The organism is Rhodonellum psychrophilum GCM71 = DSM 17998, from assembly GCF_000381545.1.
Taxonomy (GTDB): Bacteria; Bacteroidota; Bacteroidia; order Cytophagales; family Cyclobacteriaceae; genus Rhodonellum; species Rhodonellum psychrophilum.
In genome coordinates this window covers 346029-403699 of the sequence record NZ_KB906675.1, presented here as the reverse complement: position 1 = coordinate 403699, position 57671 = coordinate 346029, and the positions used below count along the sequence as shown (strand labels likewise).

47 protein-coding genes (2 of these 47 cut by a window edge) are annotated in these 57671 nt (G+C 41.3%); 22 read left to right on the top strand and 25 right to left on the bottom strand.

The window, feature by feature from the left end; translation table 11 throughout:
* The 3 genes in view from F824_RS0107820 to F824_RS0107810 are tightly spaced (at most 50 nt apart) and all read right to left on the bottom strand, a layout consistent with a single transcriptional unit that may run on beyond the window.
* A protein-coding gene (locus F824_RS0107820) for a Smr/MutS family protein (RefSeq protein ID WP_019597320.1) crosses the window boundary here: on the bottom strand, nucleotides 1-754 show its 5' portion. It extends 203 nt beyond the left edge of the window; the window shows 754 of its 957 coding nt (coding positions 1-754); it begins with the start codon at nucleotides 752-754; its stop codon lies off the left edge, out of view.
* On the bottom strand, nucleotides 751-2052 hold the full coding sequence (locus tag F824_RS0107815) for a cryptochrome/photolyase family protein (RefSeq protein ID WP_019597319.1): 1302 nt from the start codon (nucleotides 2050-2052) through the stop codon (nucleotides 751-753). Before F824_RS0107815 ends, F824_RS0107820 begins: the two co-directional genes overlap by 4 nt.
* A 50-nt stretch (nucleotides 2053-2102) precedes the next feature.
* Complete coding sequence (locus F824_RS0107810) at nucleotides 2103-6728, bottom strand: translocation/assembly module TamB domain-containing protein (RefSeq protein ID WP_026333568.1); 4626 nt, start codon at nucleotides 6726-6728, stop codon at nucleotides 2103-2105.
* Nucleotides 6729-6740: 12 nt separating this feature from the next.
* Here F824_RS0107810 and tsaD point away from each other — a divergent pair, with 12 nt between their 5' ends.
* From tsaD to F824_RS0107790, 4 genes are all read left to right on the top strand, one after another.
* Entirely contained in the window at nucleotides 6741-7745 is a 1005-nt protein-coding gene (tsaD, locus tag F824_RS0107805; protein WP_019597317.1) for a tRNA (adenosine(37)-N6)-threonylcarbamoyltransferase complex transferase subunit TsaD, read from the top strand.
* Between the two features lie 106 nt (nucleotides 7746-7851).
* Nucleotides 7852-8316 carry an SsrA-binding protein SmpB gene (gene smpB, locus F824_RS0107800; protein ID WP_026333567.1) on the top strand — a complete coding sequence of 155 codons (465 nt, stop codon included), beginning with the start codon at nucleotides 7852-7854 and terminating at the stop codon, nucleotides 8314-8316.
* A gap of 53 nt (nucleotides 8317-8369) precedes the next feature.
* Nucleotides 8370-8876 (top strand): HNH endonuclease, encoded by a 507-nt coding sequence (locus tag F824_RS0107795; protein WP_019597315.1) that lies wholly within the window; start codon nucleotides 8370-8372, stop codon nucleotides 8874-8876.
* 163 nt (nucleotides 8877-9039) lie between these two features.
* Nucleotides 9040-11484, top strand: a complete 2445-nt coding sequence (locus F824_RS0107790; protein ID WP_139189661.1) for an ATP-binding response regulator — start codon at nucleotides 9040-9042, stop codon at nucleotides 11482-11484.
* Between the two features lies 1 nt (nucleotide 11485).
* Here the strand turns inward: F824_RS0107790 and F824_RS0107785 are convergent, their stop codons facing one another.
* Nucleotides 11486-12841: a sigma-54-dependent transcriptional regulator gene (locus tag F824_RS0107785; protein WP_019597313.1), complete on the bottom strand. Its 1356-nt coding sequence runs from the start codon at nucleotides 12839-12841 to the stop codon at nucleotides 11486-11488.
* An 88-nt stretch (nucleotides 12842-12929) separates the two neighbouring features.
* A complete protein-coding gene (locus F824_RS0107780) occupies nucleotides 12930-13247 on the bottom strand; it encodes a hypothetical protein (RefSeq protein ID WP_139189659.1) in 318 nt (105 codons plus the stop codon).
* A gap of 497 nt (nucleotides 13248-13744) precedes the next feature.
* On the opposite strand from F824_RS0107780, the gene F824_RS0107765 reads away from it, so the two are divergent.
* Nucleotides 13745-15628 carry an amidophosphoribosyltransferase gene (locus F824_RS0107765; protein WP_026333566.1) on the top strand — a complete coding sequence of 628 codons (1884 nt, stop codon included), beginning with the start codon at nucleotides 13745-13747 and terminating at the stop codon, nucleotides 15626-15628.
* A gap of 108 nt (nucleotides 15629-15736) precedes the next feature.
* On the opposite strand, the gene F824_RS0107760 is transcribed toward F824_RS0107765, so the two are convergent.
* From F824_RS0107760 to F824_RS0107750, 3 genes are read right to left on the bottom strand one after another with little or no spacing between them, the layout of a single operon-like run.
* Nucleotides 15737-16090, bottom strand: coding sequence for a response regulator (locus F824_RS0107760; RefSeq protein WP_019597308.1), 354 nt, complete (start codon nucleotides 16088-16090; stop codon nucleotides 15737-15739).
* A complete protein-coding gene (locus F824_RS0107755) occupies nucleotides 16087-17499 on the bottom strand; it encodes an ATP-grasp domain-containing protein (protein WP_019597307.1) in 1413 nt (470 codons plus the stop codon). Before F824_RS0107755 ends, F824_RS0107760 begins: the two co-directional genes overlap by 4 nt.
* A gap of 52 nt (nucleotides 17500-17551) precedes the next feature.
* Nucleotides 17552-18307, bottom strand: coding sequence for a sulfite exporter TauE/SafE family protein (locus F824_RS0107750; RefSeq protein WP_019597306.1), 756 nt, complete (start codon nucleotides 18305-18307; stop codon nucleotides 17552-17554).
* Between the two features lie 183 nt (nucleotides 18308-18490).
* On the opposite strand from F824_RS0107750, the gene F824_RS0107740 reads away from it, so the two are divergent.
* Entirely contained in the window at nucleotides 18491-19543 is a 1053-nt protein-coding gene (locus F824_RS0107740) for a M42 family metallopeptidase (protein WP_026333565.1), read from the top strand.
* A gap of 342 nt (nucleotides 19544-19885) precedes the next feature.
* On the opposite strand, the gene F824_RS0107730 is transcribed toward F824_RS0107740, so the two are convergent.
* Nucleotides 19886-22519 carry a valine--tRNA ligase gene (locus tag F824_RS0107730; protein WP_019597302.1) on the bottom strand — a complete coding sequence of 878 codons (2634 nt, stop codon included), beginning with the start codon at nucleotides 22517-22519 and terminating at the stop codon, nucleotides 19886-19888.
* Nucleotides 22520-22949: 430 nt separating this feature from the next.
* On the opposite strand from F824_RS0107730, the gene fahA reads away from it, so the two are divergent.
* Complete coding sequence (fahA, locus tag F824_RS0107720) at nucleotides 22950-24197, top strand: fumarylacetoacetase (RefSeq protein ID WP_019597300.1); 1248 nt, start codon at nucleotides 22950-22952, stop codon at nucleotides 24195-24197.
* A gap of 100 nt (nucleotides 24198-24297) precedes the next feature.
* Here fahA and hutG read toward each other — a convergent pair whose 3' ends face one another.
* On the bottom strand, nucleotides 24298-25278 hold the full coding sequence (hutG, locus tag F824_RS0107715; RefSeq protein ID WP_019597299.1) for a formimidoylglutamase: 981 nt from the start codon (nucleotides 25276-25278) through the stop codon (nucleotides 24298-24300).
* 184 nt (nucleotides 25279-25462) lie between these two features.
* Between hutG and F824_RS0107710 the strand changes: the two genes are divergently transcribed.
* From F824_RS0107710 to F824_RS0107700, 3 genes are all read left to right on the top strand, one after another.
* A complete protein-coding gene (locus F824_RS0107710) occupies nucleotides 25463-25945 on the top strand; it encodes a glutathione peroxidase (RefSeq protein ID WP_019597298.1) in 483 nt (160 codons plus the stop codon).
* 38 nt (nucleotides 25946-25983) lie between these two features.
* Complete coding sequence (locus F824_RS0107705) at nucleotides 25984-26430, top strand: DoxX family protein (protein WP_019597297.1); 447 nt, start codon at nucleotides 25984-25986, stop codon at nucleotides 26428-26430.
* 155 nt (nucleotides 26431-26585) lie between these two features.
* Nucleotides 26586-27023: a MarR family winged helix-turn-helix transcriptional regulator gene (locus F824_RS0107700; protein WP_019597296.1), complete on the top strand. Its 438-nt coding sequence runs from the start codon at nucleotides 26586-26588 to the stop codon at nucleotides 27021-27023.
* A 352-nt stretch (nucleotides 27024-27375) separates the two neighbouring features.
* Here F824_RS0107700 and F824_RS0107690 read toward each other — a convergent pair whose 3' ends face one another.
* Entirely contained in the window at nucleotides 27376-27759 is a 384-nt protein-coding gene (locus F824_RS0107690) for a hypothetical protein (RefSeq protein WP_139189657.1), read from the bottom strand.
* A gap of 456 nt (nucleotides 27760-28215) precedes the next feature.
* Here F824_RS0107690 and F824_RS0107685 point away from each other — a divergent pair, with 456 nt between their 5' ends.
* A complete protein-coding gene (locus F824_RS0107685) occupies nucleotides 28216-28650 on the top strand; it encodes a hypothetical protein (RefSeq protein WP_019597293.1) in 435 nt (144 codons plus the stop codon).
* Between the two features lie 691 nt (nucleotides 28651-29341).
* A complete protein-coding gene (locus tag F824_RS0107680) occupies nucleotides 29342-30262 on the top strand; it encodes an IS1595-like element ISRps1 family transposase (RefSeq protein WP_019597292.1) in 921 nt (306 codons plus the stop codon).
* 855 nt (nucleotides 30263-31117) lie between these two features.
* Here the strand turns inward: F824_RS0107680 and F824_RS25660 are convergent.
* The 4 genes from F824_RS25660 to hutH form a co-directional block, all read right to left on the bottom strand.
* A complete protein-coding gene (locus F824_RS25660) occupies nucleotides 31118-32689 on the bottom strand; it encodes a S8 family peptidase (RefSeq protein WP_019597291.1) in 1572 nt (523 codons plus the stop codon).
* Between the two features lie 306 nt (nucleotides 32690-32995).
* Nucleotides 32996-34990 (bottom strand): urocanate hydratase, encoded by a 1995-nt coding sequence (locus tag F824_RS0107670; protein ID WP_019597290.1) that lies wholly within the window; start codon nucleotides 34988-34990, stop codon nucleotides 32996-32998.
* 67 nt (nucleotides 34991-35057) lie between these two features.
* On the bottom strand, nucleotides 35058-36317 hold the full coding sequence (gene hutI, locus F824_RS0107665) for an imidazolonepropionase (RefSeq protein WP_019597289.1): 1260 nt from the start codon (nucleotides 36315-36317) through the stop codon (nucleotides 35058-35060).
* A gap of 249 nt (nucleotides 36318-36566) precedes the next feature.
* Nucleotides 36567-38138 carry a histidine ammonia-lyase gene (hutH, locus tag F824_RS0107660; protein WP_019597288.1) on the bottom strand — a complete coding sequence of 524 codons (1572 nt, stop codon included), beginning with the start codon at nucleotides 38136-38138 and terminating at the stop codon, nucleotides 36567-36569.
* A 175-nt stretch (nucleotides 38139-38313) separates the two neighbouring features.
* Between hutH and F824_RS0107655 the strand changes: the two genes are divergently transcribed.
* Nucleotides 38314-39192: a LysR family transcriptional regulator gene (locus F824_RS0107655; RefSeq protein WP_019597287.1), complete on the top strand. Its 879-nt coding sequence runs from the start codon at nucleotides 38314-38316 to the stop codon at nucleotides 39190-39192.
* A 218-nt stretch (nucleotides 39193-39410) separates the two neighbouring features.
* On the opposite strand, the gene F824_RS0107650 is transcribed toward F824_RS0107655, so the two are convergent.
* From F824_RS0107650 to F824_RS0107640, 3 genes are all read right to left on the bottom strand, one after another.
* Complete coding sequence (locus F824_RS0107650) at nucleotides 39411-40004, bottom strand: hypothetical protein (protein WP_139189655.1); 594 nt, start codon at nucleotides 40002-40004, stop codon at nucleotides 39411-39413.
* Nucleotides 40005-40167: 163 nt separating this feature from the next.
* Nucleotides 40168-40857: a hypothetical protein gene (locus F824_RS0107645; protein ID WP_019597285.1), complete on the bottom strand. Its 690-nt coding sequence runs from the start codon at nucleotides 40855-40857 to the stop codon at nucleotides 40168-40170.
* Between the two features lie 12 nt (nucleotides 40858-40869).
* Nucleotides 40870-41214, bottom strand: coding sequence for a hypothetical protein (locus F824_RS0107640; RefSeq protein ID WP_019597284.1), 345 nt, complete (start codon nucleotides 41212-41214; stop codon nucleotides 40870-40872).
* 192 nt (nucleotides 41215-41406) lie between these two features.
* Here F824_RS0107640 and F824_RS0107635 point away from each other — a divergent pair, with 192 nt between their 5' ends.
* The 4 genes from F824_RS0107635 to F824_RS26785 all read left to right on the top strand — a co-directional run bounded on the left by F824_RS0107635 (nucleotide 41407) and on the right by F824_RS26785 (nucleotide 43628).
* A complete protein-coding gene (locus F824_RS0107635) occupies nucleotides 41407-41697 on the top strand; it encodes a LysR substrate-binding domain-containing protein (RefSeq protein ID WP_262500758.1) in 291 nt (96 codons plus the stop codon).
* Nucleotides 41698-42000: 303 nt separating this feature from the next.
* Nucleotides 42001-42207, top strand: a complete 207-nt coding sequence (locus F824_RS0107630) for a type II toxin-antitoxin system VapB family antitoxin (RefSeq protein WP_019597282.1) — start codon at nucleotides 42001-42003, stop codon at nucleotides 42205-42207.
* A gap of 158 nt (nucleotides 42208-42365) precedes the next feature.
* Nucleotides 42366-42554 (top strand): hypothetical protein, encoded by a 189-nt coding sequence (locus tag F824_RS27940; protein ID WP_019597280.1) that lies wholly within the window; start codon nucleotides 42366-42368, stop codon nucleotides 42552-42554.
* Nucleotides 42555-42794: 240 nt separating this feature from the next.
* Complete coding sequence (locus tag F824_RS26785; RefSeq protein WP_092655394.1) at nucleotides 42795-43628, top strand: helix-turn-helix domain-containing protein; 834 nt, start codon at nucleotides 42795-42797, stop codon at nucleotides 43626-43628.
* Nucleotides 43629-43634: 6 nt separating this feature from the next.
* Here the strand turns inward: F824_RS26785 and menD are convergent, their stop codons facing one another.
* The 3 genes from menD to F824_RS0107605 are packed head-to-tail and all read right to left on the bottom strand — an operon-like array spanning nucleotide 43635 to nucleotide 46956.
* Nucleotides 43635-45323: a 2-succinyl-5-enolpyruvyl-6-hydroxy-3-cyclohexene-1-carboxylic-acid synthase gene (gene menD, locus F824_RS0107615; RefSeq protein WP_019597278.1), complete on the bottom strand. Its 1689-nt coding sequence runs from the start codon at nucleotides 45321-45323 to the stop codon at nucleotides 43635-43637.
* Nucleotides 45320-46534: a chorismate-binding protein gene (locus F824_RS0107610; protein ID WP_019597277.1), complete on the bottom strand. Its 1215-nt coding sequence runs from the start codon at nucleotides 46532-46534 to the stop codon at nucleotides 45320-45322. The genes menD and F824_RS0107610 overlap by 4 nt, the downstream gene beginning before the upstream one ends.
* A complete protein-coding gene (locus F824_RS0107605) occupies nucleotides 46531-46956 on the bottom strand; it encodes a hotdog fold thioesterase (RefSeq protein ID WP_019597276.1) in 426 nt (141 codons plus the stop codon). Before F824_RS0107605 ends, F824_RS0107610 begins: the two co-directional genes overlap by 4 nt.
* Before the next feature lie 53 nt (nucleotides 46957-47009).
* Between F824_RS0107605 and F824_RS0107600 the strand changes: the two genes are divergently transcribed.
* Entirely contained in the window at nucleotides 47010-47639 is a 630-nt protein-coding gene (locus F824_RS0107600; protein ID WP_019597275.1) for a histidine phosphatase family protein, read from the top strand.
* On the opposite strand, the gene F824_RS0107595 is transcribed toward F824_RS0107600, so the two are convergent.
* The 3 genes from F824_RS0107595 to F824_RS0107585 all read right to left on the bottom strand — a co-directional run bounded on the left by F824_RS0107595 (nucleotide 47617) and on the right by F824_RS0107585 (nucleotide 50012).
* A complete protein-coding gene (locus F824_RS0107595; protein ID WP_019597274.1) occupies nucleotides 47617-48039 on the bottom strand; it encodes a hypothetical protein in 423 nt (140 codons plus the stop codon). The genes F824_RS0107600 and F824_RS0107595 overlap by 23 nt on opposite strands.
* Nucleotides 48040-48140: 101 nt before the next feature.
* Entirely contained in the window at nucleotides 48141-48908 is a 768-nt protein-coding gene (locus F824_RS0107590) for a zinc ribbon domain-containing protein (RefSeq protein WP_019597273.1), read from the bottom strand.
* A 3-nt stretch (nucleotides 48909-48911) separates the two neighbouring features.
* Nucleotides 48912-50012 carry a Nif3-like dinuclear metal center hexameric protein gene (locus tag F824_RS0107585; RefSeq protein WP_019597272.1) on the bottom strand — a complete coding sequence of 367 codons (1101 nt, stop codon included), beginning with the start codon at nucleotides 50010-50012 and terminating at the stop codon, nucleotides 48912-48914.
* 41 nt (nucleotides 50013-50053) lie between these two features.
* Between F824_RS0107585 and lpxK the strand changes: the two genes are divergently transcribed.
* The 4 genes from lpxK (at nucleotide 50054) to F824_RS0107560 (ending at nucleotide 56265) form a co-directional block, all read left to right on the top strand.
* Nucleotides 50054-51115 (top strand): tetraacyldisaccharide 4'-kinase, encoded by a 1062-nt coding sequence (lpxK, locus tag F824_RS0107580; RefSeq protein WP_019597271.1) that lies wholly within the window; start codon nucleotides 50054-50056, stop codon nucleotides 51113-51115.
* Complete coding sequence (locus F824_RS0107575) at nucleotides 51105-53051, top strand: putative porin (RefSeq protein WP_026333560.1); 1947 nt, start codon at nucleotides 51105-51107, stop codon at nucleotides 53049-53051. The genes lpxK and F824_RS0107575 overlap by 11 nt, the downstream gene beginning before the upstream one ends.
* A 265-nt stretch (nucleotides 53052-53316) precedes the next feature.
* A complete protein-coding gene (locus tag F824_RS0107565; RefSeq protein WP_019597268.1) occupies nucleotides 53317-54561 on the top strand; it encodes an ABC transporter permease in 1245 nt (414 codons plus the stop codon).
* A gap of 12 nt (nucleotides 54562-54573) precedes the next feature.
* On the top strand, nucleotides 54574-56265 hold the full coding sequence (locus tag F824_RS0107560; RefSeq protein WP_019597267.1) for a GMC oxidoreductase: 1692 nt from the start codon (nucleotides 54574-54576) through the stop codon (nucleotides 56263-56265).
* 442 nt (nucleotides 56266-56707) lie between these two features.
* Here F824_RS0107560 and mtaB read toward each other — a convergent pair whose 3' ends face one another.
* A protein-coding gene (mtaB, locus tag F824_RS0107550; RefSeq protein ID WP_026333559.1) for a tRNA (N(6)-L-threonylcarbamoyladenosine(37)-C(2))-methylthiotransferase MtaB crosses the window boundary here: on the bottom strand, nucleotides 56708-57671 show its 3' portion. It continues 356 nt past the right edge of the window; only the last 964 of its 1320 coding nucleotides appear in the window; its start codon lies beyond the right edge, outside the window; it ends in the stop codon at nucleotides 56708-56710.

Here is a 57671-nt window from a genome sequence, read left to right as displayed (position 1 = left end):
GTCGGACCATTTCCCCGTTACTCATTTTGCTATGATCGGGAGTCAAGGCTTCGATATGAAGGTCGATTTCCTTGGCGGGCCTTTGGTAGACTTGTGGAGGGACAGAACTGTTGGAGTCGGCTTGTAATTCTTCATTGAGTTTTTTAATGTCAATGTCCTTCACCTGGTCGCTCATGGAGAACACATACCCGTTTTTGTCCAAAATAGGTGCCCTACCTTTGCTCTTGAAAAAGGCCGAGGCTTTGAATTTCATTTTCCGCTCGAAAGAGGGTTGTGTTTTTTCGGTTCTTGGATGGATCGGAAAAAACTGGGCAAGCAGATCCGGCCAATCCTCAAAATCGACAATGGATTTTTCGGAAACCTTCTTGGTGCTTTTGGCTTTCAAATCCCCAGCTAAAAGTGTCTTGCAATTTTCCCCGAATACTTCCGATATCATCACCAAATAGTCTCTTTTGCTGGTATTTACCAAATAGATGCTGTGGTCTTTGTCATTGATGGGGAGATAACATAAAAATAATCCTTCGTTTTTGTCAGCAAAGGTTTTTTGACTTCCGGTAAGTATTGGGGTTTCTGTGCTTTTTCCTTCGCCAAAGTATTGTTTTTCGGAAGCAGAGACGACGACGACCTCATTTCTCATGGCTGGGATCCTGAAGCCGTCCTCGATCTCAATTTCTATCCTTCCACCGGAAGAAATCTTGGTGATCACTCCTTCTTCATTGCCATGCAATAAACGTACTTTGTCTCCTATATTCATGAATTCAATGCTTTTTTGTATGTTTCCAAAGCCCTTTCCCTGGCGAATTTATGGTCCACCATTGGCTTTGGATATTGGGATGTCCCGAACTCGGGAATCCATTTTTTGATGTATTTTTTTTCTTTGTCGAATTTCTCCGTCTGGGATTCGGGATTGAAGACCCTGAAGTAGGGCTGGGCATCTGTCCCCGTTCCTGCCGCCCATTGCCAACCCCCATTGTTCGAAGATAATTCAAAATCCAACAACTTCTGTGCAAAATAGGCTTCTCCCCATCTCCAGTCTATCAGCAAGTGCTTCGTCAGAAAGCTTGCCACGATCATTCGAACCCTATTGTGCATAAAACCGGTGGTATTTAGTTCGCGCATTCCGGCATCTACGATAGGATATCCTGTTTTTCCGTTGCACCACTTTTGGAAGTCTTCTTCATCGTTCCTCCAAGGGATTGTATCGTATTGTGGTTTGAAGGCTTTATCCACCACCGCTGGATTGTGAGACAGGATCATCATGTAAAATTCCCGCCAAATCAATTCATTGAGGAACGTTTCATTGAGTTGGGTGGCTTCCAAAGCCAATTTCCGTACACTGATGGTGCCAAACCTCAAATGGATCCCCAATCTGCTCGTCCCTCTGATGGCTGGAAAATTTCTGATTTCATCATATTTCTGAATCAAGGGTTTGTCGATTTCCAAATCAGGGATGTTAATGTCCGTCTTTTCAAAACCCATTTCTTCTAGGCCAATTATGTGGAGCGGGGGAGTGGGAAAGAAAGTGTTTTTTTCCTTATCAAGACTGACCGTTTTGATTTTGGCAGCTTGGAATTTGCTTTTCCAAACCCTGCTGTATGGGGTGAAAACCTTGTAAAAACCTCCCGAACCATTTTGGATCTCATCTTTTTCGAAGATTACCTGATCCTTGAAATCCAAAAACGGAATTTCCTTCACATTCAGTATTTCTTCTATTTGCGAGTCTCTTTCCTTGGCATAGGGCTCATAATCTCTATTGGTATAGACTGATTGAATTTCATATTCTTCCAATAGGGCTCGGAAAATTTCTTCCGGTTTCCCATATTTTACCAAAATGGAACTGTCAAAAGCTTCCAGTTCCCTACTGATCTTGGTGACTTGATTGTGAATGAATTCTACACGAGCATCCTTTTTGTCTTCGAGTTTGTCCAGGATGTTTTTGTCAAAAATGAAAAGAGGAAGCACGTTTTTTTCTTGGGTATAGGCATAGTACAATCCCGTATTGTCCTCCAATCTGAGGTCTCTTCTAAACCAGAAGATGTTGATTTTTTCCATTTCTTGCGCTTAAATTATACCTATTGTAATGATTGAAATCTGGAATTGTTTCAATCCTGTTCTTCTTTTCTGATAAATTCATTTTGGGAATCCATCGGACGGTCCAATACATTGACGCGTTTGTTCAGTTCCTTGAGCGGAATCGGCGTCCAGTTCAACTGATTTCCATCTTGGTACCTTAAAAAATCATCCGTGTCATTGATGCGGAGTTTGTCCTTGTCCCTGTTCCGTATTTTTTCAAATAGCTCCCTGAAAGAACTAAAGGAAAGGTTTTGAGAAATCGACATGCCATAGGTGGCCACATTTCTCGATAGGGAGAGTGAGGTGAAAGTATTGAAGTTATTTCTGTTGTAAATCCGCAATCTGTACCTGCCATCTTCGGTCAAGAGGTATTCAGCTTGCCAATCTCCAGCGATGCTGTTCAGGTCTGCATTGCCTTGTAAATCCGTGAATCCACCATCCCGCATCACCCGAAGCCGCCCCTCCAGAAATGTATAGGCAACTCGCAGCTGAAAAGTTTCCAGAGCGCTTTGGTCCAATGTGGCCAAATCGATATCCACTTCCAGGTTTTGATCCACCTGCGCGATAAAATTATTGAGCTGGGAAGACAACAGCTGGCTTAGGTTGGAAGTGGCCAAGCTACTGACACCACTGAACTGGCCCTCTGGTGAAAAGGAGCGCATCATGATCACGGAAAATACCTGTCTGTTTTTTTCCTGCTCATCATTTGCGATGCGATTTCTGAAGGCAGAGATGTATGTTTGGATGTTTCCCTCTGGAAATCCGGAAAAATCAAAGTCAAAAGCAATATCGGGTGAAAGGATTTTCCCCTTCAAGTCCATGATGACTTTCACGGGCCATCTTCGTCTCATTTGTGGGTCTTCCAGCTGCGAGCCTGTGGCGCCAGCTTGCAGGTTCTGGAGAGAAACACTTTCTTGGTAGATGGCTTTGAGATCCATCACGCCTTCATAAGGATCCCCAAACCAGGAAATCCTTCCACCAGGCTGCACGATAAATTCTCTCTTGATAATGTTGTAGAGAGAGAAATTGTATTTGGCTTCTGTGATCTCGTAATTCCCCGACATGGAAAAATTGCCTTGGGTGTCAATATTGAGGTTCAATAGCCCACGACCCCTTCCCTGAATGTTTTCACCTGTTCTGGGATCTATTTGGATTTCCGTGTAGGCATCTGGGGTGACATCCAAATTGAAATTCATTCTCACATTGTTGATGGCGAGTTTTTGTACAGATTCCTCAAAGGAAATGGTCCTTGTCGTATCACGAATATTGATGATATTGATATAATCCTCTTGGGCTTGAACCGAACTAGATCCCAAAGGAATGTAAATGCGCGTATTTGGATTGGTGGTGGTTCTGGCATTTAGATCCAGGTTGTTTGCCGCGCCGAATATATCCAAGGTTCCAGTTACAAAAGCTGTCCCGTAAAAGAGCTCATTGTCTTTGCTACTGGTATTCAACACTTGGAAGTTTTCCAGATTGGAAGAGATGTCCAGAATGAAATTTTTGAATCCATCATGAACGATTCCTCCTCTCATTCTATTCCGGTTTCCATTGATATCCTTCAAAATCAACTCTTTAAAGCTAATTTCATTTGGTGAAAAAACGATGTTTCCGTCTATGGTATAGAATGTATTGAGATAATTGATCCGAGTAGTTCCGCCTGTCAACCTTCCAGTACCCAACACCACGGGTGCATTCAATGAGCCTTCCACCGCAAATTCCCCACTTACAGTGCCTCCCATTTGGGTAAGGTATGTGGAAAGAAAAGGCTCCAGAACAGAAAGGTTGGCATTATTCAATTTTGCTTTCAAGGCAAGTTCTTCGTCTTTTCTTCCCAGTGAGCCATTGATCTCAATTATCTTTATTCCATCCCTTAAATTGCTCAATTCCAGATTGATGAGGTCTTCTTCCAAATACGTCCCCGCTTCTATATCTCCGATGAGAAAATTATTGATCAATAGATTATCAATGTTTAGATTCCCATTTACCCCTATTTTTTCATAAAAATTATTAAAGGCAAAAAGGCCATTTGCGGTACCTTCATACTCCTGCAAACTGAGGGTGTTTAGAAAATCCATTTTGAGTTCATGGATGTCCAAGGAAAGAATGTCTTCGGGGTCGGCGGTGATTTTTCCGTTGATAGCGACAAACTGATCTTCGTTGAAAAGCTTGATGTTTTCAAATTGGACCAAACCGTCTGTCAGGTAAATTTGGTTATCACCTTCAAAACTCCAAGTCTTCTCCAATATTTTCAATTCCGAAGGCAGCATGACGATCGAAGTGTGGTCTCGGAACAATTCGATTTCACTTTTTAGCTTGATATAGCTGTTGGATGCAAATTGATCCTGATTGATGCTCAAATCTATTTTGGATTCGTCCCAAATGGCTTCCATGGCCAAATTGTTAAAAGTCAGTCCCGATTTCAGGATTTGTTTTTTTGAAAAAATATAGAAGGAAGCCAAGACTTCATTGTTCAAGCTCATTTTTGAGGTATTGAAATCGAGGTTTGTGTCAAAAAGATAATTCCCGTTGTAGTAGATGGAATCTATACCTGTGAAAAGATTGAAAATGATGTTTTCCTCATTGTTGTAAAAAGCGCCTTCGATAATCGTGTTTTTTGAAATGGTGGTACTCGGCTCAAAAAGGTTGATGATGGGATTGATGTCAATAAAATTGAGGTTGATGTCAATTTGATAGGGATCTGATCCACCAGCGTTGGAAAGCAATGTGGGGTCTTCTGTCGTATTGGTAAGGATGGCGATGTACTGTCTGCCCAATCTTTCAACATCTGCTGCAAGTTCCTTCACTTTAAAATTTCCGGAGATACCGGCCACCAGTAAATCGGAATTGAGAGAAATCAACCTGGATTCATCCGTGAAAAGTGACTGGAAGAAAAAATTATCAATATTGAGATTCTTGCCCTCATAGCTTAGCAGGATGTCGCTGAACCTCGCAATTCCTTCGATATTGTCAAGCGTCAGACCCTTTGTGTCCAGCTCGATGTTTCCACTGACAAAACCTTCCTTGTCCATCAGGTTGATTTCCCTAAGAAATGCGGTGTCGATCCTGGTCATCATTCTGATAGAATCCTTTCCTTCCCTCAAATCCAAAACCCCATCGATTTCAGCTTTTAGATTGGGGTCGTTGACCTTCATTCTGCCTTTAAACAAATCCTTTCCAAAGGTAGCATTTGTGGTAATGTTTTTGAAATCATACTGATTAATCCCCGCACTTTTGATATTTGCGTCTACTTGGATCATGAAGGTTTCCAGGGAAAGTCCGGTTCCCTTGACCAAGCCTGTCATGGACACTTTTTGGAAGGTTTCGGGATCTTCCATGAGAATTCCCAGATCCAGATTTTTCAATTCCACCCTACCGTTATAGCTGGGCTGATTCCTGACCAATTTGTAATTCAATCTGCCGATAATAGTCCCGATGCTTGTTCTGAAATTCCCATTGGCCATAAAATTATTGAGGTAGCCGTTGAAATCCGTGTCAAATCGGATGTCTCGGAATTTATCAATTTCCCGAATGGCCTCTTCGCTGATGTAGGGTGCAAGGTCTTCGCTGCTCAAAACAGAATTGAGAAGGGACATTTGGAAAAATGTGCTGTCTATGTTTGGCAATCCATCGATGATGAACTTCCCGAAAAGTGCACTTTTCTTTCCGAATCGGATAAGCAACTCATCTGAGGAAAGATCATCAACTGTTCCTTTTATTTCGCCGCTCAAGAAAATGCGGTCTTCAAAATCCGGGATTTGGTTGGAGAAATATTTGAGATCTTTGATGTCCAGTGCAGACTCATCCAAATGGGTCAATATCTCGACTTCCTGAGTGAAATTGGACAAGGAAGCAATGGATTCATAACTGAACTTGAGATAATCTTTTATCTCCGTTTTATTGGACCGGAGATAAAGATTGGCAAATTCCATATAGGTGGGGGCAAGGGTAAAATCTGTTTTTAACTGCTGGAAAAACATTCCCGAGTTTGATTCCTCACCTCTGAGATAGTTTAATTTTATGAAAATTACTCCCGCTTCCGTTTCAAATTCGTCAGCATCCGCAATCAAGTTTCTGAAATTCAATTGATTGAAATCAAAACCCTCCGTGACGGGTGTTGCAGAATAATTGATGATATCCAAAGAGGCATTTTCGAGATAGATATTGCCAATACTGAATTTCACCGATTTCCGATTTGGGTCTCTTTCGGCAGACCCAAAAAGGGAATTGATCCGGACCAGAAATTCCGAGATGTTTATCCTACTTTCTTCTGGATGGGTCAATAGCCTGATGCTCCCTCTTTCGAGTTTGATTTGGTCTATGGAAGGATTATTTTTGTCGAAGATTCCGGCAATCGAGAAATCAATGAATACCTCCTCCAGATTTGCCATCAGACTATCCTTCTGGTCATAAATGGTTACATCTTTCAAGCTTACGGCATCCCACCACCTGATTTGGACCTTGGAAATGCTTGTTCGAAAGCCCGTATTGTTGCTGATATAATCCGTAAGCAATTTACTGACTTTGGTTTGGATGGAGGGGATTTGTAACAAGCCAGCAATCAAAACAACCCCAAAAATCAATAAAAGAGTAAGCCTTAAAAGTACCTTAAAGGCTTTAAGTAAAATTTCTGTAACTTTCGACTTCTTTTCCAACGGGTAAAAATAATGAAGGTAACGATACTGGCCATTGAGTCATCCTGCGATGAAACTTCGGCGTCTGTAATATCTAATGGCAAAATACTCAATAATATTGTGGCCACGCAATCTGTACACGAAAAATATGGGGGGGTAGTTCCTGAACTGGCATCCAGGGCACATCAGCAACATTTGATTCCGGTCATCCACGAGGCGATGATCTCTTCGGGTATTGACAAAAAAGAGCTGTCCGCTGTGGCATTTACAAAAGGTCCAGGATTGATGGGCTCATTGATGGTGGGCGTTTCCTTTGCTAAATCCTTTGCCTTCATGTTGGATATTCCTTTGATTGAGGTCAACCACATGCAGGCCCATATTTTGTCCCACTTCATTGATGACCCAAAACCCAACTTCCCGTTTATTTGTATGACGGTAAGTGGCGGCCATACGCAATTGGTCTTGGTACGGGACCATTTGGATATGGAAGTAATAGGAGAAACCACCGACGATGCTGTGGGGGAGGCCTTTGACAAAACTGCCAAATTATTGGGTTTGCCATATCCAGGCGGACCTTTTTTGGATAAATATGCCCAAGAGGGAAATCCTTTGGCTTACTCCTTTCCAGTTGCGGACATGCCGGGACTGAAATTCTCCTTCAGTGGAATCAAAACCTCAATCCTTTATTTTTTAAGGGACAATCTTAAGAAAAATCCAGACTTTGTGGAACAAAACCTGGCCGATATTTGTGCTTCTGTACAGTATACCCTGATCAAGACATTATTGTTGAAACTCAAAAAAGCAGCAAAGGAGCACAATATCAAAGAAATAGCGATTGCCGGTGGAGTTTCGGCAAACTCTGGTTTGAGAAAAGAGCTTGGATTGACAGCAGAAAAACTGGGATGGAACGTTTATATTCCAAAATTGGAATACTGCACCGACAATGCAGCGATGATAGCGATGGCTGCCCATTATAAATTCCTGAAAAGTGAATTCTGTGGCATGGATGTGGTGCCGGATGCAAGGATGAAGATCTGATTTGGAATACCCTTTGGGAGGTAGGACGATGGTGTCCATTGCGCATTCTCAGGTAGGGCTGGCTCCTGATGGAGCGGTATATTATTAAATGAATTCAAAGAAAAAAATGGCGAAGATCAATAGATTCGAAAAAAAAATAAACATCAAGAATAAAAAAGCAAGCTTTGAATTTGAGTTTGTGGATACCTACGTCGCCGGGTTGGTATTGCGGGGAACCGAAATCAAATCCATCAGGGAGGGAAAGGTTTCGCTTACTGAGGCATTTTGCTTTTTCAAGAGTGAAGAACTTTTCATCCGACAAATGCACATTGCACCCTATTCCATGGCTGCTAGTTTCAACCATGAAGCGGTTCGCGAGCGAAAGCTGTTGTTAAGTAGAAAAGAACTTGATAAATTGGAGAGTAAATTTGCAGAAAAAGGGCTCTCGATTATACCCATCCGTATATTTATCAATGACCAAGGACTCGCCAAAATGGAGATTGCTTTGGCTCGTGGTAAAAAGACCCATGACAAAAGACAGGATATCAAGGAAAAAGATGCGAAAAGAGAGCTTGGAAAACTAGCCTACTGAAACAATTTTATTATACATTAGGTTTTTGTGGTTGGGTTAAAATTAACTTTATTATGGAAAAACGTGTGTTGGTATTGAATATGGATCACTCCCCTGTAGCTGTTGTGACGGTTCAGAAAGCACTTGTTTTGACTTTTTTGGATAAGGTGATTTGCCTGAGTTATTATGATCATTTTGCGATCAGAACCGTCGATCGGGTTTTTAAGTACCCTGCCGTAATTCGGCTCAATGAGTATAAAAACATCCCCTATAGAGGAGTTCTTTTGAACAGGAACAATCTCTTCAAAAGGGATAAGGGAGAATGTCAATACTGTGGTTCCAAAAAGCATCTTACCATCGACCATGTGGTTCCCCGCTCTAAAGGAGGTGCCACGAATTGGAGCAATTTAATTACAGCTTGCCACAGGTGCAATGTCCAAAAAGGGGACAAAACACCCGAGCAAGTGGGATTGATGCTAAAAAACCACCCTTTCAGGCCTTCCCTTTCTTATTTTTTGACTGAATATGCGGAAAGAAACGCAGAAGAATGGGTGCCTTTTTTGGAAATCAAGACAGTCTAAGGAGTTCATTACAATATACTTATGTCTATATTTGTTGAAGCATAACCCAGCTTGGAATAATAATTGTGAAGTTGATGGATTGAAGCGAAGAATTTAAAAACCTAAAGCAAGGATTGAAGTGGGAGGAAAAGTAAAAATTGGATTTTTTCTAGCAATATTTTTAGTGATCAGCGTAAGTTTGGTCACCTTTTTCAGTATTCGCAATCTATTGGATACGGTTGAAAATCTATCGGAACCCAATGAAAAACTTAGGCAGTTGAATGGATTGATGTCAGATGTCCATTTGCTGGATATTTCCCGCGAGGATAGACTGACCGACAAGGATTCTGTTTTTAAGAAAGCATTGGACCGCATCATTGCTAGGTTGGATTGGCTGAGCCAAAATGCAGATGAAACAGCAGAAATGGAGAGTTTTGATAAAATAAACCATAATGTTAGGGAATTGCTCGTTGGTTATGCTGGTTTGGAGGAAATCAACAACAATCTCTCCAACAAAAATTCTGGACAAAAAGCACTCAAAAGCATTGAGACTAAAATTCAAAGGCAAAGGCAATCAATTGAGCTTGAGTTTTTGGGTAAAATAAAGGAGCGAGATTTTTTTGCCGAACATGCCCCAAAGTTGGACCAGCAAAAACCTAAGAAAGCTAATCAGATCGAGAATCCGGACTTAAGTGAAAAGGAAGCAAAACTTCAGGGGATCGATGACTTGGAGGCTGTTAAGCAAAATTTGGTGGCCAAAGGAGTCCAGAAATCCCGTGCTGACTCCATATTGATCCCTTTGAAAGACTTTGTCACCAAAATTTATAGGGATGAGCAGCAATTAAAAGGCAACTTCGCCAATCTGCAGGCAAGCCTGTTGGAAAAGAACAAAGTGATTTTTTCGGAAATACAAGCCCTGATTACGGGTATTCAACAAAACCTTTTGGTAGATTATAAGGAGAAAAATCAATCCGCTTATAAAATGACTACCAATGTTTCTTTCATTTTGGCATTTTTGGTATTTTTGGGTGTCATTGGTTCATTGGGGTTTGTTTACAGCATATTGAAGGAAGTTCGACAGGCAAATTCCTACAGAAAAAGGCTTGAGAATGCCAAAAAACACTCTGATCATCTGGCAAAAGCCAAGCAGGACTTTTTGGCGAATATGAGCCATGAGATCAGAAACCCCCTCCATGCAATCCAGGGCTTCCAAAATGCCCTTTTTAAAACGGATCTGAATCCCAACCAACAGGAGTTTGTGCAAATGATCGGTTTTGCGTCCGAAACCCTGATGGCGATCGTGAATGATATATTGGATTTTTCAAAACTGGAAGCTGGAAAAATCCATATTGAAAAAGAGCCATTTGATCCCAAGAAGCTTTTTTTGACTATTCAGAGCTTTTTTGCCCTGAAAGCAGAGGAAAAAAATCTTGATTTTAATTGGCAAATCGACCTCCAGGAAGACAAATGGATGGTAGGGGATCAATTAAGAATCAACCAAATCCTGAATAACCTGATCAGCAATGCCTTGAAATTTACCCACAAAGGAAGCATTGAGGTTTCGATCGTGCAAAACTCCAACAACACCATTGCTTTGGTTGTGGAGGATACCGGGATGGGGATGAACCAAGAGGTATTGAAAAAAGTATTTCAGGAATTTAATCAAGGGGATGCCTCCATGACGCGGAAATTTGGGGGAACGGGTCTTGGTCTCGCCATTGTGAAGAGATTGGTGGATCTACAGCATGGAGAAATAAAGGTAGAAAGCGAGGTTGGAAAAGGGACCAAAATAAGTCTTGAAATCCCCACTCAATTCGTAGCGCCGGTATTGAAAACCGCTCAGGAGGACAGCAAATTCACCTACAGCTTGAAGGGCTTGGATATTCTAGTGGTTGACGATGATACGATTGGTCTCAAATTTATCCGATTGCTATTGGAAAGTCTTGGTGCCAATGTGGTTTCCTGTTTGGGAGGCGTGGGCTTTCGAGACAATTTCAAGAACCGTCCATTGGATTTGGCCATATTGGATATTCAAATGCCCGAAGTGAGTGGTTTTAGGGTGAAGGAAATGCTACGGGAAATCCCAGAGTACCATCAACTGCCGATTTTGGCGATGACAGCAAATGTGTTTGTAAAAGAAAAAAACAAGTTATTGGAGGAGGGCTTTGATGATTTATTGTTAAAGCCATTCACGGAAAGCCAAATACTGAAAAAAATCGGATTTTTGCTTCATTTGACCAAAATACCAGTGCAACAGATAGGGAAACAAAGAAATGAAGACATCAAGCCCTACAATCTGGAGGACTTGAGAAAATTCTGCATGGGTGATGAAGATTTGCTTCTTGAGGTGATGACAGACTTGGTTTCCAGTACTGCAGCCGATTTAAGGGAATTGGAAGTGGCGATGGAGGCCAAAAACTACAGCATCGTCCGTGAAATTACCCATCAACTTTCCAGCAGATTGGGCCAAGTCAGGGTTCCTTCCGGGCAGAAAGCCAGAGAAATTGAGATTTCAATCAAAAACAATAAACTAGATGGGGTTGATGAAATTCTCAATGATTTTATTTCCGAAACCAGAATTTTTTTAGAGTTGGTTTCTCAAGACCTCAACTTACTGGTTTTCAAATAAACTAGTCAATGCCGTATTTTTCCATTTTGTTATAAAGGGTCTTTCTGTCTATTCCCAGGGTTTTTGCTGCCTTGGACTTGTTGTACTTAACTTCCTGAAGGACCCTGATGATCATTTCCTTTTCCTGAAGCATCTGGCTGGTTTTGAAATCAGCGCTCTCCACATTCGAGGTTTCTTCGAGGGCTTTTGTAACAGGCTCATCTATCAATTCCCTAGGTAGGCTGTTGATTCCGATGTATTCACTTTGGCTCAGCAGAACGGCCCGGCGCACAATATTTTTCAATTCCCGGAGATTTCCTGGCCAAGTGTATTTTTCAAAAATATGGACGGCGTCTGCATCAAATCCCTTGATGTTTTTGCCTAGCTTTTGATTGCTTTGTTCCAAAAATTGATTGGCAAAAACCATCAAATCTTCCTTTCTTTCCCGTAAGGGGAGTGCCGTGATCGTAAACTCATTCAAGCGGTGGTAGAGGTCTTCCCTAAAAGTACCCTCCTTGGCTTGTTGGAGCAATTCCTCATTGGTTGCGGCAATAATCCTGATATCAATGGGGATTTCCTGATTGCCTCCGATTTTTCTGATCTTTCTTTCTTGTAATGCCCTTAGGAGTTTTATCTGAATGTCATAGCTCAAGTTTCCAACTTCATCCAAGAACACGGTGCCTCCGCCGGCAGCTTCCAAATGTCCTATTTTGTTATCGAGTGCGCCTGTGAAAGACCCTTTTACATGGCCAAATAACTCACTTCCGGCAAGCTCTTTGGAAAGTGCCCCGCAGTCAATCGCTACAAACTGACCATGGCTTCTCGAGGATTTTCGGTGGATCCGCTTTGCAATATATTCCTTACCTGTTCCTGTTTCTCCCAAAATGATTACTGTCAAGTCCGTCGGAGCTACAAGCTGGATGTGCTCCTCAATGTGTTTGGACGTGTCACTTTTTCCTACGATATAATCTTCGTCGGATTTTGGGGCTGATTTCTTTTTCTTTTTAGGCGTTTCATTGGCACCTTCCAATGCTTCGTTTACAGTGAGGAGCAGCTCATCCGGATTGATAGGTTTTAGGATATATTCAAAAGCACCCATTTTCATCGCTTTCACAGCAACACGAATGTCTGAATAATTGGTGATCAGCAACACAGGGATATCTTCCAAAACCTCTTTGGAATACCGAAGTACTTCCAATCCCGTCCCATCCGGCAGCCGAAAATCTGTGATAATCAGCGAAGGTTGATGCGTGTCCAGATAAACTTTAGCGTCTTCTATTTTAGTTAGGGCATCAACCGAAAAATTGTTTTTTTCCAAGAAATTTTTTATTATTCTGGAATAGGTCAGGTCATCTTCTACCAAAAGAATTTTTATCATCGATAAAGGTAAAATTTTCCTTCGGATTATTAAAAAAATAAAGCACCGAAAATATTTCCGGTGCTTTAAATGATTTAAGATAAAGGGTTTATTCTTTTATTTCTTTGCCATTGATGTCAAATTTTTTAATCAGTTCTTCACCGGCATTGTCAAATTTGATTTTGAAGTGTGTTGCGCCTTTTTCATCCGTGATTTGCCATGCTTCGGTAATGCTCAAATCTGCAATGGTTTCATCTGTGGCAATTGCCGTTTTTACAGCTGGGGGAAGTTGCTCAGGATCTAATTTAACCTTGTCCTGGTTTGTCATCACCATTTTTTCTATTTCTTGTGTCTGGGCATTCACCATCATTGGAGAAGCAGCCAAAGCGAATACCATTAATGCGGGGAAAATAAATCGCGTTTTCATGTGAATTGTATTTAAGTTAGAAATAATAAATTGGTTTATTTAAGGATTTGATTCTGAAATTCAGTTTCAGCTTGATTGATTCTGAATAGAGTTTCATGATTTTGAGCATGTGAATGGGAATAGGAATTCAACTGGAAATTTGCCCAGCTCAATAGCGTCATAAGAATTAAGCCTACACCCAAGATCAGTATGGTGATTATCTTTTTCATGATATCTGTCGTACAGAAGTTATGCCACTGGCCTTATGAATGAATTTGGCATAAAAATCAGTATTTTTTGGATTTTTGCTGTAGAAAAAATCAGCAGTCTGTTGCAAATTCCCTCAGGAGGGAGACAGAGATTGATTTGAGGTTTCCTACTTGGTTTTCAGTTTAAAGAGGATTCCGGAAAACGAAGTCATTCACTGTGGATTCTTTGACTCCAATTTTTTTATTGCTTCGGTTATCTTCCAAAAAACGTTAACTTTGTATACTCAAATATAACTTTGATCCCACCCAATGAGTGAAGCTATCAAACACGAGTGCGGCATAGCCATGTTGCGACTTCGTAAACCCCTTCAACACTTCATCGATAAATACGGTACACCTCTTTATGTCCCGAATCGGCTGTACGTGTTGATGCAAAAACAAATAAACAGAGGTCAGGATGGTGCTGGCGTGGCCAATATCAAAATTAACACAAATCCCGGAACGAGATACATCAGCCGCTATCGTTCTATAGAACCCCAAGCGGTAAATTTTATCTTTGATAAAATCCACAAAAAATATAAAAAGGCCAAGAAACTGGGAGGCGAGAATGCACTCTTTGACGCCGAATGGTTAAAGGAAAACATCGCCTTCACCGGGGATTTATGGTTGGGGCATCTTAGGTATGGCACCCATGGAGAAAACAGCATTGAAACCTGTCATCCTTTCCTGAAGCAAAATAACTGGAGAAGCCGAAATTTGGTCATGGCGGGTAATTTCAACATGACGAATGTGGAAGAACTTTTTGATAAATTGGTGCAACTGGGTCAGCACCCAAAAGAGAAAACCGATACCGTCACGGTCATGGAGAAAGTGGGGCACTTTTTGGACGAAGAAAACCAACGCATTTTCGACAAATACAAGCATCAGTTTTCGAACGAGCAAATCACCGCAGTTATCGAGGATGAATTGGATGTAAGTCGAATCTTGAGAAGATCCTGTAGGGATTTTGACGGAGGCTACGCCATGGCTGGTTTGATAGGAAATGGTTCCAGTTTCGTCGTGAGGGATCCTTATGGCATCCGTCCGGCTTACTATTATGCTGACGATGAAATCGTCGTGGTGGCTTCCGAGAAGCCAGCAATTAAATCTGCTTTTGACATCGATTATAAAGAAATCAAGGAGGTAAAACCGGGACACGCATTGATCATCAATAAGGATGGTTCTTTCGGAGAGTATGAAATCATGCCTGCCAAGGAGAAAAAATCATGCAGTTTCGAAAGGATTTATTTTTCCCGTGGGACAGATCCGGACATTTACAGAGAAAGAAAAATGCTCGGAAAAGCTTTGGTACCACAAGTGCTCAAAGCCATTGATTTTGACCTGAAAAATACTGTGTTTTCCTATATTCCAAATACAGCAGAAACTGCTTTTTTAGGAATGATAGAAGGCGTGGAAGATTATCTGAGCGCCAAGAGGAGAGAAGTGTTATTGGAAGGAAAACCTCATTTGGAGGATTTGGAAGAACTCCTCAACTTCAGGCCGAGAGTTGAGAAATTGGTGAGCAAGGATGTCAAACTTCGAACCTTCATCACCAATGATCAAGATCGGGATGCCATGGTCGCTAACGTGTATGATACCACTTATGAAGTAGTGCGGTCAGGAATTGACACTTTGGTCGTCATTGATGACAGTATCGTCCGCGGTACTACTTTGGAAAAAAGCATCTTGACTACTTTGGATAAATTAAATCCCAAAAGAATCGTGATTGCCTCATCGGCACCACAAATCAGATTTCCTGATTGTTACGGCATTGATATGTCCAAAATGAATGAATTCATTGCATTCAGGGCGACTGTTGCATTACTGAAGGAGCGGGGAATGACGGATCTGATGGATGAAGTGTATGAAAAATGCAGCGCCAATTCAATGTTTGCCAAGAATTATGTAACGGAGATTTATGCTCCTTTCACGGATCAGGAAATTTCAGATAAGATAGCCCAGATCATCACGACCAAAGATATTCATGCAGAGGTTAAGGTCATCTACCAAACCGTGGACAACCTTCATAAATCATGTCCCGATCATTTGGGAGATTGGTATTTTACCGGGGATTATCCGACAGAAGGTGGGATGCGCGTGGTCAACAAGGCCTTTGCAAATTTCATGGAAGGAAAAGCGGTGAGAGCCTACTAAAAAATCAAATCAGGGCCGCGGAAATCCAAAAACATTTTCGGGGAAAACAAAAAAACTGCCTTTGGGGATTCATTCTCCCAAAGGCAGTTTTTTTTCTGATATGTTTGGTTACATGCTCTTGATTATTTTCAACAGATCATCTGGATCAATAGGTTTGGCAATAAAGGCATCGGCGCCGGCTGATTTGGCTTCGGCAGCGACTTCCTCATCCCCAAAGCGGGTAATGAGTAGGACCTTGGTCTCTGGGTTTTTGAATTTCAATTTTTTGAGAATTTCCACCCCGTTCATGTCAGGCAATCTGTAATCAAGAATGGCCTGACCAAAATTGTTCAAATCCATCAGCTCCAAAGCATCTTTACCGTTCTGGGCATCCATCACTTCAAAATTGTTCTTGGAAAGAAAGCGGGTGAGAAGCTTGCAGAATACTACATCGTCTTCAACTATTAATATTTTTGAGCTCATGATAGCGTTGTTTGGATTTTAAAATTAGGGATAGAAGTTTTATCACCAAAAGTTTTTCGGGCATTTTGGTCAATCGCATAGACGCCCATGATGCTTTGGACAAAGCCTTTGATCATTTCATCGATACCCAAACCGAGCTGGCCAAAGTTGCGCACATCAAAAAGCATCAGCCTCTCATCAGCATATGTCCAGCCATCTTCTCCTTTGACAGAAAGATTCGTGCCATAAACTTCCCAAGAGTTCATGTCTTCGGGAAGCGGCGTGTTCAGGGGAAATCTTGACCTTCTTGAATAAACAGCCAAAGGACGCATCCCCTCTTCTGTGGCATGCATCATAAGCCTAAGGTCAAAAGCGAAACTCCTTCCCTTGCTATCCGGAATGGTCCCTACATGGTACCAAGCTTTCATGGGATCCAATCCATTGCTATAATTGCTGTGAATCAATTCTTGCACCAAATATAGCTGATTGGGGTCAAGCTGGGATTTGGCATGCTCCAGCTCTTTTTTGCTGATCACAGTGTAAACGCCTTGCCCTGCATTGGAGTCTGGAACTTTGATCACCATGCTTCCTCCGAGCATTTCGAAATGTCTTTCCAATTCATAAAAAGAGACATTCCTGAATGTGGAAGGAGTGAAGATACTGATCCCTTTATCTGCAAATTTTCTATTGAAATCATCATAAGCCCGACTGGCAACTTCCTTGTTTCTCCCGCCCGCCAAACAAGCCTCTATGGGATTGAGAAGAAGGGTTTTAGTGTTTTCAGGGATGATGGACCAAGGTTCTTGGGTGACATACCTGAAGGCTGCTCGGATTTCCACCCACTCCTCATTCTGATTTCTAACCCACATTTTCCCATCGACAAATTTTACTGGAGGTTCAGCATCTTTGGCTTCGAATTTGGCCAAGAATACATTCTCCCCAAATACATCTGCGACCGTGGCGGCATATCCAATGTTTTCCATTGGGTTTTTGTCATAGATTACTGCCAATGCACCGTTTTCGTGATGATTATCCACCATTGGCTTGAAGGTCTGCTCGATCAATCTTTTGTATCCGCCTTGCTCTACATTCAGGTCGAGCAAAGGCATTGATTTTTGACCGGATGGGCAGCTGTTGGTTTCGATGACGGTCAATTTTCGGTTTCCCTCATTGTTGGTTACATGCATCAAATCCGTCCCTGCCCAGCGAAAATACTGGGGTTGATAGGTCATGATTTCCATTAATGCCTCAGGGTCGCTTTGTGGATGAAGCCTGTGGTACCTTTCCACCATCTGCTCATGGGTGAGATTTAAAAAATAAGAGACAAGTGGATGAATATTTGAATTTAAGACCCGTGGATACCAATGATCCGTTGGCTCAAAATCCCCAGGTTCTACCAGATGTACATTTTTTGAAATAGATAATTTCATGAAATTATGAATTAAGATTTACGAATTCTTTTTTTGATTTTTTGAAGAATTACTAGATTGAATAGATAAAAGCCGAAATGAAGTCCTTGTTTTTCCATAGCATCAGCACTCCACTCAAAACCATACTGACCACTACAATTTGTCTAAAGAAATTGTCTGACATTTTGGCCAGGATCATTTTCCCGAAGTATACGGCTATCATTGAAGTGACACCGATCATAATGCCATATTTCAAGACTTCCCCGGTCACAAAACCGAAGTAGGCATAGCTGATGATTTTGGTAGAATGGAGTAAAATGGCGTTGGCGGACCTGGTTCCCAATAGTGATTCCTTGCTGATGCCATAATTTAAATAAGCAGAATTCATCAAGGGGCCCACTCCACCAATCAGTCCGGATAAAAATGCTACAACCAAACCCATGGGGGCAAAATGCCAAGCTTTGATTTTGAATCTGGATTCGGATTTTGGTTTTTGCCTGAGTTGGAAAATCGTGGAAACCAATAATAGGCCAATTAGGATTTGAAGATAATCTGATGATAAACTTGCAAAAAGCCTGGCGCCAAGGATGGATCCGATGATGGTGGAAGGGAATAGCCAAGCAAACAGCTTCCAATCAATATGTTTCCAAAATAAAGCCACCTTTGAAGTGCTGCTCATTCCTATGCTGATGGCCATCACAGGAGCCACCGCCTTCACGCCCACTACTACAGCCACCAATGGCATAAGGAGCAGACTGGCACCTCCTCCAGTCAGTGTACTTAAAATAAAAACTATAAATGCTCCAATAAGGATAAATAGCAATTGCATAATTCTACACTTTTTTCCTTGTCAATTTAATTCCTGAAAAATTCAGGTCTTTTTCACTTGTGCCAAAGGAAATTTTGTGCCAAAAAAAGCCCTCATTTTCAATTTGGTTGTATATTGCTGTCCAAGAACTGGGTAATTATTACCCAAAACGTGACCGGATTTTAACAAAAAATGACAGACAAAATGGAATTGGATATACCTTTATTGAAGCAAATTTGTGAAATCGCTGGAGCACCTGGGTTTGAGAAAAGAATCCGGGATCTTGTAATTGAATTGGTCACTCCTCTCGTGGATGAGGTGAAAACGGACAATTTGGGGAATGTCATCGCTGTTAAAAAAAGTGAAAATAATCCTGACAATAAAAAAGTCATGGTGGCAGCCCATATCGACGAAATCGGATTTATGGTTACCCATATTGAGGAGGGTGGATTTTTGAGATTCCATACTTTGGGGGGATTTGACCCCAAAACATTGACTGCCCAGAGGGTGATTGTCCATGGTAAGACGGATTTGGTGGGTGTAATGGGCAGTAAACCCATCCACGTCATGACAGCCGAGGAAAAAACCAAAATCCCAAAATCGACAGACTATTTCATCGATCTGGGTATGACAAAAGAGGAAGTCGAAAAATATGTGTCCGTCGGTGATCCCATCACCCGGGAAAGGGAATTGATCGAAATGGGGGATTGCGTCAACTGTAAATCCATTGACAACAGGGTTTCAGTTTTTATTCTGATTGAAGCCCTGAGGAAATTAAAAAACCATCCTTATGATGTGTATGCAGTTTTTACCGTCCAGGAAGAATTGGGTATTCGCGGGGCCAATGTTGCTGCGCATGGGATCAATCCGGATTTTGGGATCGCATTGGACACCACCATCGCCTTCGATGTGCCTGGAGCACAAGCCCATGAGAAAATCACCGAACTTGGCAAAGGTACGGCCATCAAAATCATGGATGCCATGACCGTTTGTGATTATAGGATGGTGGCTTTCATGAAGAAAACAGCAACGGAACACCAAATCAAATGGCAACCTGAAATCCTGACAGCAGGGGGGACGGACACGGCTGGCGTCCAAAGAATGGGGAAACAAGGTGCGATTGCCGGTGCCATTTCCATTCCCACCCGTCACTTGCATCAAGTCATAGAAATGGCCCACAAAGAAGATATCCACGACAGTATTTTGCTTTTAAATGCCTGTTTGGAAAATATGGACCAATACGATTGGGGACATTGAGGGAAGGAATCCTGATCACATGTTGTATCTCACCATAAACTTAAACCCGAAATATGCATTGGGTTTCCAAATGGGATTGAAACCGAAAGAAAATCAGACTATTGGGAGAATGCATCCCGACACCAATAGAGTGAAAACATGAATAGTAAACAACCAATTGATTATCAGTCAGGTTTATTATTAGATTGAGTTCGAAATGCATAAAACGGGTTAAAGTTTTAAAGCAATAAAAAAGCTGCCCTGATCAATCTCAGGGCAGCTTTTTAAATTCCGATCAGCTTTTTGACTCAAAATGGGGGCAAGTCATTGTATTTACTCGAAAACCCCACTTTTTTTGCAGGATCAACCTAGATTCACCAAGCTTTCCTCCAGCGCTTTGATTTTCGCTTCGGCATCTGCTTGTTTTTTTCTTTCGATTTCAAGGACTTGGGCAGGAGCGCCGCTCACAAATCGCTCATTCATCAATTTTTTCATCACCGTGTTCAAAAATCCACGGGTATATTCCAATTCTTTCTGGATGTTTTCCTTTTCGGATTCCACATCGACTTGACCGATCATGGGAATGAAACATTCATCGGATTTGACGATAAAACCGAGTGAATTTGCCACTTGATCCCCAAACTCCAGTTTGGAAAGGTTGGCCAGTTTCTTAAGGACCATTTCAAATCGAAGGTACAAATCCGGCTGCTGTGTCTTGATGGTCAATTCGAAAGCTTCTTTCGGGGAAATCCCCTTAGAGGCGCGGATATTTCTGATCTGCGAAACCACCTCAAAAACCTGTTGGGCCTCCGCAATGGTCTGGACATCAAAAGATTTAGGGGATGGCCATTCTGAAACGATCAGTGCATCTTCGGTATTTCTTTCCTTGATTTGCTGCCAAATCTCTTCCGTGATAAAAGGCATGAAAGGATGAAGGATTTTCAGGATGTCCTCAAAAAACAAAATCGTCCTTTCGTAAGTCGCCGCATCAATGGGTTGCTGATAAGCAGGTTTGATCATCTCCAGGTACCATGAACAGAAATCGTCCCATACCAGTTTGTAGCTGGTCATCAGGGCATCGGATATCCTGAACTTGTTGAAATGATCTTCTATTTCGGTCAAGGATTCATTGAACCTGTTCTCAAACCAATGGATGGCTGCTTGGTTTTCCTGGCCATCCAATTCTGGATCAATTTCCCAACCTTTGACCAAACGGAAAGCATTCCAGATCTTGTTCGCGAAATTCCTTCCCTGCTCGACCAATTTGTCATCGTAGGGAAGATCATTGCCGGCAGGAGAACTGAAAAGCATGCCTGTTCTGACGCCATCAGCGCCATAAATTTTGATCAATTCAAGAGGATCAGGCGAATTGCCAAGGGATTTGGACATTTTTCTCCCCTGTTTGTCTCTTACAATACCTGTCAGGTACACATTCTTAAAGGGTTTTTCGCCCATGTATTCATATCCCGCGATGATCATTCGGGCAACCCAGAAAAACAGGATTTCAGGGGCTGTCACCAAATCATTGGTCGGGTAGTAGTATTTGAGGTCTTCATTCTTTTTTCCTTCGGAAAAAACTTTGGCATCAAAGACAGAAATGGGCCATAACCATGAAGAAAACCAAGTGTCCAATACGTCTTCATCCTGAACCAGATCTTCAGATTTGTAGGCGATTCCGTATTTTTCATTTGCGATTTCCAAAGCCTCTGACTTGGATTGAGCCACTACATATTCCCCGTTGGGAAGGTAATAGGCGGGAATTTGATGTCCCCACCAGAGTTGTCGGGAGATACACCAGTCGCGGACATTTTCCATCCATGAGCGGTACATGTTCTTGAATTTGGGCGGATGCAATTGGATAATATCATCCATGACCGATTGAAGTGCCGGTTTGGTGATGTCTTCCATGCTGAGGAACCATTGCAGGGAAAGCTTTGGTTCGACAATGGCATTGGTCCTTTCGGAATGCCCGACATTGGATTTGTATTCTTCCACTTTTTCCATTTGCCCGATTTCCGCAAGCATCTTGCTGATCCTTTTCCTTGCGATAAAACGGTCTTCCCCGATCAGGATTTGGGCTTTTTCATTGAGGGTACCGTCATCATTGAGGATGTCGATGACTTCCAATTTATGTTTTAAACCCAGTTCATAGTCATTGATGTCATGTGCCGGCGTGACTTTCAGACAGCCCGTTCCGAATTCCATGTCCACATATTCATCTTCGATGATCGGAATGGCTCTGTTGATCAGGGGGATGATTGCTTTCTTTCCTTTGAGATGGGCAAATCTCGGATCGTTGGGATTGATACAGATCGCCACATCTGCCATGATGGTTTCAGGACGGGTGGTGGCGATGGTCAAAAACTCGTTTTCAGTTCCTTCGATATTGTATTGTATATAATAGAGTTTCGATTGGATTTCTTTCGTGATCACTTCATCGTCAGACAAGGCAGTTTTGCCTTGAGGGTCCCAATTGACCATCCGGATGCCACGGTATATCTTTCCTTTTTTGTGGAGGTCCACAAAAACACTGATCACGGCTTCACTCAGGTCGGGGTCCATGGTGAATTTCGTACGGTCCCAATCACAGGAAGCACCCAATTTTTTCAACTGCTCCAGGATGATTCCCCCATATTTTTCTTTCCACTCCCAGGCATATTTCAAAAACTCTTCTCGGGTGAGGGATTTTTTGTCAATGCCTCTTTCTTTGAGCATGGAGACGACTTTGGCTTCCGTTGCGATGGAGGCATGGTCAGTTCCCGGCACCCAGCAGGCATTCTTACCTTCCATACGGGCCTTTCGGATCAATACATCCTGAATGGTATTGTTGAGCATATGTCCCATGTGGAGCACTCCGGTGACATTCGGAGGCGGGATGACAATGGTGTAGGGCTCCTTGGTATGATCCACTTTGGAACTGAAAAATTTATGCTCCATCCAATAGGCATACCATTTAGACTCTGTTTCTTCAGGATTGTATTTTGTAGCGAATGACATATGGGCTTCTGAAAATTTAAACTTCGAGTCGCAAAATTAACAGAAAATTTTTATGGAAGGGAGTAGAATGGAATTTACGAACCTTGAATACTGGTAAACAATTGCTTTTTTCTCCGAAGGCTATTCTCAAATAGGGGAAGTAGGCGAGTCGTTGGATGAAATCTTTTGATATGAAATATTCAGAACACCCTCTTGACAAGGTAGAAATGGTGAATGAAAACCAAATTTTAAACAAAATCACGATTTGGGTATTCCTCCTCACAAAAATGAAATTTCAATATTTTTTTTTGGTTCGGCTCTCTTTGGATTCATCGGTGGAGTCTGTAGTTGTTTGATCCAGTTATGCATTTATGATTTTATCTTCAACATTAAAACCCTAACTTTACCCCGCAACAAATTTTTACAGATGAGTGACCAGAATACGACGCCCATGAGCAGCTGGGTGCAAATTCCGAAGAATTCGGACTTTACGCTTTACAATTTACCCTTTGGGATTTTCAAGAGTAAGCGGCTTTCTCCCAGAGCTGGAATTGCCATCGGTGATAAAATCGTGGATCTTTCAGTATTGCACGACGAAGGATTTTTCTCCGATATCACCCTTCTTCCCGAAGGTATATTTTTGGGAGATTCCCTGAATAGCTTTATAGGCTTGGGAAAGCAAGTTACCAGAAAAATCAGGGAAAGGGTTCAGGACCTTTTGAAAGAAGATCAAGAAAAATTGAGGGAACACCAGAGCCGCGGAAAAGCGATGGTGAACAGGAAGGAAGCACAGATGTTACTCCCTGTAAAAATTGGGGACTATACGGATTTCTACAGCAGCATTGAGCATGCGACGAATGTGGGAACGATGTTTAGAGATCCCGACAATGCATTGCTTCCCAACTGGAGGCACCTGCCTGTAGGTTATCATGGTAGAGCTTCTTCTATCATTCCCTCAGGCATCCCGATCCATAGACCAAAGGGTCAATTTAAGGATCCGGATATGGAGAAACCCGAATTCGGTCCTTCCAGAAGACTTGATTTTGAACTTGAGCTTGCATTTGTGACCGGTAAATCCACCAAAATGGGGGACAGCATCAGCACCGAAGATGCAGAGGACTATATTTTTGGCTTTGTGCTGTTCAACGATTGGTCTGCAAGGGATATTCAGGCTTGGGAATATGTGCCTTTGGGTCCATTTTTGGCTAAAAATTTCGCTTCCAGCATTTCCCCATGGATCGTGACTTTGGAAGCATTGGAACATTTTAGGGTGGAAAATCCAAAACAAGAGCCGGAAGTGTTGCCTTACTTGAAATGCAAGAAAGACCATGGTTTTGACATCAATTTGGAAGTTTATATCCAACCTGCAGACAAGAAAGCGACCAAGGTCTGTACCTCCAATTTCAAACACATGTATTGGAATATTGCCCAGCAACTTGCCCATCAGACGAGCAATGGCTGCAATATCAATATCGGTGATTTGTATGCCTCGGGAACCATCTCAGGCAAAAGTCCCGATAGCTACGGCTCCATGCTCGAGCTTTCGTGGAAGGGAACAAAGCCGGTTGTCTTGGAAGAGGGCGGTGAAAGGAAATTTATCGAAGATGGAGATACGGTAATCATGACGGGGTTTTGCGAAAAAGAAGGCATCCGTGTAGGTTTTGGAGAGGTTTCCAGTCAGGTGCTTCCCGCAAAATAAGGATACACTATTCTATCGGTTGTCGCTGTTTAGATTTAGAAAGAATATCAAACCTTGTCTGTGTAGATAGCAGACAAGGTTTTTTTATGCCTTTTGAGGGCTACTCCGTCGAATACAGCCTTCTAGCCAAATATTCCACACACCGTGCCGCCAATCTTGCCGTAGCATTGTCCTGATCGAAGGTCGGATTGAGTTCCACGACGTCCATGCTGATGAGTTTTTTGCTTTTTGCTAAATAATCCAAAACCTTCAATGCCAGTTCGGGGCTGAAACCCATAGGGGAGGGGGCGCTGACACCTGGCGCATAGGCCGATGAAAAACCATCGAGGTCAATGGACAGCATTACCTTGTTTACCTTTCCCAAAAAAGCATCCAAGTTATTTTGGATTTGACCCCAGTTGGAAAGGGTGAAATCTTCCATGTCCATCCACCAAGTCCCCGTTTTTTTAGCAATTTCAAACAGTTCTTTGGGATTGGCGGGACTTTGTATGCCAAGGCAGAAATAATGAAATTCCAGATTGGAAGCTTTGGCTCTTTCAAAAAGTTGCAAAAAAGGAGACCCAGAATGCCCTTTTCCTTCCAGTAAGGGTCTCAAATCGAAATGTGCATCCAGATTGATGATTCCGAAGGATTCGTTTTTTTGTTCCAAATAATCCATTACTGCACTTCCATGGGCAAATGCCAAGTCATGACCTCCTCCAAGAAGAATTGGAAAATGGTGGTTTTTTAAAAGTGAAAAAGTTTTTTCCTGGAGCAATTGATGTGCGGGTTCCAAAGCTTCTTTCAGAACAGAAATATCCCCATAATCCAGGATTCTAACATTTTCAGGAAGGTGAAAAGCCATACTTCCCATCATTCTTCTGATGGATGCGGGGCCAAATTTTGCTCCGATTCGGCCTTGATTCCTTCTGACACCTTCATCGGCGGCGTAACCCAGGATAGCAATTTTTTTTACCCCATGCGCGTCTTTTATCTGCAGATTATCGAGACACTTTACTGCCTGATGCCAATATTGAACTGAATCGGCAGCTCTTCCTTTCCAAGTGTGGGGATCTGGGTTTTTGTGGAGGACTTTCATCATGAATGGAGGGTTTTGGGTTTTGATTTCAAGGTGTTTTTAAAATCGGAGTTCTCCTCAAAAATAGGCATTTGAATCCCATTTCAAAACCAAGAATTTAAGATTTAAATAAATATATCGCTTGCGATATAAAAGGATTTGCTATATTTGTATCGCAAGCGATATAAAATTTAAACAGAATTGAATTATGGCGATTACATTTTATGATTTTTCGGCAAAGAACCTTCAGGGGACTGACATTGACATGTCCAGTTTCAAGGGGAAAACCGTATTGGTGGTGAATACTGCGAGTCAGTGTGGATTGACACCGCAATTTGAGGGTTTGGAAAAATTAAACCAGAAATACAAGGACAAAGATTTGGTGATTTTAGGTTTTCCCTGCAACCAATTTGGCAATCAAGAGCCTGGAGATGCAAAGTCCATTGCCGATGGATGTCAGTTGAATTATGGGGTAAGTTTCCCGATGTTTTCCAAGATCGAAGTCAATGGGAAAAATGAGCATCCGATATACAAGTATTTAAAGGGTGAGTTGGGCGGACTTTTTGGGTCAAAAATCAAATGGAATTTCACCAAATTTCTGATCAGTGCCAAAGGAAAACCCCTCAAAAGATTTTCACCCATTACCAAACCGGAGAAAATTGACCAGTATTTGGAAAAAATATTGAAGTAAAAAAACGCAATAAATACTGCTCATTTTAAATCAAAACCATGAAAATTGACACTTTGCAACATACATCCCACAGGACCAATCTAGCCCAGAACATCGCCAGAGTTATTTTAGGAGGATTTCTGGTGATGGCAGGGACGAGTCACCTTTCTTGGAGCCGTGCAGAGTTTTTGGCACAGGTTCCATCTTGGCTGCCAATCGATGCGGACCTGGTGGTTATTCTTTCCGGCGTGGTTGAGATAATCTTGGGACTATCCCTGCTTTTTTTTACTTCTAGGCGCCGGCAGGTAGGTTGGGTTGTGGCGGCTTTCTTCGTCCTGATATTCCCAGGCAATATCTCGCAATACATGAACGGCATAGATGCCTTTGGTCTCGATACAGATCGTGCCCGTGCGATCCGATTGGTATTCCAACCTGTGCTGGTGCTATTGGCGCTTTGGTCAACGGGTGCCTGGCAAGCTTGGAGAAAGCAACAATCAGGTGATTGAAAGGTGTTTTTTCTAACTTTGCCTGATAGGATTCCCTAGAAATAGCTGACTTGGTTTCAAAACCAAGTCAGCGATATATAAATTTAAATGCGTTCAGCCATCATTTGCCAAAGTTTGAAATGGTTTGATTTTGCTGAATGATATCTAAAATTACCATGGAACAATTGAAACTTGACAATCAGATTTGTTTTCCTTTTTACGCGGTTTCCAGATTGATCACCAGGGAATACCAACCCCATTTGGATCGGCTTGGGATTACTTATCCCCAGTATTTGGTGATGCTGGTTTTGTGGGAAAACGATGGCATCTCGGTGAACGAGATTACCCAAAGGCTGATTTTAAATACCAATACCATGACGCCATTGTTGAAAAGAATGGAAGGATTGGGGCTGATTTCCAGGATGCGTTCTGAAGATGATGAGCGAAAAATCATCGTCAGCCTGACCGAAAAGGGGAGTGCAATGAAGGCCGAGGCAGGCTTAATTCCAGAAAGCCTGATGTCCAATATTTCCCCAGAAGCCGTCAATGTAGAGGAATTGCTCGCGATGAAAGACAAACTTCAGGATTGGATTGAGTATTTGAAGAAGAAGTGATATTAGAGTTTTTTTTTTTGATTCAAAAATCGCAATTTCCCTTTTTCATCATCTCCGGAATTGTCACCTTCCTTTTTTTTATTTATCGCTTGATTTTATTTAGGGCGAATCCATTCCAAGTCTAGAAGGGTTCGGGAGATCCAGTTCTTGCATATGAATTAGGTCCTTGAATAAGGGAATCTGCCAAGGCATCATTAAAGAAAAGCACATCCTTTTGAAATACAGGATTGATTGAAAGAAAATTGACTTTTCTTGAAATTAAGTTTGAAAATATAAATAATTATTAATAATCTTAAACTAGATTTATTTGTGATGGATTTAGCACAGAAATGGTGGGAGGGTTGGAAGATTGTTATAATTGGGATAATTTACTCGGAGTGACAGGTCTTGCTGTAAGTGGTTGGGGTTTAGCATCTTTAACTTTGGCCGCTGCTGTGCCAGGAGGTGTTCTTTTTGTTGCTGCAGGAGGATTGGCTATCAGCGTAGCTTCTATAGCTTCATGTAACGGAGTAGCACCTAAAATATAAATTATTTTTTGGGGATTTAACATGGACATAATTATATTGAATCTCCAAAATATTATCTTATTTAAAAGATTTATAATGAACTTTAAAAAAACACACCTCTGGACAACAGTTGTTTCTTTGAGCGTTCTAATTGTGTCGTGGATCTTATTTTTTGGTGAAAAGGTATTGCTTTCAACAGCAATTTTAATTTCATTAAGTATGATACTCACAATGACATCATTGATTATGGCATCAAAGAGAAGAATCGACAAGAATGTATAGGGTCCTGTGAAGTTATAAATTTGTGAGGGGTATTAAAATAATGTAGTTATTTATCCTTCTGATTGTGGTTTTTGGAAAATAATTTATTAGGAGACAGGAAATGTCACCAGTCCTGAATTATACTTGTATTGTTAAATAAATTATCAAAAAAAATAAATTTGTTATGAGAGAGTTTTAAGTATTGAAAGAATGGAGATTGTTAAAGGAGGTGACTCATTTTCTGAAATGATGTTTTATGCGACTGCATCCCAATATCATTTGGGTCAGTTGAGTAGTTCAAATGGATATTTTTCTTATCATGCAGCGGGTATAGGTTATTATTCAGCACGGCTAATGGTTTGTATGTGATACTTTAAAGCCGGTCAAAGATATTTTACCCGGTTTTATTCACTTTAAAATTTAATATGATGAAATTTAACTCCAAAAAAACTAAACTGATAATTTTATTTTTATTGTATTTTATAAATTTTTCTTTCTTTCAGAAAAAAGAATTAGACAGTAGAATAGTAGGGAAATGGACAAATATTTTTGCTAAAGATGTGCATGGAGAAATTATTAAAGATGATTTCTATAAGAAAGGATATGTGGATACTTTTTTAAAAAATGGTCAACTTTTGATAGATCCAAATTTTTTAAGGGATGATTTGAAGCGCAATGGAATCAAAGAGCCTTTGGACTATTCTTTGATTCCTACTTTTTCGTGGAGGACCTTTAATGATCAAATCTTGGAAATTTCGGGAAGTGGAGAAACCCAACAAATCCGATATGGATTTTTGGGTGATACACTGTTATTAGGATATTCCAATGGGAACACAAGGTATTTGATTAAAAGGAAATAGTATCCCTTTTTTAATTGCCGAATAGAGGTGTCTTCTAAAAAATCAAAATGTTGTCCACAAAATGGGTTTGTTTTTAATATGTAGGTTATGGCTTTAAGCCTTTGAATTTGTGATCTTGGATACTTTTTTGAGTCCTTGCTAATATAAATTGCAATTTCTTTCAAATCATTAATTGAGTGATTTGTCTAGTTTATTCGAACCATCCTTCAATTTCATGATCTAAAGCTTCTTCGGAGGTAATATTGTTATCTTTAGAGTTTTTAAGTCCTTTTTCAATCTTTTGAATCAAAATTAGTTGCTCTACCAAATCATCTAAACTGAATTCCTCTGGAAGGCTTTCTAGCTGTTTTCTTACAAGTGATTTCGTTAGCGTGGCGTTATTTTTTTTAAATTTATTTATTTTTAGTAGAATTTCAATGGGTTTTATCTACTATTTCCGGAATCGGCATTTTATAACTCTTCCTTTTTTCCATTTCTCCTTTGGTAGTAAATAAGGTTGTAACATATCTCCTGCAAGCTCATCTGGAAATATGATTCAAAGTAGCTTATCAATGTAAAAATATTTATTTTTATTATATGCATATCCGCAATGACACCAGTAGCCAAATAAATATAAAGTGACAGCTAGTGACAATTGCTATTTGTGATCATTCAATCTATATAAATTGGGTCAAAATAAACGGTTTTGACTATGAATATTATCAATTTCATCAATCGCTTCCCGGATGAATCAGCTTGTATTGAATTCATTAAGTATCAAAGGCTTGAGCAGGGAGTAATTTGTAAAAGATGTTCATGTTCCAAGCACTACTGGCTTGAAAACAAGAATTCTTTCCAGTGCTCCTCCTGTGGTTTCCGAACCAGTATTAAGAGCGGAACCGTGATGGAACACAGTAACCTTCCAATTCGTGTCTGGATGCTTGCCATTACCTTCATATCTGCCACAAAGAAAAGTTTCAGTGCTGCAGAGCTTCAAAGGCAACTGGGCTTAAAGCGATATGAGCCTGTTTTCAGGATGTACCATAAAATCAGGGTTGTAATGGGTAAACGGGATGATATCTACAGGCTTGAAGATATGGTTGAATATGACGAAGCCTTTGTTGGAAAGGCAGTCAACAATAAAACCAAAAACAAGCTCAAACGAGGCAGGGGAAGCCAAAAACAGTCTAAAGTAGCTGTCATGGCTGAATCAACAGTATTGGAGGATCCTGACTCGGGAAAGCTTGAAAAGAGCTGTAGATATTTCAAGATAAAGAAGATAAAGAACTTGGAGGCTAAAACAGCACAGGCCTTAATCAAAGAATTCATTGATAAAAGCACTGTCCTTCAAACAGATAAGAGTACCACCTTTTCAGATCTGAGTGATTGTATTGATGTTCATGTCAGAGAAACCTCTGGAACAGATCAGGGCAACTTCAACCTTAAATGGGTTCACATTGCCATCAGTAACTTAAAGAAACATCTGCAAACATACCATATGATATCTGAGAGGATGATGCAGAACTATCTCGATGAGTTTTGCTATAAGCTCAACAGAAGATATTTTGGTCAAAGATTTTTTGACAGGCTCATCATTGCTTCAATTTATCCTTACTGGTATGATTGCGGATAATCATATTTTATTATTTTAGACTCAAGGAAAAATGGGATAATTGAAATAAGGGAAAAACTGCACGACTTGATAGACAACGCAGATGACCGCTTGTTAAATTTGATTTTGCCATGATGGTAGGTGATATGAAGGATTATCAACTCAGTGAATCCCAAAAAAAATACTTGACCAAAGACTAGCTTCCCATGAGGCAAATTCTTTTACCTGTTCATCATGGCAGGAGGTGAAAATTAGGGTCAAGGAAAAGCGATGAGCTATTGATTGATCATCAAGACCGAGGCTGAATCAGATATATTTAAAATTGCGAAATGCTATTAGGAAAAGAAAGAAGGTTTAGAGTTTGAATTCCTTGAGGAACTGGGAAAGGTTTTTATTCCGGTATAGGAAAGTCCGATTCGGTTTGATCCATCGTTTTTTGTTTGCTGTACACTTTACTTTGGAAGCTGATAAAATATTCATGTTGGCTGTCTTAGGTTCGGATCAAGATTCAAACCTTTGGAGATAGCGAAATATTGGATAACCTATATGTTTTTTAGACCTGCCGTTTGTAGATTCGAAACCAAAGTTTTATGACCGTTATTAAAATTCAAATTCTTTTATATTCCTCCGGAATTGTCACTTTCTACCTAGGTTTAATGAGGGGCTCACATACTTCTTTGATGAAAAAAATTAACTTTTTTAAGTAGGGCTCTGTTTAAAAAATTTTGGGTGGAATTAAAAAATAAAGCCTTCGGTTTATTGAGAACCGAAGGCTTTTTAATTCTCTTACCAAAGTTGATGTTTGTCTGGCTTAGAGCGTGTGTTTTAAATTAAGGTTTCACCATCAATCATCAAATTATAGGCTTGGATTTATAATTAATTAACACCAGCAGCTTTCGCAGCATCGACAAACCCACGACCATAATATTCGTCGTTTCCTGGCTTGCCAAGATCTGTAGCAGTCTGGCTTAATTTTGCTCTTACTTGGGCAGGAGTCATGTTGCCACCATTCACTTCCATCATCAAGGCGACTACACCGGCGAGTGCAGGGGAAGCCATTGACGTTCCTTGTGCCCAGTTATAATTACCATTCGTTGTTCCTCTAACTGTACTAAATACCTGGTCAAATACTGCACACGTATTTGTTGCCGTGCGGTATGTACCAATCAATGTACAAGGAGAGTAATTGCCTTCAACAATTGCAAGGCCAACAGTACCACCTGGTGCAGCAAAATCTACCAATGATTTTCCAAAATCTGTATAATATGCAGGTTGGGAAAAGTTCGTGTTTCCAAATACCCAACCCGTAGGGCCAGTTGAACTAATAGACAATACATGCTGATTTTGTGCAGGAAGTTTGAACAATTCTTTGGCATCATCATAATTGGTGGCACCATTACCCGCTGAGGCGATCACTGTCACACCATTTTGAGTTGCATATCGCGTAGCTCTGTCATAGGTTTTTTGCAATTCTCTAAAGAAAACTCTAAAGGCTGGATCTTGCCAATTATTTCTATAATCGATAGTTGCACCTAAACTCATATTGATGATTTGAGCTCCGCCTCCACCTTGGGAAAGTGGTGTGGCTGCGTATAATATACCATCCAATATCCATTCAAATGCACCAGAACCATTATGAAGCGACTTTACGCCGATAATGGTAGCCTTTGGAGCGATACCTACAACACCAAAACCTGAAGCGGCAACGATTCCTGCTACGTGTGTTCCATGCCAGAATGTCCCTATGTCTTGATTGAAGTTAAATCCTGGAACTGTAGAAATAGAATTAGCAATGTCTAAGTTGGGAGCCAAGTCAATATGGGTTGAGTGAAATCCGCCATCGATTACAGCAACTCGCACACCTTTACCTGTCACCCCTGCATCCCATGCTTTTGGAGCATTGATAGAAGCAGGAGCCCACTGCCACCCGTCAAAGAGAGCAGTCTTATAGTTGAAAGGGGTTCCAATTGCACTGGTTTCGACTGATTGTCGCGCTCTGGCGGCATCTAAGGTGGTCTCTGGTCCTACTAAATTTGGTTCCTCTGTATATTGTAAGATTAAATCCGGAGTGATGGATTCGATTCCACTGATACTGCTGGCTTTCGTATGGAAATCAGCTGATCTGGCGACAGCCACCGCTACACCGATTTCAGGATAGGTTTTTACAATTTCACCACCTGCATTTTGAATACTACTCTCTAAGTTGTTTGGTAAACTTTGACCTTTTGACAGAATCAAGAATCTCCCAGTGAAATCTCCTTGACGCATATTTGAAAAATCAGTCATTTCGGTGATCTCACTGAGATCGAATTGACTGATATTTAGTCCTTCTTCCAAGATGGATTCCTGGATTGGATCTACTTGCATTAGGTCACTGTTACATCCTGCAAACAGTAAACTTGCCATCACAACTAAATGCGATAATTTGGGTTTTTTAAAATAATTCATAATAATATTTCGATTGTTTTGATAAATGGTTAGAAATAAAAATTTTATGGGTTGTTTCAGTTTTCCATAGGCATTTAATCATTGATAATTTGAAACTGAAGAATTTAAAACAATTGAAATTAATAAGATAATTTAAATAAAATACTTTTTTTTGATTAAAAAGTGCATTTTTTTTTGTTTTGAACTTTAAAGACTTCTGAAATTAAAATTTCTTACATCCCTTTTTTGAAGAGATACTTCCAATTAATTGAGCGCTTTATCTATCCTCGATTCTTTAGTTAAAAAAATGCAACACACGGGAAGTTGCTATAAATTCAAAAATGTTTCATCCACCATCTCCGGAATCGTCACCCTCAACCCCGGTGTCCGTTCCATCTCCCTCTTAATCGCAAACAAGGCTTCGTCATTTCTCGCCCAAGCCCTTCTGGCTATTCCATTGTTGACATCATAAAAGAGCATGGACTTCAATTTTCTTTCTGCTTCCATTGTGCCGTCCAGATGTAAGCCAAAACCGCCATTGATGACTTCACCCCAGCCCACACCACCGCCGTTGTGAATGGAGACCCAAGTTGCGCCGCGGAAACTGTCACCGATCACATTGTGGATGGCCATATCTGCGGTGAATCGACTGCCATCATAAATGTTGCTGGTCTCCCTGTAGGGGGAATCCGTCCCGCTCACGTCGTGGTGATCACGTCCCAAAACGATGGACGAAGAGATTTCTCCGCTTTTGATGGCATCATTGAAAGCTTGGGCGATCTTGATGCGGCCTTCGGAATCGGCGTAGAGAATCCTTGCCTGGGAACCGACCACCAAATTGTTTTGTCCGGCTTCTTGGATCCATTTGATGTTGTCCTGAAGTTGTTGTTGGATTTCGGATGGGACCGTTTTTAGGATTTCTTTCAAGACTTTCAATGCGATTTGGTCTGATTTCTCCAAATCCGCAGGTTTCCCAGAGGTACAAACCCATCGAAAGGGACCAAATCCAAAATCGAAACACATGGGTCCCAATATGTCCTGTACGTAGGAGGGATATTTGAAATCAATTCCGTTTTTGGCCATTACATCCGCACCGGCACGGGAGGCTTCCAGCAAAAATGCATTTCCGTAATCAAAAAAGTAGGTGCCTTTGGCCGCATGTCGGTTGATGGCGGCTGTCTGACGGCAAAGGGATTCCCTGACTTTGGTCTTGAAGGTTTCGGGATCTTTGGCCATCATTTCATTGGCTGCTTCAAAGCTCAAACCCACGGGATAATATCCGCCAGCCCAGGGATTGTGCAGCGAAGTTTGATCCGATCCAAGTTCGACGATCACGTTCTCCTTGTCAAATTTCTCCCAAACGTCCACTATATTTCCGAGGAAGGCGATCGATACCACTTCTTTTTTGTCTTGCGCTTCTTTGACCCTTTTAACCAAGAAATCCAGGTTGTCGATCAATTCATCTACCCAACCCTGTTTGTGCCTTTTCTGTGCTGCCTTGGGATTGATTTCCGCACACACAGTGATACATCCTGCAATATTCCCTGCTTTCGGTTGGGCGCCACTCATTCCACCCAATCCAGATGTCAAAAAGACCTTTCCTTTCGGATTGATTTCAGACCCGAGTTTTTTGCGAAAAGCATTCATCACGGTAATGGTGGTTCCATGAACGATCCCTTGTGGTCCGATATACATAAAAGATCCGGCAGTCATCTGTCCGTATTGGGTGACGCCGAGTGCATTGAATTTTTCCAAATCATCCGGTTTTGAATAATTCGGAACCATCATGCCATTGGTGACGACCACTCTCGGGGCCTCTTTGGAAGAAGGGAAAAGTCCCATGGGATGGCCAGAATACAGGTGCAAAGTCTGGTCTTCGGTCATCTCAGAAAGATACCGCATGGTGAGCAGGTACTGCGCCCAGTTCTGGAAAACTGCCCCATTTCCCCCATAGGTAATCAGTTCGTGTGGATGCTGTGCCACTGCAGGGTCCAAGTTGTTCTGGATCATCAGCATGATGGCCGCTGCCTGTTGGCATCCTGCAGGATAATCTGATATGGGCCTGGCATGGATCTCATAGTCCGGCATGAAGCGGTACATATAAATCCGCCCGTAATTTATCAACTCTTCAAAAAATTCCAATGCTAGCTCAGCATGCCAGTTCGGCGGAAAATAGCGGAGGGCATTTTTTAGGGCAAGTTTTTTCTCTGCCGGAGAAAGGATATCTTTTCTTTTGGGTGCATGACTGATCTCTGAGTCATAGGCTTTTTTTGGTGGAAGCGTCCTCGGAATACCTTGGCAAATTTGTTCTTGGAAAGTCATTTTTTTTCGATTGAGAGTCTGCTAAATTCAAATGGGGTTGAGGGATTTTTCTTCGAAAACAATGGATTTAGCCCTTTGCTTTCCATACACATGAGCCTTTTTTCCATACCATCTCCGGTTTAAGTTTTCCCTGATGATAAGTGATGTCTTTGTAATCTGAGGTTAGGAAGAAAATGATGTCTGCCAATTTTCCCACGGCAATGCTGCCCCTGTCGGACAAGCCAAGCGCTGCTGCCGCCCGACAAGTGATTCCTGCCAAGAGCTCTGCATTGCTAAGTTTCTCGTACGTTCCAAGGACCGCCGCTTGCATCAGCAAATCACCCATCGGTGCCGAACCTGGGTTCCAATCCGAAGCGATGGCCAAAGCACCACCTGCATCCAGCAGTTTTCTGGCTGGCGTAAATGCCACTCCCAAACCCATCGAGGCTCCAGGCAAGGCCACTGCAATGGTATTTGAATTGGCTAATAATGCTATTTCTCTTTCTGTGCTGGCTTCCAAATGATCGGCCGAAATGGCGCCAAAAGCTACCGCAACTTCCGAACCGCCAACATGGAATTGGTCTGCGTGAACGGTGATATCCAATCCAAGGTCTTTGGCTTTTTGGAAGTAATCTGCAATGTCATCAGGGCTGAAAGCCGAGTCCTCTATGAAGGCATCGATCCGGTTGCTGAGGTTTTCGGATTTCAGGATTGGGAACAATTCATTGCTGATTGTTTCCAGGTATTCTTTTGCTGAACCCTCAAAATCCTTTGGACAGATATGGGCAGCAAGGCAGGTTGGAATCAAATCTGCTGCAGTTTCCGAATTTGCCTGTTTGATGGCATGGAGCATTTTGATTTCCTCGGATAATGAAAGCCCATAACCGCTTTTTACCTCGATGGTGGTGACGCCTTCGAAAAGGTGTCTGTTTGCTCTTTTGACGGTTCCTTCGACCAATGCTTCCAAACTGGCATTTCTGGTTTGTGTGACCGTATCCCAAATTCCTCCTCCCGATTTGGCAATTTCCAAATAAGATTTTCCAGCATTGCGCATGGCAAAGTCATTTGCACGGCTTCCCGCAAAGCAGAGATGCGTATGGCAGTCCACAAAGCCTGGCAAGGCAACAAAATCCTCTGTCAAATAGACCATTTCAGCATCCACGGTCAATGCTTCGGGATATAAATCTTCATAGGGCCCAATTTTAAAGATTTCCTGATTTTTGATCAGAATTCCAGCTCCTTGAATCACCTGAAGTTGCTCGTCTCTCAATGCACCCTTCAATGGAAGATTTGCCAAAGTAACCGCTTGACGGATTGGCCCGATAAAAGTGAATTTGATTTTGGTCATATTTTTTTAAAGAACAATGTTCTAGTCTTGAGGATTAAGCAATGGTTCAAGTCTTCAGTTATGGTTCAAGTCTTCAGACTTGGACCATCTTCTTCCAGTCTTCAGACTGAATTTCTAGACTTCTTTCAGTTGTAAAACTGCTTTTTAAGTCTGACCCTACAGTCTGAAGACTGTCTTGAGTAGAGTCCAAGTCACCGCTTCGCTGAAGACTTGAACTAGGTTGGCGTTTCGCTGAAGACTTGAACTCGGTTAAAAGCGATCAAACTCCTCCGACCATTTTGTCTCCAATTTCAATCCTTCTCTTGCCGCTACTTCCTTTGCTAAAGTTAGCAATTCTCCACTTCGGATGATGTCAATGGCTATCTCCATGTCTTCATACATGAGCTGATCTTCGGTGACATGTTTGATTTTGGTTCGGACGTGTTCATAGAGTGCGGTCATGATTTTTCCGGACTTCAAAGGCGCATGGAAATCCACCGCCTGTGCTGCACAGAAGAGTTCCACCCCAAGGATTTTCTCCACATTCTCAATCACCTGCAATGCCTTTCTCGCGCCGATACTTCCCATACTCACATGGTCTTCCTGTCCCAAGGAAGTTGGAATGCTGTCCGCCGAAGAAGGGAAACACAATCCCTTGTTTTCACTTGCCAGTGCCGCAGTGGTGTATTGTGGAATCATAAAGCCTGAGTTCAATCCGGTTTCCTTGAGCAGCAACTTTGGGACACCCGGAGTATCTCCTTCCAAGGAAAGGTAGATCCTGCGGTCGGAAATGTTCCCGATTTCCGAAGCAGCCAGACAGGTATAATCCAAAGGCATGGCAATCGGTTGCCCGTGAAAATTCCCGCCACTGATGGTGTGGTTTTCGTCAAAGACCACGGGGTTGTCCGTGACGGAATTGATCTCGATTTCGATCATCTGTTTTAGATGCAGCCATGCATTTCGGGACGCACCGTGTACCTGCGGCATACAGCGTAGGGAATACGGATCCTGAACCCTTGCGCAAGCTGCATGGGAATGGACAATCTCAGAATCATGAAGTAAATTAAGTATGGACTGGGCTACATGTTGGTTTCCGGCGTAGGGACGGAGTTGATGCAGTTCGGTAGAAAAAGGCTTGATCGAACCCAATAACCCCTCGAGCATCATGGCACCTGTAATATCGGCATGGGCCAAAATATTGTAAAATCGATACACAATCATGACCCCAAATGCAGCCATAAATTGAGTGCCGTTGATCAAGGCCAAACCTTCCTTTGGTCCGAGGTGTATTGGCGCAAGGTCAAGTTGCTGGAAAAGTTTGGCTGTTGAAATTATCTCTCCTTTGTAATGCACTTTGCCCAATCCGATCAAGGGCAAAAACAAATGAGAAAGCGGTGCTAAATCTCCAGATGCACCCACTGAACCTTGTTTTGGGACGACGGGAATGATGTTGTTTTCGATGTGCCAAAGGATTCTATCTAAAGTACTTTCTTGGATTCCCGAAAATCCCTGGGCCAAGGCATGGGCTTTCAGGACGAGCATCAACTTTGAAATTTCAATCGGGATTGCCTCACCGAGACCGACTGCATGGCTTTTCAGGAGGTTTTCCTGGAGTTTTCTGGTTTGCTCTGGTGAAATCATCGTAGTACACAGTGGTCCAAAACCCGTGTTGATGCCATAGACAGGCCTACCTTTCTCAACAATACGATCAACGGCTTGGGCACTTTTCCTGACTTTCTCTCGGCTTTCATCGGAAATAGTCCCTTGTATATTTCCCCTACAAATACCCAAGGCAATGGAACAGGTAAGGTGATCTTGGCCGTATTGAAAGGTTTTTGGCATAAAATAAGGAATTTTGGGATGTTTTCGAAATGTCAAAAGGTAAGCGCTATCTCATTTAAACCATTTGTAACCAAATGAAGATCGGATAACCTGGCTGATCTAAATCTGATCTTATTCAAATTTACTTGGTATCTTTAATACTTCTAAATACCAATTCTATCAATAATCAATAACCATGGGTTATCAAATAGCACTTCGGCATCTTGAATATTTCAAAGCAGTGGCCGAGGAACTGAATTTCGGTCGCGCTGCGGAGCGGCTTTTTATCTCCCAACCGGGTCTCAGCCGACAGATTAAACAGATGGAGGAGATTTTGGATGTGCAGCTTTTTGAAAGATCCAAACGGCGGGTGGAACTGACGGCGGCAGGCCATTACCTGAAATCGGAAGTGGATTTTATCTTCAACCACCTAGAACTCACCAAAACTCAGCTCAAGGAAATCGCTGCCGGTAAAATTGGGGAGTTAAGGATTGGTTTCCTAGGATCAGCCGCCCATACCGTATTGCCAGAACTCTTGGTGAAAATCTCCCAAAACTATCCCGGAATCCAAACTACCCTGGAAGAACTCAGCAATGCCATGCAGGTAGAAATGCTGGAAAAGGACAAGCTGGATCTGGGTTTTGTACGCTTGGCACGGGTACCGGAACCGCTTCAGATGAAAGTGGTCAATCAGGATACTTTCTCGGTGGTGCTGCCTTTGGGGCATCTTTTGGCAAAGGGGAAATTCAAAAATGTGGGACAATTGAAGGAAGAAAACTTTATCCTTTTTTCCCACGACTATTCTTCTATCTATTTTGACAAAATCATGTCCATTTGCGAGGATCAGGGTTTTTCACCCAAAATCACACATAAATCTGTACATGCTTTGACCATTTTCAAGTTGGTAGAGGCAGGTCTTGGGGTAGCTATTGTTCCTACTTCATTAAAGGAAGGGTATGATTTGAAGGTAAAGTTTATCGAGTTGGAAAAGATCCGACAGAAGACGGAGCTTTTTGCGGTGTGGAAAAAGGGGAATAGGAATCCGGCGGTTTTGAAGGTGTTGAGATTACTCTAATGGAAATATAATTGAAATTGGAGCGAAGCGGAAATCCCGGGAGCGAAGCGATTCAGGATAAAGTTGAAATATACTTCGTGAAATACAATTGAAATATGCTTCGCAAAATCGGAGATTAACGGAGATCCCGAGAGCGATAGCAATTAGGAATCTAATTATTTAAAAAAAAATCCGTTGACAAAATATTTTGTCAACGGATTTATTCTGATTGGAATTAATTATTTTAAAGTAATCTCATAGCCAAGGGAAATAAATGAAAACCAAGGGCTGAGTTTATGAACTGCACCAAAATTTTGATTTTCATACATTATTTCCCTTAGATTTTTCTCCATAATAGGCCCTGCTAGGTTGTAACCATGATGGCTGAACAAAACCAAAGAAGAGACTTCGCTGATTTTGTAATTTAATCCAAGCTTGGAGATCAGGTTTACGCTGTATTTATTGTTTATGGTTACCTCAGAATCAATTAAAGATATGTCATAAACCGGAACGCTATTTCCTGAATTATCTTTTGTCCGTAAAAAATGGAAACCATTTTCCGGCATAGAGATAGAATTATGGGGTAATAAGTTTAAACCAATACCTGCACCAATCAAAAACGCTATTTTAGTATTTGGGATTTTGAATTTCTTCAAAGCCAAATTGTTTAATTGATACTGATCAAATACATATTTGTACCCAGTCGAAGCTTTGCTTCCTCTATTGAGGTCAACTATTTGAAGATACGAGCTAAACCGATGAACGGTAAAATTCCATTCAAAAACCCAATTATTTTTGATTTCTTTTTGAGCATAGGCATTTATTCCCCACATCCCCCTATTGATGGATCTTAATGTACTAAGGTCCTCGGAACTTTTCCAAGTATACAATGGCACGCCAAAACCTGTTCCAAAAGTTATTGTACTTTTTTCTTGAGAATAAACATGGAACGACCACAAGCAGCACAAGAAAACTATCCAGACCTTGAGACTTATTTTAGTAACCATCTTTAATATCACATAAATTGAACTGCCAATAATCCCCGGTTGGAGAATATCCATGGTTACCTCCAACTTCTCCAAAAAACTGAGACTTCACCCAGTATTTTTCAAGACCTCTACTGCTGACATAATATTCAGGTTTCAACTGATTTGAAAATATATTTGTGCTATTGACCAAAAATATTTCTGAACTTCCAGACTTTTTACTTTTGAATTTCACATCATACCATATGTAAAGTGTAGTTGACTCACTGTTCCATGTTAGAAATGATCCAGAGGGCCTTCGCATATACTTAGATTCAGAAAATAGCCTAAAATAGATAGCTACTTTTTGATAAACGTGCTTTGATTCAAGTCTATATGTAAAATTATTTCCTCCATTAAAAGTAACACCTTCAATATTGGAATTTAAAGAGCACTTTATTTTGTCGCAGTTTGTACAATAAGTTGCCGCATTTGGGTCAAAAGTTGACATTATCCTGGAATTCAATTCTTGAGTTGTAATGGTAGACTCCTTGCCTTCCTGTAAGAGCTGTAAAACATCATCTTCAAATCTGTATAATTTAATTGACTTGGTATCGTAATTTCGTTGAGCTAATTTTTCTTTTTCTGAAAAATCCTCAGTTACAGCGGCAATTTTTAATTCGAAGTCAAGTTTAATCAAATAGTTATCTATGAACACCATAAAATCCTGATCCTAAATTTCCAATAATTGAGTGTCTTCCAGGTCCTCTAAAAATTCAGTAGCATCACTACTGGTTCTTAAATTTTCTTTAACTCCACCAGCTTCTTCAAAAAAGAACAATTTGGCATTGTCAAACTTAGGTATTTCAAACTTTTCAGGTTTATTGAAAAATTCATCATAATCGTTGAAAGTTTCAAACATTAAGGTACCTTCCAAAATTTCTAATTTTTTAGAAGATTCCTCTTCAAAAGCTAGAGGATGGTCATTTAAGTCGTCCTGACACCCCCCCATAATGAGAATTAAAGCAGTGCCTAAAACTACGGATGCACGCATAGTGCAAAAGAATTTTGTTTTCATAGAATTAAAATTTAGAGTTTAAAATAGTTTTAAGAAATATACAACTAATTCTTAATTACCAAATTAAAAAATCATTAATTTTCAAATAATTTTTGGTATATATTTTTTATTTAAAGTAGATTTTATCCTATAAGGTTTAAAAAGTTGATTGTTCTTAGAATTGACTTTATTTAATGATCAAACTTCAATCTTATTTCCCATGACTATTCCTCCATCTATTTTGACAAAATCATGTCCATCTGTGAGGATCAGGGTTTTTCTCCCCGCATCACCCACAAGTCTGTGCATGCCCTGACCATTTTCAAACTGGTAGAGGCGGGATTGGGAGTGGCTATCGTGCCAACTTCATTGAAGCAGGGTTATGATTTGAAGGTGAAGTTTATTGAATTGAAGGATATCCCTCAAAAGACTGAGCTTTACGCTGTCTGGAAGAAGGGGAATAGGAATCCGTCTCTTTCACACGTTTTGAGATTGCTTCAATAAATGATGAGGGATTTAACTTCAGAGATCGAAGCTTGATGGATTTCCCATGAACAATTGCGAAGATGGAAAGAATCCAGTTTTTTACTCTAGAATTTCCTTCCTATCGGATTGGGCTTTTTCTGAACTAATTATTCCTTTAGCCATGTGTCAATTTCAGAATTGGTTTGCCCCTTAGGCAATCCAATTATTGGTTTCATCTTAATGGAACTTTAGCCTAGTCGCCAAAAGCAAAGATAAACGTTTGTTTGAAAAATTTCATTTATTTACGATAACACATCATTTTTTTTATAAAAAACTGACAGCGTGAAAGTTACAGCAATAATTCCTGATGATCTGATATCCGAAGCCATGGAATTGTCCAAGGCAATTACAATAACGGAAGCACTGAAAATCGCTTTGATTTCTTACATCCGATCCCAAAAAATAAAAGAATTAGGTGAATCCATCCTGAGTGAACCATTGGAATTTAGATGCACTGCCCAAGAATTGCGCGAGCTTAACAGAAAATGAAGGGGGTGGTATTGGATACATCCATTTGGATTGAATATCTAAAGGGGAATACACAATATTATTCAACCTGCCAGGAGCTCTTGGAAAATGGCAGGATTTTGTGTTTGGAGCTAATTTTTGCTGAATTACATGGTGTTAAAGGTTAAAAAGAGATTTTGATGATCAAGGAATTTGTATCAAATATACCTTTGATCGATGAACCCATGCTGATTATCGAAGCAGGAATATTGTCCCATGAACTTCATCTTATCAATGAAGGGGTTGGGTTAATTGATGCCGTGATCATTCATGCCGTCCGAAAAAATCAGCTTCAACTTTGGACATTGGATAAAAAATCAGAAAGGTGATTGGGTATGATTATTTGTATGGGAATTGAAAGGTTAGTAAAATTGTTTCTTGCCATTCTGAATACTGCATGCCTTTTGCTTTTGTTTCAATAGGTTTGTTTCAAATGTATCATTATGTCCAACTCGTTGTCGCTTATAAAGCAAAATGTCGGGTAAATGTCGGGTCAAATCCGCCAGTAATTCAGGTGAAGTTTTAAAAATTCAAAGGAAATTGCGATGGTAAAACAAAATCTTGTAATCATGAAACAACCTGAATTGGGTCGAAAAATCCTAGAGCTGAGAAAGTCCAAAGGGCTTACTCAAGAAAATCTAGTTGAACTCTGCAGTATCAATGTCCGGACCATCCAGCGGATCGAATCCGGCGAAGTCACTCCTAGGTCTTATACCATCAAGGCCATTTTGGATGCGCTTGACTTTGATTCCTCTGAATTCTTGAATGAGGAAGAGGCGAAATTACGACCTTCATTGGTTGATAAAACAAAGGTTTCCAGTTTTCTAAAAAATGCCTTTTTTATTGGAATCGTGTATTTTTTGTTGGCACATGCGGAGTTGGCTTTTGATTTCATGTTGCTGGAAAGCGGAGAACTTTCAGTACCCAATTACTTGTATTTTATTGTAAAAATAGCCGTGATGCTCACCTTTTCCTGGTTTATTTTGGGCTTCTACAAATTGGCAGACATTCTCCCGAATGCTTTGGTAAAAGGGGCTTCTATATTGCTGATTTTCGGAATCGTGGCTTTTAACAGCGCAGATATGTATGCGCTTCTCAATCCCACGTTCCTCTCCATAGAAATATTGCAAATCTCAAAATCGATGGTTTCTGGCGCCATTTATTTGGTTTTTGGCATAGGTTTGATCAGTTGGCAAAAAGAAATGGGACCAATTGCCCTCGTTACTGGATGTTTGGGAATCCTCTCGGGAATCATGTTCATTTCTGTCATATTGGCACTCCCAGGTTTGGTGGTGTTCACGATTTTTGAAATTCTTCTGTTGATTTTGCTCTTTAAAGCATCAGAAAATCTTAAGATTTCAAAATCCGTAAGCGAATCAAATTCCGTTCAATTTGTTATTTGAATGCCTTCAATTTGAATTGATCATTCGAGAAACCTTTCCTTTAACCCATTTGAGAATCTCCGCATTGGACACGCTCTCGGAGTGGATTTCCAGGATTTTGGGATGGATGGACTTTTTGTGAAAACTTTGCAAGGCAAATTCCAATTGGCTTTCATTTGTGCAATTGATATATTCAAAACCATATTCGGCAGCCAAATGGTTTGCGGAAAGTACTTGTTCAGTTTCAAAATATTCCTCCAGTTCAGGTTGATTGGCCGGGCCCTCGATCAACCTGAATATCCCACCTGCGTGGTTGTTCAATAAGATGATCCTGAGGTTGGGCATTGTGTAATTGTGCCAAAAAGCATTGCGGTCATAAAAGAAAGCCACATCTCCGGTGATCAGGGTTACTTGGTCTTTGGTCGTAAAAGTGCAGCCCACAGCCGTGCTGTTTGTCCCATCGATTCCACTTGTTCCGCGGTTGCAGATGATTTCCTGTTCCCGCATTCCCAGGAGATTGACATACCTTACTGCCATGCTGTTGGCCACGTGGATTTTGGTGTTGTCAGGTATTTCCTGCAAACATTTCTGGATGGCTTTGTATTCCCCAAAGGGCGCTTCGTCAATTATTTTGGACAGATTGTTTTGGACCAATTGATCCATTTGTTGCCAAGCCGTTCTGAATTCGGGATTTCCGGAAGGAATGTTTTCTTTCAGGAATTCAAAAAAATGACAAGGAGTGGTGGGAATATGAAAGGACAGGGATTGATACGTGTCCGGAACATACCCCCCAGGCTGGATGTGCCAATGCGCCGCTTTTGATTTTCTGAGGAATAATTTAAGGTTTTTGGAAATAAGGGATTTCCCGAAGGAAACGATCAAGTCCGGATCCAGTGCTTCATTCCATTTATCCAGCCCAAGAAAATGATCATGGCAATTGATGGTTTGCTCAGATTGGAGATTGGACAGAGTATCGGTAACCACTATTGCCTTGTGCGATTCCACTAACTCATCCAAGAGTTTTTGGATTTGTACATTCGGCCGTTGTTGCCCTGGGACGATTAGGATTTTGCTGAATTTATTGAGTTTTGACCGGAGCTTTGCTTGTGTCTCCTCCGAAAGAGTAGGGAGTACAGAAATTGCTTCTATAAGATTGATGTTGCTCGAAAAATCAAAGATCTCGCCTTTTTCTGGGTAGAAAGGCTCTCTCAATGGAATATTGATATGGACAGGTCCGGCAGGAAAGCTGGTGGAAAGATTGATGGCTTCATTCACCATTCTCTGCGCATGCCACACTTTATCGGGATGCCCAAATTCATCTGGGAATTGAAAACTTCCCTTTACATGCTCCCCATACACATTGTTTTGGCGAATGGTTTGTCCATCCCATTGGTCGATCCATTCTGGAGGTCTGTCTGCCGTGATCACCACAAGCGGGATTTGTTGAAAAAAGGCCTCCGCTACTGCCGGGAAATAATTTAGGGCCGCTGATCCACTTGTACAGACCAAAACAACAGGTTTTTCTAGTTGCTGCGCCATTCCCATTGCGACAAATGCAGCGGAACGTTCATCCGTGATGGTTTTGGTTTGAATGTCGGGATGTCTTACGAAGGCCAAAGTAAGTGGCGCGCACCTGGAACCAGGCGATAAAACAACATTTCTGATGCCTTTTTTGGCACAAATGGACACAAGGTCAATTATCGGTTGAAGGATCAAAGTGGATTTTCTAAATTGAGGTGTTTGGCGATGATTTCACATTTCATTTCGGTTTCTTCCCATTCTTTTTCCGGGATGGAATCTTCGGTGACTCCAGCTCCGGCATACAGCAAAGCAAAACCATCCAATAATTGTGCAGTTCTAAGATTCACATAGATGGAAGTTTCCTCTTCTATGTTCACAGGGCCGATAAATCCCGCAAAAAGGCAGCGGTCAAATTTTTCATTTTCCAACAAAAAATCCAAAGCAGGCTTTCTCGGCATGCCACAAACGGCAGAGGTAGGGTGCAATAATTCCAACATGACGGAACCCAATTGCTGAAAATTGGTCCTGCGCATGTCGACTCTAAAATCCGACCTTAAATGGAGGAGATTTCCTGCCAAAACCGTCTTTGGGCCCTGTTCATCATAATCGCGCAATCTGATTTTTTTAAAGCAATCCACAATGTATCTACTTACCAGTGCTTGCTCTTCTATTTCTTTTTGAGTCCATGCAACAGTTTTCAGGGGATTGTCACCTCTGGCTTTTTGTGTCCCAGCGAGTGCCATGGTAGAGAAATTATCTCCTTTGGTTTGTATCAAAACCTCTGGGGAAGCACCGATCCAAGAACCAATGCTCGGAATATGGAAGAAATTGATGAACGCATTTGGATAGGATTTTACCATGCTCAAAATCGATTTGACCAAATCAAAATCCTGATTCAACTTCAATTTTTTTGTCCTTGCAGGTACAATTTTATTGAGATGCCCTGCCTCGATGGCGGCAAGTCCTTTCTCCACCAAAGTAAGGAACGCCTCTTTGTTTGTTTCTGTCGAGGTTTTGGAAGAATTAATGTTTTCAAAAATCGCCTTTTTTATGGTATCTGAAGCGGCTTTTGAAGTCTCAATCCCCTCTTCAAGTACGGGCAAGGATTCCTGTTCTTCCAAGGGATAATTCAAATCAATTTTTAAATATTGATTGGCTTCCAGAAAAAATGCTTTTTTATCTTCTTGGTCCACAAAAGGGTGCACGATAAATCCAGCAGGCAAAACCTCTATTTGCAAGGGGGTTCTTTTCAGGTTCCCCGTAGTGTCTATCAGCACTTGTAAAAAAGATGATTTGGGTTTTCTCCACAATGCCACCTGGTGTCCTTCTGACATTGCATTGGCAAGTACATTTCCCAAATATTGGTTTAGCGTGTATATTCCTTTTTTTAAGGTTGTATCCATCATTGGTTTTTTTCCAAAATCGCCATGGTTATCCTGCTGATACAGCTCAAATCACCACTTTCTGTATAAATTCTTATTTCCCATACTTGGGTCTTTTTTCCAAGATGGATAGGGGAGGCTACCCCTCTCACAAAACCCTCCCTGACAGATTTAAGGTGGTTGGCATTGATTTCCAAGCCGACACAAAATTGCTTTTCCTTGTCAAGGGTGAGCGTTGCGGCCACACTTCCCAGAGTTTCCGCAAGCACTACACTTGCCCCTCCATGTAACAGCCCAAGGGGTTGTTTGGTTCTAGAACATACGGGCATTGTTGCCTCTAAAAAGTCAATTCCTATTTTGGTAAATTCAATTCCCAAAAAATCCGTCATTGTGTCTTTGCCCCAATTATTGATCGTGTCTAAAGCAAGGTTTTTGGGAAATATCATATTATTTGGGATAAAAGCTTTTTCTTTGAAATCTAGAACAAAAATAGAGAATCTTGCTAAGTAAAAAAATCTTCTTAGTCCGTCACGGACAAACAGACTATAATCTAAAAGGAATCGTTCAGGGAAGCGGAATAGATGCTCCCTTAAACTGGAACGGACACAAGCAGGCAGCTGCATTTTTTGATGCCTATAAAGATGTTCCATTCGACAAGGTTTATTATACAGGATTGCAAAGAACCCGGCAATCCATCCAATCATTCATTGACCTGGGGATTCCCAGTGAATCCATTCCTGAGCTCAACGAGATCAGTTGGGGGAGATATGAGGGAGTGCCGATGACTCCTGAGGAAAATACCTATTACAATTCCATGTTGGAAACATGGGCTTCCGGCGATTTGGATTATGCCATCGAAGGTGGTGAGAGTCCAGTAATGGTCAGTCAAAGACTGGAGAAGGGAATTGAAAAAATACTTGCTCAAGAGGGAGAGACCATCCTTATTTGTATGCATGGAAGAGCCATGCGCATTCTTCTTTGTTACTTGTTGAGATATGACCTGAGATATATGGATGTTTTTTTACACCAGAATCTCGGTTTGTATTTACTACATCGGGATGACCTGGGTACATTCAAAATAGAAAAATTCAATTCTGGAGATCATCTCAAGGAGCTGGTGCTGATTTGACAGCTCTTTCAGCTTTTTTGATTTTCTGGGTTTTTTCCTCGAAGGAGGCCAATAATTCCTGATAAACCTCTTTTGATTCATTCAAGTCAATAATTTGAAAGGCGATTTCATTCAAGGAAAGTGTTTCATTTTTGTTCAACCTCACAGTGAATTCTCCCAATTGGCATTTGTCCATAGTGGAGTTGGGGATTTTCACCAAAATCGCAGCATCCGAGTTTCCCGAATAAGACCTTGTTTGGAAAATACCCATCAAGCTTAATTCGATAAAAGCAGCAGTGCTTTTGTTTTCCTTCAATTCTGATTTATCGAATATCACCAAGAAAGTCTTTTCCCCAGGGTCTTTGCTGTAAGCAAAGTTGCAAAGGAAACAGAATAATAGAAGTGATAACAATTTTTTCATGTTACCAAACTATAAAAAATGAAATTGAAAATCAAGTGTTTATTGAAAATGAGAATAAAAATAAAAAAAAAGCCCGAGATTGTCGGGCTTTTAGAATGCTGTTAAGCTTTGCTTCTTTTTTTCTTTGGAGCGTTTTCCTCCTCGATTTCATCTTCTACACCAGCAAGGATTCTTCCGCAGTGCTCGCAGACAATCAGCTTTTTCTTTTCTCGAATATCGGCTTGTCTTTGTGGCGGTACGATGTTAAAGCAACCTCCGCAGGCTTCTCTTTTCACCATTACTACTGCCAGTCCGTTTTTGGCATTTTCCCTTATTTTGGCGTAAGACTTCAAAAGTCTTTCTTCAATTTTCTTGGAAGCTTTCTCACGGTCATTCCTGAGTTTGCTTTCTTCGGATTCACTTTCTGAAACAATGGTTTCAAGTTCTTCCTGCTTGTTTGTAAGATCCTTTTTTCGGTCTTTCAGGATTTCGTTCAAGGCATCTAAATCCTTGTTTTTTCCTTCAATTCTTACTTGAGCTTCTGCAATTTTCTTTTTTGAAACCTGAATTTCCAAATCCTGAAGTTCCAGTTCTTTTGTAATGGCGTCATACTCCCTGTTGTTTCTGACATTCATTTGTTGTTCCTGGTACTTCTTAATAAGTTTTTCGGACTCCTTGATATTTTCTTTATATCTCTTGATATCATCATCAAGGGCCGCAATATCCTTACTGAATTTTTCGAGTCTTGTTTCGTATCCAATAATCTCATCCTCAAGGTCCTGCACTTCTTCAGGCAGGGCGCCGCGGATTTTGACAATGGAATCTAGACGGGAATCTATTTTTTGAAGATTGAGTATGGCTTCGAGTTTCTGTGCAACGGTACTTTCCATGTACTATATATAAGTTATGGGATTCGTAACTACTTTTGTAAAATAGAGTGCAATATTACTAAAATTTCGTGACAATATCTCCAAGATTAACTCTTTTGTGTAAATTTCGCTTTCGTAATGTCCAATATCACAAATAACCAATTGATTTTCAGCATCAAAGAACTCGTGGTATTTGATGTCCGCTGTGATAAAGATATCTGCGTCTGATTTTTTGGCTTGGTTCAACAGGAAAATTCCTGCACCACCACATACTGCCACTTTTTGAATGGGTTTGTTCAGCAGTCTTGTGTGCTTCAGAATCTTTAGTTCCATTTTTTGTTTTAGGAAACTCAAAAATTGATTTCCATCCATGGGACTTGCTAATTCACCGATCATACCTGCACCAACGGACTGATTTTCATTTTCGATCTTTTGTATATAGTAGGCGACTTCTTCATACGGATGGGCGGCCTTAAGCGCATGCAACACCTTTCCTTCCAAATAACTGGGCAGCAGAACCTCGATTCTTGTTTCGGGTTCTTTGTGGGGTTTTCCCTGGCTTCCCTTATGCGGATTGGATTTTTCCGAAGGTGTGTACGTTCCAGTCCCATCAGAGATAAAGCTGCAATTTGAGTATTCGCCTATATGGCCTGCCCCAGCTGCAAATATAGAAGCCAACACTTTTTCGGTAGCTTCCAAAGGAGCAAAAGTGACCAGTTTGGACAGGATTTCTTTTTTGGGTTGGAGAATTCTTGTGTTGGTCAATTCAAGTCGGTCGGCAATTTTTTTGTTGACCCCTTCAGCAATATGATCAAGGTTGGTATGCATGGCAAAAATCGCAATATCATGCTTGATTGCTTTGATTACCGTTCTTTCTACATAATTTTTCCCGGTAAGACTTTTCAAGCCTTTGAAAATAATCGGATGGTGAGCAACAACCATATTGCATCCTAAGGAAATTGCCTCTTCAATCACTTCTTCTGTAACATCAAGTGTACAAAGTATTCCTTTTGCCACATCCAATGGGTTTCCCGTGATCAATTGGGCATTGTCATAGGATTCTTGATAGGCTGGGGGAGCGATTTTTTCGAGGTAAGAAACTATTTCCCTGATCGTATAAACCATAATTTATTTTACTTTTGTTCAAAATTAAGGAAAAATAGCCAATGCGCTGGTATGACCCTCTGCTTTATCCAATTGCCCTTCTGTATGATGGAGTGACCCGTTTGAGAAATGGGATGTTTGACAGCGGACAAAAGAAAAGCACTGAATTTTTGGTTCCGACCGTTGTGGTTGGAAACTTAAGCATGGGAGGGACAGGAAAAACCCCCTTGGTAGAATTTCTTATTGAGTTGCTGATGAAGGACTTTCAATTGGCAACGCTCAGTAGAGGCTATGGGAGAAAATCCAGGGGATTTTTGCTCGGGAAGGAAGGGTTGGGGCCACACGAGATCGGAGATGAGCCTTTTCAGCTTTTGACCAAATACGGAAAACAAGTAACTGTAGCCGTGGGGGAGGAGAGGGTATTGGCGATTCCTGAAATACTTTTTCACCGACCCGAAACGGAGTTGATAGTTTTGGATGATGCTTTTCAGCACAGGTATGTGAATGCAGATTATCGGATTTTATTGACAACTTATCAAAAACCATTTTTCAGAGATAAAGTCCTTCCAGTGGGCACCTTAAGGGAAAATGCCAAGGGCGCCAAACGGGCAGATTTGATCATTGTGACCAAATGCCCAGAAGGGATACCGGATGACCAGAAAATTATATACAAAGCTGAAATCAGGAAATATTCCAAACCCGATTGTCCGGTTTTTTTTGCAGGCTTGAAATATGGAACACCTTATTCCGTTTTTGGAGGCGGGCAGCAGTTGAAACAAAAAGTGATTTTGGTTTCAGGCATCGCAAATGACCAAGTGTTGAAAGCATATGTGGAGAAAAAATTTGAATTGGTTGAAACGATGACCTATCGGGATCATTATTTCTATACGGTGGAAGACGTTCAAAAAATCAGGGAGAGATTTGACCAATATCAGGATGTGATGGTTTTGACTACCGAAAAAGATGCTGGGAAACTAAAAGATCCTAAATTCCGTGATTATTTGATAGAAATTCCGATTTTTGCCTTGCCTGTAAAAGCTGACCTGAATGAGGCAGATCAGCGGTATATTTATGAAAATATTACAAAAATTGTTCAGGAAAAAGGTTATATCCGTGAGTTTTAAGAATTGGTTGCCCGTATTTTTTCTTATGCTGCTTTTCAGCGAAGCTGCATGGGCCCAAATACCCACCAGACCGATCAATCCTCCTGCCAGAGAAAGACAAACGGTAGATCCTGATCAAGAGGTAAGCTCGGAAAGTGGAGGAAGAAAGAAATTGATCGATGATTCCACCAAGATGGTTTTTGGTCCCAAAACCACCTTGTATTTTTTTGAAAAAGACCTCAAGCAAAACAGAGTTATCAAGCACGAGGTCGACACGGTCTTGAACAATTTCCATTATTATGAGCCAGTGGCCAAGTCAGGTTGGAAATACCAGGATCTTGGGAATTTGGGGACGGCGGCCAAACCTATCTTTTTTCAGGCGCCCAAAATGATCGGGACCACCTCAGGATTCAATGCCTACGATCTTTATTACCACTCGCCTGACAGTCTGAAGTATTTTGATACCAAGTCTCCGTATACGAATATGTCCGCCTTTTTTGGTGGGGGAAATAGAAATATGCTTGATTTGACTTTTGCCAGGAATGTGACGTCCAAGTGGAATGTAGGATTCAATCTAAACACCATTAAAGCGAGGAAAACGCTGAATCCAAATGCAAGGGATGACAATGCCGCAGACCAAACCTCCTATTCGATTCATACCAACTACAAATCTGACAATGACAAGTATATGCTTTTGTCCAATTTCACAAGGATGAAACATACTGCAAGAGAGCAAGGTGGAATCATTCCACCCGAAGTGGATTCCACATCTCTGTATTATACCTATGAAGATGCCAAAGTTTGGCTTAGGAATTCAAGGGCAACGGATTTGAGACAGGATCTTCATCTTTACCAGGAATATGAGCTGCTGAAAGGTTGGCAGGTGTATCACGTTTTTGACAAAAGAAAACAGGTGGTTTCGTTTAAAACAAATCTCAATTCTACTGATTCAACGTTTTTTGATCTGTACAATCCCTTAAGATTCAATACTAGAGACAGTACCGCCAATGAAAATCATTTTTCGGAATGGAGAAATGAAGTGGGTTTCAAAGGGGATATTGGCTTGTTGTATTACAATGCATTTGTAAAATTTCGTACAGGTAAAATGAAAAGTCCATTTTTGGGCAATCCAAATGGATTTGATGAATTGTATATTGGAGGAGCCTTGAGAGGAGATTTGAGTGAAAAATGGAGGTTTGAGGCGGAAGGTGAATACTTGCTTCCTGGTGCATTTAGGATTCACGGTTTGTTCGTCTCCCCTTTTTTGGAAGCCTCTTATACGAAGTCAGTATCCAAGCCAACTTCCATCCAAGAAGTGTACCGAGGAAACCATCACCGCTGGAGCAATAGGTTTTCAAATGTTGGCGTGGATCAGATTCAAGGGGTTATCAAATTGGATTTCCCCAGCTGGACCTTGCGGCCGAACATTACCTTGAACCGAGTAAATAACTATATCTTTTTCAATGAATTTCAGCAAGCTACTCAGGCTTCTGGAGGAGCATTTATGGTGATTCCAGGCTTGAAATCCAGTTTTAATCTCAAGAAAAAGTTTTTTTGGGAATCGGAAATTCAATATACCCTGATCACGGGAGAGGGTGCGGATAACTTCAGGATTCCTGAGCTATTCATCAATTCCAGGGTTTTCTTCGACAGTCCATTGTTTAATGAGAAGCTGTTTGTCCAGATTGGATTGGAGGGAAGATACAGAAGTGATAATTTTGCGGAAGCCTACAGTCCCGCCATCCAGCAGTTTTATTTGCAAAACGCGTTTCAAGTTCTCGCCTATCCGGTGGTGGATTTCTTCCTGAATGCCCGAATCAATCGGACAAGGATTTTGCTTCGGTACAACCACGTCAACAGCAACCTGTTGTCCGAGCCTGGATATTTTGTCACTCCTGATTTTACCGGACTAAAGGGAGCATTGGATATTGGGATCAGTTGGCCGTTGTTTGATTGAGTTGTTTGGTGGTCATGAAGGGAATGCTTTTTCTTTGTTTAAAACCATTTCAAATTCAAGAAAAAATTTCCAATTCCAGTAGAAGATTTCTGTTCAAAACCAGACCCAAAGAGTACAGGTAGCGGGTTTACAGCGCATTCTTTTGATTTTTGAATGTGTAGCCAAAAATAAAGGGAGGATATGGTCCAATATTTAAGGATTATCCCTAATATTATACTTAGTTATGGGTTGTAAAGCCTTATTTTTGTTCTAATATGAACGTTTTATGAATTTGCTCGAAAATATTAAGGAGGCTTTGAGATCCGTTAAAGCCAATTTGCTAAGGACTATTTTGACCGGTTTGATCATTGCAATAGGCATCACCTCGCTGGTTGGCATGTTGACTGCCATTGATGGCATAAAGGCGCAGATAGAAGAGAGTTTTTCAGGATTGGGGGCCAATAATTTCGATATACGGTCCAAGGGGTTTTCTGGAGGAAGAGCTGTTCAGGAGGGGAAGGTGGAAAAATCCTATCCATTGGTTAAATATAAGGAGGCACAGGTTTTTAAGTCTAGTTTTAACAGCATCGGCGCGTCCACCATTTTTTCAACGGTATCTGGTGCAGCCGAAATCAAAAGAGGTTCCAAAAAAACAAATCCAAATACCCGAGTTACCGGAGCAGATGACTTGTATTTTCAGATTAAAGGGATAAAGATAGAAACCGGAAGAAATTTCAGTATGACAGAAGTTCAATATGGGAACAATGTCTGTATCGTCGGCGTGGAATTGATAGACACCCTTTTTGACAAAGAAGAGAATCCACTAAATCAACAGATTTCATTTTTTGGAAGGAAATACACAATCGTTGGTATCCTTGAGAAACAGGGTGGGGTAGGTTCTGGGCCTGGAGCGGACAGAGCGATCTTTATTCCCATTGAAAATGCAAGTAGGTTGGATAGCCGAGGGACTTTCAGATACAGCATTACCGCAAGTGGATCAGATCCAACAAAATTGGATTATGAGATGGGACAGGCTACTGGAATCATGAGAAATATCAGACAGGATAGGATAGGGCAGGAGGACTCTTTCGAGATCGCCAAAAGCCGATCCGTTTCTGAGAGTTTGGAGGAGGTCGCAGGCTACCTTAGGATAGGTGGGTTTTCCATTGGATTCATCACCTTATTGGGAGCCTCCATCGGTTTGATGAATATCATGATGGTGTCCGTGACAGAAAGGACTCGGGAAATCGGTATCAGAAAGGCTCTGGGGGCAACTCCATTGAGGATAAGGCAGCAATTTTTGATTGAGGCAATCGTGATTTGTATTCTTGGCGGGATTTTAGGAGTGATTTTGGGAATAGGAATAGGCAATATCGTCGCCAATATTATCGGGCCGGGTGGTTTCTTGATACCTTGGTTTTGGATTTTGGTTGCCTTTGTGATTTGTATTGTCGTGGGACTTGGATCTGGCTATTTTCCTGCATACAAAGCCAGTAGGCTTGATCCTATTGAATCGCTAAGATATGAGTAAAAATTAATAAGGATGGAGAATATCCGCTTTGATGCCATTGTAATAGGTTCTGGGATTAGTGGTGGATGGGCCGCCAAAGAACTCTGTGAAAAAGGGCTGAAAACCTTGGTTTTGGAGAGGGGGCCGGAAGTTAGGCACCTCAAAGATTATCCAACGATGAATGCAGCTCCTTGGGAAATGCCCCACAGAAATAGCATTCCCCTGAAGGATAGAATGGAAAATCCGGTCGTCAACAAATGCTACGCATACAAAGAGGACACACAACATTTTTTCGTGAAGGACAAAGAACATCCCTATTTACAGGACAAACCCTTTGACTGGGTCAGGGGATATCAAGTTGGGGGTAAATCCTTAATCTGGGCTAGGCAAACCCAGAGATGGAGCAAATTTGATTTTGAAGGCCCGGCCCGAGACGGGTATGCAGTCGATTGGCCGATTAGGTATGCCGATCTTGCGCCATGGTACAGTCACGTAGAGCGATTTGTCGGGATCAGTGGGAATTATGATGGACTGGAAACGCTTCCCGACGGTGAATTTTTACCGGCTTGGGAAATGAATTGTGTCGAAAAGGAAATCCAAAAAGGCATTACGGAAAATTTTTCAGATCGAGATGTAATCATCGGTCGTTGCGCACATTTGACGGCTCCAAAAAAAATACATTTGGATCAAGGAAGAGGACGATGCATGGCTAGAAATCAATGTTATCGTGGTTGTCCATTTGGAGCATATTTTAGCTCAAATGCATCCACCTTGCCTGCTGCCGAGAAGACTGGAAACCTTACCCTTAGGACTGACGCGGTGGTGCATTCCCTGATTTATGATGATGATAAGGAGAAAGTCAAAGGAGTAAGGGTTGTTGATAGACTTTCTAAGGAAACTTATGAATATTTTGCCCCTATTGTGTTTTTGAACGCCGGTGCTCTGAATACGAATTTGATTCTTATGAATTCAACCTCCAAAAGATTTCCCAATGGTTTGGGAAATGATCATGATCTCTTGGGGAAATATATAGCCTTTCACAATTATAGAGGGTCAATCACCGCCCGAATGCCAGGTTTTGAGGACCGCTATGATTTCGGAAGAAGACCCACAGCAGTCATGATGCCTAATTTCAGAAATGTAGAGAAACAAGAAACAGATTTTCTACGGGGATACATGACTTTTTATACGGCTGGACGTGCAGGTTGGGGAAATAGTCCCAATGCACCTTTTGGAGCAGCATTCAAAGAAGCCAATGCTATCCCAGGCAATTGGGGTGTATATATGATGATGCAAGGGGAAACGATACCCAAAGCATCCAACCAAGTCACTTTAAGTCCAGATAAACTGGATGAATGGGGGATTCCATTGTTAAAAATCGATGTCAGCTATGATGATAATGATGAGAAAATCCTCCAGGACTTTTTTGAGCAGGGCGAAGTGATGTTGTCCAAAGCGGGTTGTATAGAGATCAGAAGAAAAGACAGCAAGCAAGCTCCTGGCTTGGATATCCATGAAATGGGAGGTGTACGCATGGGGAAAGACTTGCGTACCTCCATGCTCAATGGACAAAACCAACTTCATTTGGCACCAAACGTCTTCGTGACGGATGGGGCCTGCATGACCTCAACAGGAACCCAAAATCCTTCCCTTACCTATATGGCATTGACCGCAAGGGCTGTTGATTATGCCACAAAGCAATTCTATAAGGGAGAGTTTAAATGAATTTGCATTTTTATTCTTTTCTCCAGTTGCCTTGAAATCCTTAAATCATCTTTTTGTCTAAAAATTGCAATTGAACAAGGGGGATGTTTTTAGTGAAGCTTCCCTGTCTTGATTTTTGGCTGTGGGGCTCTTTTTGCCATCAAACCAAATAGATGCTGACAAAGTGAATGGCGTTGGGATCAAAAGATGGGGATCTGCTTTAACCCGAAGCATGCATTGGTTTTCCTGTTAAGTATTGAAACTGGAAGAAAATCAGACTATTTGAAGAATAAGGTATCGTACGGATATGGCGAAGTCAAAAACTGATTTTTAAGCAATCACAGGATGGAGTTGAATTGGCCTGCTTGACATGGGTTAAAGGGTCCTATTTGATTTTTTTGCTTGTTTTTCTCAATCTAATTCTCCCATAAGGATGTAAGGAATGACCGATTAGGAATTAAGGTTAATGGCTTTGATATTCCGTTTCGGGTTCGACTGCATCCACAGCACCGCTTGGATTGATTTCCCATAATGTCACCAACTTCAGTTCATTGATCAATATTGGATCATATTTGGCAGCAATACGGATATAGTTTTCTGTGAATCCATGCATTTTGCCGTTCTCAATATCCTCTTCAAAAAGGACAGTATAAGTTTGGCCCAGATTTTCATCATAAAACTTCCGCTTCTTTTTCTCGGACAGAATTCTGAGCATTTTAGATCTTTCGTTCCGCTTTTTGATGGGAACGATCCCTTCCATATCGACAGCACGGGTATTGGCCCGCTCCGAATAGGTAAAAACATGGAGATAGGAAATATCCAATTCATTCAGGAAGTTATAGGTTTCTAAGAAAAGTTCATCCGTTTCACCCGGAAACCCAACGATTACATCCACCCCAATACAGCAATGAGGCATCAATGTTTTGATCTTATTAACCCTATCCACATAGAGTTCCCGAAGATATCTCCTACCCATTTTTCTCAGGATTTCATTGCTTCCTGACTGAAGGGGGATGTGGAAATGGGGGACAAATCGCTTGGATTGTGCGACAAATTTGATGATTTCGTTGGTGAGCAGGTTGGGTTCGATGGAAGAAATCCGAAATCGGTTAATTCCCTCGATTTCATCCAATGCTCTTACCAGATCCTCAAAATTCTCTTTTCTTCGACCATCGTGAATACCAAAATCCCCGATATTCACTCCCGTAAGGACAATTTCTTTTACATCCGTCAAGGCAATTTCCCTCGCAGTTTCAAGGATATTTGAAATAGTATCGCTTCTGCTTTTTCCTCTGGCAAGGGGAATTGTGCAAAAAGCACAACCATAATTACAACCATCCTGGACTTTAAGGAATGTCCTGGTTCGGTCATTGATCGAAAAAGCATTGTTAAATGTGGTGGCTTCCTGGATTTCTGAAGTCAAAACT

Coding starts and splice junctions, on each gene's coding strand:
- F824_RS0107585 (WP_019597272.1), bottom strand. CDS start 50,012: ATGGTTTATACGATCAGGGAAATAGTTTCTTACCTCGAAAAAATCGCT.
- tsaD (WP_019597317.1), top strand. CDS start 6,741: ATGAAGGTAACGATACTGGCCATTGAGTCATCCTGCGATGAAACTTCG.
- F824_RS0107650 (WP_139189655.1), bottom strand. CDS start 40,004: ATGTGGGGAATAAATGCCTATGCTCAAAAAGAAATCAAAAATAATTGG.
- smpB (WP_026333567.1), top strand. CDS start 7,852: ATGGCGAAGATCAATAGATTCGAAAAAAAAATAAACATCAAGAATAAA.
- F824_RS0107780 (WP_139189659.1), bottom strand. CDS start 13,247: ATGAAAACGCGATTTATTTTCCCCGCATTAATGGTATTCGCTTTGGCT.
- F824_RS0107565 (WP_019597268.1), top strand. CDS start 53,317: ATGAATTTGCTCGAAAATATTAAGGAGGCTTTGAGATCCGTTAAAGCC.
- F824_RS0107610 (WP_019597277.1), bottom strand. CDS start 46,534: ATGATGGATACAACCTTAAAAAAAGGAATATACACGCTAAACCAATAT.
- F824_RS27940 (WP_019597280.1), top strand. CDS start 42,366: ATGATCAAGGAATTTGTATCAAATATACCTTTGATCGATGAACCCATG.
- F824_RS26785 (WP_092655394.1), top strand. CDS start 42,795: ATGAAACAACCTGAATTGGGTCGAAAAATCCTAGAGCTGAGAAAGTCC.
- F824_RS0107685 (WP_019597293.1), top strand. CDS start 28,216: ATGATGAAATTTAACTCCAAAAAAACTAAACTGATAATTTTATTTTTA.
- F824_RS25660 (WP_019597291.1), bottom strand. CDS start 32,689: ATGAATTATTTTAAAAAACCCAAATTATCGCATTTAGTTGTGATGGCA.
- lpxK (WP_019597271.1), top strand. CDS start 50,054: ATGCGCTGGTATGACCCTCTGCTTTATCCAATTGCCCTTCTGTATGAT.
- F824_RS0107730 (WP_019597302.1), bottom strand. CDS start 22,519: ATGTCATTCGCTACAAAATACAATCCTGAAGAAACAGAGTCTAAATGG.
- F824_RS0107680 (WP_019597292.1), top strand. CDS start 29,342: ATGAATATTATCAATTTCATCAATCGCTTCCCGGATGAATCAGCTTGT.
- F824_RS0107785 (WP_019597313.1), bottom strand. CDS start 12,841: ATGATAAAAATTCTTTTGGTAGAAGATGACCTGACCTATTCCAGAATA.
- hutG (WP_019597299.1), bottom strand. CDS start 25,278: ATGATGAAAGTCCTCCACAAAAACCCAGATCCCCACACTTGGAAAGGA.
- F824_RS0107655 (WP_019597287.1), top strand. CDS start 38,314: ATGGGTTATCAAATAGCACTTCGGCATCTTGAATATTTCAAAGCAGTG.
- F824_RS0107740 (WP_026333565.1), top strand. CDS start 18,491: ATGGAATTGGATATACCTTTATTGAAGCAAATTTGTGAAATCGCTGGA.
- hutI (WP_019597289.1), bottom strand. CDS start 36,317: ATGACCAAAATCAAATTCACTTTTATCGGGCCAATCCGTCAAGCGGTT.
- F824_RS0107710 (WP_019597298.1), top strand. CDS start 25,463: ATGGCGATTACATTTTATGATTTTTCGGCAAAGAACCTTCAGGGGACT.
- F824_RS0107595 (WP_019597274.1), bottom strand. CDS start 48,039: ATGAAAAAATTGTTATCACTTCTATTATTCTGTTTCCTTTGCAACTTT.
- F824_RS0107750 (WP_019597306.1), bottom strand. CDS start 18,307: ATGCAATTGCTATTTATCCTTATTGGAGCATTTATAGTTTTTATTTTA.
- F824_RS0107700 (WP_019597296.1), top strand. CDS start 26,586: ATGGAACAATTGAAACTTGACAATCAGATTTGTTTTCCTTTTTACGCG.
- F824_RS0107605 (WP_019597276.1), bottom strand. CDS start 46,956: ATGATATTTCCCAAAAACCTTGCTTTAGACACGATCAATAATTGGGGC.
- F824_RS0107590 (WP_019597273.1), bottom strand. CDS start 48,908: ATGGAAAGTACCGTTGCACAGAAACTCGAAGCCATACTCAATCTTCAA.
- F824_RS0107760 (WP_019597308.1), bottom strand. CDS start 16,090: ATGAGCTCAAAAATATTAATAGTTGAAGACGATGTAGTATTCTGCAAG.
- F824_RS0107670 (WP_019597290.1), bottom strand. CDS start 34,990: ATGACTTTCCAAGAACAAATTTGCCAAGGTATTCCGAGGACGCTTCCA.
- F824_RS0107795 (WP_019597315.1), top strand. CDS start 8,370: ATGGAAAAACGTGTGTTGGTATTGAATATGGATCACTCCCCTGTAGCT.
- hutH (WP_019597288.1), bottom strand. CDS start 38,138: ATGCCAAAAACCTTTCAATACGGCCAAGATCACCTTACCTGTTCCATT.
- F824_RS0107765 (WP_026333566.1), top strand. CDS start 13,745: ATGAGTGAAGCTATCAAACACGAGTGCGGCATAGCCATGTTGCGACTT.
- F824_RS0107640 (WP_019597284.1), bottom strand. CDS start 41,214: ATGAAAACAAAATTCTTTTGCACTATGCGTGCATCCGTAGTTTTAGGC.
- fahA (WP_019597300.1), top strand. CDS start 22,950: ATGAGCAGCTGGGTGCAAATTCCGAAGAATTCGGACTTTACGCTTTAC.
- F824_RS0107560 (WP_019597267.1), top strand. CDS start 54,574: ATGGAGAATATCCGCTTTGATGCCATTGTAATAGGTTCTGGGATTAGT.
- F824_RS0107705 (WP_019597297.1), top strand. CDS start 25,984: ATGAAAATTGACACTTTGCAACATACATCCCACAGGACCAATCTAGCC.
- F824_RS0107815 (WP_019597319.1), bottom strand. CDS start 2,052: ATGGAAAAAATCAACATCTTCTGGTTTAGAAGAGACCTCAGATTGGAG.
- F824_RS0107645 (WP_019597285.1), bottom strand. CDS start 40,857: ATGGTGTTCATAGATAACTATTTGATTAAACTTGACTTCGAATTAAAA.
- F824_RS0107755 (WP_019597307.1), bottom strand. CDS start 17,499: ATGAAATTATCTATTTCAAAAAATGTACATCTGGTAGAACCTGGGGAT.